The 57671-nt window shown below is 41.0% G+C and carries 60 protein-coding genes and 1 pseudogene (1 of these 61 running past the window's edge); 38 read left to right on the plus strand and 23 right to left on the minus strand.

The window, feature by feature from the left end; genetic code table 11:
• The first annotated feature begins 3 nt into the window (after positions 1-3).
• The 23 genes from rpmC (at position 4) to dnaK (ending at position 13593) form a co-directional block, all read left to right on the plus strand.
• Entirely contained in the window at positions 4-240 is a 237-nt protein-coding gene (gene rpmC / locus ACLL8Z_RS06365; protein WP_411273984.1) for a 50S ribosomal protein L29, read from the plus strand.
• A gap of 13 nt (positions 241-253) precedes the next feature.
• The gene (rpsQ, locus tag ACLL8Z_RS06370; RefSeq protein WP_079702232.1) at positions 254-508 is read left to right on the plus strand and encodes a 30S ribosomal protein S17; all 255 of its coding nucleotides are present in this window, start codon (positions 254-256) and stop codon (positions 506-508) included.
• 1 nt (position 509) lies between these two features.
• Positions 510-878: a 50S ribosomal protein L14 gene (gene rplN, locus ACLL8Z_RS06375; protein ID WP_411273931.1), complete on the plus strand. Its 369-nt coding sequence runs from the start codon at positions 510-512 to the stop codon at positions 876-878.
• Between the two features lie 2 nt (positions 879-880).
• Positions 881-1222, plus strand: coding sequence for a 50S ribosomal protein L24 (gene rplX / locus ACLL8Z_RS06380; protein ID WP_411273932.1), 342 nt, complete (start codon positions 881-883; stop codon positions 1220-1222).
• Positions 1222-1788: a 50S ribosomal protein L5 gene (gene rplE / locus ACLL8Z_RS06385; RefSeq protein WP_411273933.1), complete on the plus strand. Its 567-nt coding sequence runs from the start codon at positions 1222-1224 to the stop codon at positions 1786-1788. The genes rplX and rplE overlap by 1 nt, the downstream gene beginning before the upstream one ends.
• Positions 1788-2057: a 30S ribosomal protein S14 gene (rpsN, locus tag ACLL8Z_RS06390; RefSeq protein ID WP_411273934.1), complete on the plus strand. Its 270-nt coding sequence runs from the start codon at positions 1788-1790 to the stop codon at positions 2055-2057. Before rplE ends, rpsN begins: the two co-directional genes overlap by 1 nt.
• A 130-nt stretch (positions 2058-2187) precedes the next feature.
• Positions 2188-2589, plus strand: coding sequence for a 30S ribosomal protein S8 (gene rpsH / locus ACLL8Z_RS06395; RefSeq protein ID WP_411273985.1), 402 nt, complete (start codon positions 2188-2190; stop codon positions 2587-2589).
• Positions 2590-2604: 15 nt separating this feature from the next.
• Positions 2605-3162 (plus strand): 50S ribosomal protein L6, encoded by a 558-nt coding sequence (rplF, locus tag ACLL8Z_RS06400; protein ID WP_411273935.1) that lies wholly within the window; start codon positions 2605-2607, stop codon positions 3160-3162.
• Between the two features lie 5 nt (positions 3163-3167).
• Complete coding sequence (rplR, locus tag ACLL8Z_RS06405) at positions 3168-3521, plus strand: 50S ribosomal protein L18 (protein ID WP_411273936.1); 354 nt, start codon at positions 3168-3170, stop codon at positions 3519-3521.
• Positions 3522-3533: 12 nt separating this feature from the next.
• Positions 3534-4052 carry a 30S ribosomal protein S5 gene (gene rpsE / locus ACLL8Z_RS06410; RefSeq protein ID WP_411273937.1) on the plus strand — a complete coding sequence of 173 codons (519 nt, stop codon included), beginning with the start codon at positions 3534-3536 and terminating at the stop codon, positions 4050-4052.
• 5 nt (positions 4053-4057) lie between these two features.
• A complete protein-coding gene (rpmD, locus tag ACLL8Z_RS06415; RefSeq protein ID WP_411273938.1) occupies positions 4058-4237 on the plus strand; it encodes a 50S ribosomal protein L30 in 180 nt (59 codons plus the stop codon).
• A 4-nt stretch (positions 4238-4241) separates the two neighbouring features.
• Positions 4242-4688 (plus strand): 50S ribosomal protein L15, encoded by a 447-nt coding sequence (rplO, locus tag ACLL8Z_RS06420; protein WP_411273939.1) that lies wholly within the window; start codon positions 4242-4244, stop codon positions 4686-4688.
• A gap of 8 nt (positions 4689-4696) precedes the next feature.
• Positions 4697-6022, plus strand: coding sequence for a preprotein translocase subunit SecY (secY, locus tag ACLL8Z_RS06425; RefSeq protein WP_411273940.1), 1326 nt, complete (start codon positions 4697-4699; stop codon positions 6020-6022).
• An 8-nt stretch (positions 6023-6030) separates the two neighbouring features.
• Complete coding sequence (map, locus tag ACLL8Z_RS06430) at positions 6031-6816, plus strand: type I methionyl aminopeptidase (RefSeq protein WP_411273941.1); 786 nt, start codon at positions 6031-6033, stop codon at positions 6814-6816.
• 158 nt (positions 6817-6974) lie between these two features.
• Positions 6975-7193: a translation initiation factor IF-1 gene (infA, locus tag ACLL8Z_RS06435; RefSeq protein ID WP_026897900.1), complete on the plus strand. Its 219-nt coding sequence runs from the start codon at positions 6975-6977 to the stop codon at positions 7191-7193.
• A 7-nt stretch (positions 7194-7200) separates the two neighbouring features.
• Positions 7201-7317 carry a 50S ribosomal protein L36 gene (rpmJ, locus tag ACLL8Z_RS06440; RefSeq protein WP_411273942.1) on the plus strand — a complete coding sequence of 39 codons (117 nt, stop codon included), beginning with the start codon at positions 7201-7203 and terminating at the stop codon, positions 7315-7317.
• 103 nt (positions 7318-7420) lie between these two features.
• The gene (rpsM, locus tag ACLL8Z_RS06445; protein WP_411273943.1) at positions 7421-7798 is read left to right on the plus strand and encodes a 30S ribosomal protein S13; all 378 of its coding nucleotides are present in this window, start codon (positions 7421-7423) and stop codon (positions 7796-7798) included.
• Between the two features lie 154 nt (positions 7799-7952).
• Entirely contained in the window at positions 7953-8342 is a 390-nt protein-coding gene (rpsK, locus tag ACLL8Z_RS06450; protein ID WP_090706486.1) for a 30S ribosomal protein S11, read from the plus strand.
• Between the two features lie 71 nt (positions 8343-8413).
• Entirely contained in the window at positions 8414-9022 is a 609-nt protein-coding gene (gene rpsD / locus ACLL8Z_RS06455) for a 30S ribosomal protein S4 (RefSeq protein ID WP_411273944.1), read from the plus strand.
• 121 nt (positions 9023-9143) lie between these two features.
• The gene (locus ACLL8Z_RS06460; protein WP_411273945.1) at positions 9144-10136 is read left to right on the plus strand and encodes a DNA-directed RNA polymerase subunit alpha; all 993 of its coding nucleotides are present in this window, start codon (positions 9144-9146) and stop codon (positions 10134-10136) included.
• An 81-nt stretch (positions 10137-10217) separates the two neighbouring features.
• Positions 10218-10892 (plus strand): 50S ribosomal protein L17, encoded by a 675-nt coding sequence (rplQ, locus tag ACLL8Z_RS06465; RefSeq protein WP_411273946.1) that lies wholly within the window; start codon positions 10218-10220, stop codon positions 10890-10892.
• 142 nt (positions 10893-11034) lie between these two features.
• On the plus strand, positions 11035-11511 hold the full coding sequence (locus tag ACLL8Z_RS06470; protein ID WP_411273947.1) for a response regulator: 477 nt from the start codon (positions 11035-11037) through the stop codon (positions 11509-11511).
• 165 nt (positions 11512-11676) lie between these two features.
• Positions 11677-13593, plus strand: a complete 1917-nt coding sequence (dnaK, locus tag ACLL8Z_RS06475; RefSeq protein ID WP_411273948.1) for a molecular chaperone DnaK — start codon at positions 11677-11679, stop codon at positions 13591-13593.
• A gap of 244 nt (positions 13594-13837) precedes the next feature.
• On the opposite strand, the gene ACLL8Z_RS06480 is transcribed toward dnaK, so the two are convergent.
• The 7 genes from ACLL8Z_RS06480 to ACLL8Z_RS06510 form a co-directional block, all read right to left on the minus strand.
• Positions 13838-14704 carry an alpha/beta hydrolase gene (locus ACLL8Z_RS06480; RefSeq protein WP_411273949.1) on the minus strand — a complete coding sequence of 289 codons (867 nt, stop codon included), beginning with the start codon at positions 14702-14704 and terminating at the stop codon, positions 13838-13840.
• Positions 14705-14875: 171 nt separating this feature from the next.
• Complete coding sequence (locus tag ACLL8Z_RS06485) at positions 14876-15796, minus strand: NDP-sugar synthase (protein ID WP_411273950.1); 921 nt, start codon at positions 15794-15796, stop codon at positions 14876-14878.
• Positions 15797-15847: 51 nt separating this feature from the next.
• Positions 15848-17380: a helicase HerA-like domain-containing protein gene (locus tag ACLL8Z_RS06490; RefSeq protein WP_411273951.1), complete on the minus strand. Its 1533-nt coding sequence runs from the start codon at positions 17378-17380 to the stop codon at positions 15848-15850.
• Positions 17381-17471: 91 nt separating this feature from the next.
• Positions 17472-18578 carry a M42 family metallopeptidase gene (locus ACLL8Z_RS06495; RefSeq protein ID WP_411273952.1) on the minus strand — a complete coding sequence of 369 codons (1107 nt, stop codon included), beginning with the start codon at positions 18576-18578 and terminating at the stop codon, positions 17472-17474.
• A complete protein-coding gene (locus ACLL8Z_RS06500; RefSeq protein ID WP_411273953.1) occupies positions 18579-19088 on the minus strand; it encodes an ORF6N domain-containing protein in 510 nt (169 codons plus the stop codon).
• 9 nt (positions 19089-19097) lie between these two features.
• Positions 19098-19448: a GNAT family N-acetyltransferase gene (locus ACLL8Z_RS06505; RefSeq protein ID WP_411273954.1), complete on the minus strand. Its 351-nt coding sequence runs from the start codon at positions 19446-19448 to the stop codon at positions 19098-19100.
• Between the two features lie 165 nt (positions 19449-19613).
• Positions 19614-21137, minus strand: coding sequence for an acyl-CoA carboxylase subunit beta (locus ACLL8Z_RS06510; RefSeq protein WP_411273986.1), 1524 nt, complete (start codon positions 21135-21137; stop codon positions 19614-19616).
• Positions 21138-21420: 283 nt separating this feature from the next.
• On the opposite strand from ACLL8Z_RS06510, the gene ACLL8Z_RS06515 reads away from it, so the two are divergent.
• The 3 genes from ACLL8Z_RS06515 (at position 21421) to ACLL8Z_RS06525 (ending at position 24296) form a co-directional block, all read left to right on the plus strand.
• Positions 21421-21756 (plus strand): hypothetical protein, encoded by a 336-nt coding sequence (locus tag ACLL8Z_RS06515; protein WP_411273955.1) that lies wholly within the window; start codon positions 21421-21423, stop codon positions 21754-21756.
• 203 nt (positions 21757-21959) lie between these two features.
• Positions 21960-22637 carry a carbonic anhydrase gene (locus tag ACLL8Z_RS06520; protein WP_411273956.1) on the plus strand — a complete coding sequence of 226 codons (678 nt, stop codon included), beginning with the start codon at positions 21960-21962 and terminating at the stop codon, positions 22635-22637.
• 84 nt (positions 22638-22721) lie between these two features.
• Positions 22722-24296: a SulP family inorganic anion transporter gene (locus tag ACLL8Z_RS06525; protein ID WP_411273957.1), complete on the plus strand. Its 1575-nt coding sequence runs from the start codon at positions 22722-22724 to the stop codon at positions 24294-24296.
• 109 nt (positions 24297-24405) lie between these two features.
• Here ACLL8Z_RS06525 and pruA read toward each other — a convergent pair whose 3' ends face one another.
• Positions 24406-26043: an L-glutamate gamma-semialdehyde dehydrogenase gene (gene pruA, locus ACLL8Z_RS06530; protein ID WP_411273958.1), complete on the minus strand. Its 1638-nt coding sequence runs from the start codon at positions 26041-26043 to the stop codon at positions 24406-24408.
• A 214-nt stretch (positions 26044-26257) separates the two neighbouring features.
• On the opposite strand from pruA, the gene ACLL8Z_RS06535 reads away from it, so the two are divergent.
• Entirely contained in the window at positions 26258-26575 is a 318-nt protein-coding gene (locus ACLL8Z_RS06535) for a hypothetical protein (RefSeq protein ID WP_411273959.1), read from the plus strand.
• Positions 26576-26887: 312 nt separating this feature from the next.
• Here the strand turns inward: ACLL8Z_RS06535 and cas2 are convergent, their stop codons facing one another.
• The gene (cas2, locus tag ACLL8Z_RS06540) at positions 26888-27217 is read right to left on the minus strand and encodes a CRISPR-associated endonuclease Cas2 (protein WP_411273960.1); all 330 of its coding nucleotides are present in this window, start codon (positions 27215-27217) and stop codon (positions 26888-26890) included.
• Positions 27218-27220: 3 nt separating this feature from the next.
• Positions 27221-27889: a type II CRISPR-associated endonuclease Cas1 gene (cas1, locus tag ACLL8Z_RS06545; protein ID WP_411273961.1), complete on the minus strand. Its 669-nt coding sequence runs from the start codon at positions 27887-27889 to the stop codon at positions 27221-27223.
• Positions 27890-28083: 194 nt separating this feature from the next.
• Between cas1 and ACLL8Z_RS06550 the strand changes: the two are divergent.
• Positions 28084-28705 (plus strand): annotated as a pseudogene (locus ACLL8Z_RS06550) (ISAs1 family transposase); the annotation flags it as partial.
• Between the two features lie 276 nt (positions 28706-28981).
• Here ACLL8Z_RS06550 and ACLL8Z_RS06555 read toward each other — a convergent pair.
• The 10 genes from ACLL8Z_RS06555 to ACLL8Z_RS06600 all read right to left on the minus strand — a co-directional run bounded on the left by ACLL8Z_RS06555 (position 28982) and on the right by ACLL8Z_RS06600 (position 40624).
• Positions 28982-29995, minus strand: a complete 1014-nt coding sequence (locus ACLL8Z_RS06555) for a formylglycine-generating enzyme family protein (RefSeq protein WP_411273962.1) — start codon at positions 29993-29995, stop codon at positions 28982-28984.
• Positions 29996-30123: 128 nt separating this feature from the next.
• The gene (locus tag ACLL8Z_RS06560) at positions 30124-30645 is read right to left on the minus strand and encodes a hypothetical protein (protein WP_411273963.1); all 522 of its coding nucleotides are present in this window, start codon (positions 30643-30645) and stop codon (positions 30124-30126) included.
• A gap of 66 nt (positions 30646-30711) precedes the next feature.
• On the minus strand, positions 30712-31317 hold the full coding sequence (locus ACLL8Z_RS06565; RefSeq protein WP_411273964.1) for a DUF1080 domain-containing protein: 606 nt from the start codon (positions 31315-31317) through the stop codon (positions 30712-30714).
• Positions 31318-31422: 105 nt separating this feature from the next.
• A complete protein-coding gene (locus tag ACLL8Z_RS06570) occupies positions 31423-32184 on the minus strand; it encodes a DUF1080 domain-containing protein (protein WP_411273965.1) in 762 nt (253 codons plus the stop codon).
• A 48-nt stretch (positions 32185-32232) separates the two neighbouring features.
• Positions 32233-33528 carry a Gfo/Idh/MocA family protein gene (locus tag ACLL8Z_RS06575; RefSeq protein WP_411273966.1) on the minus strand — a complete coding sequence of 432 codons (1296 nt, stop codon included), beginning with the start codon at positions 33526-33528 and terminating at the stop codon, positions 32233-32235.
• A gap of 25 nt (positions 33529-33553) precedes the next feature.
• A complete protein-coding gene (locus ACLL8Z_RS06580) occupies positions 33554-35098 on the minus strand; it encodes a RagB/SusD family nutrient uptake outer membrane protein (protein ID WP_411273967.1) in 1545 nt (514 codons plus the stop codon).
• Positions 35099-35128: 30 nt separating this feature from the next.
• Positions 35129-38461 carry a SusC/RagA family TonB-linked outer membrane protein gene (locus ACLL8Z_RS06585; RefSeq protein ID WP_411273968.1) on the minus strand — a complete coding sequence of 1111 codons (3333 nt, stop codon included), beginning with the start codon at positions 38459-38461 and terminating at the stop codon, positions 35129-35131.
• Between the two features lie 98 nt (positions 38462-38559).
• Positions 38560-39627 carry a FecR family protein gene (locus tag ACLL8Z_RS06590; protein ID WP_411273969.1) on the minus strand — a complete coding sequence of 356 codons (1068 nt, stop codon included), beginning with the start codon at positions 39625-39627 and terminating at the stop codon, positions 38560-38562.
• An 89-nt stretch (positions 39628-39716) separates the two neighbouring features.
• Entirely contained in the window at positions 39717-40283 is a 567-nt protein-coding gene (locus ACLL8Z_RS06595; RefSeq protein WP_411273970.1) for an RNA polymerase sigma-70 factor, read from the minus strand.
• Positions 40284-40378: 95 nt separating this feature from the next.
• Complete coding sequence (locus tag ACLL8Z_RS06600) at positions 40379-40624, minus strand: hypothetical protein (protein ID WP_411273971.1); 246 nt, start codon at positions 40622-40624, stop codon at positions 40379-40381.
• 423 nt (positions 40625-41047) lie between these two features.
• Between ACLL8Z_RS06600 and ACLL8Z_RS06605 the strand changes: the two genes are divergently transcribed.
• Positions 41048-41530 (plus strand): transposase, encoded by a 483-nt coding sequence (locus tag ACLL8Z_RS06605; RefSeq protein ID WP_411273987.1) that lies wholly within the window; start codon positions 41048-41050, stop codon positions 41528-41530.
• Between the two features lie 42 nt (positions 41531-41572).
• On the opposite strand, the gene ACLL8Z_RS06610 is transcribed toward ACLL8Z_RS06605, so the two are convergent.
• Complete coding sequence (locus tag ACLL8Z_RS06610) at positions 41573-42229, minus strand: SCO family protein (protein WP_411273972.1); 657 nt, start codon at positions 42227-42229, stop codon at positions 41573-41575.
• A gap of 166 nt (positions 42230-42395) precedes the next feature.
• Here ACLL8Z_RS06610 and ACLL8Z_RS06615 point away from each other — a divergent pair, with 166 nt between their 5' ends.
• Positions 42396-43949, plus strand: coding sequence for a hypothetical protein (locus ACLL8Z_RS06615; RefSeq protein WP_411273973.1), 1554 nt, complete (start codon positions 42396-42398; stop codon positions 43947-43949).
• 25 nt (positions 43950-43974) lie between these two features.
• Here the strand turns inward: ACLL8Z_RS06615 and ACLL8Z_RS06620 are convergent, their stop codons facing one another.
• Entirely contained in the window at positions 43975-44889 is a 915-nt protein-coding gene (locus ACLL8Z_RS06620; RefSeq protein WP_411273974.1) for a serine hydrolase, read from the minus strand.
• A gap of 48 nt (positions 44890-44937) precedes the next feature.
• Positions 44938-45828 carry an AraC family transcriptional regulator gene (locus ACLL8Z_RS06625; protein ID WP_411273975.1) on the minus strand — a complete coding sequence of 297 codons (891 nt, stop codon included), beginning with the start codon at positions 45826-45828 and terminating at the stop codon, positions 44938-44940.
• A 487-nt stretch (positions 45829-46315) separates the two neighbouring features.
• On the opposite strand from ACLL8Z_RS06625, the gene ACLL8Z_RS06630 reads away from it, so the two are divergent.
• The 8 genes from ACLL8Z_RS06630 to ACLL8Z_RS06665 all read left to right on the plus strand — a co-directional run.
• On the plus strand, positions 46316-47353 hold the full coding sequence (locus tag ACLL8Z_RS06630) for a family 43 glycosylhydrolase (RefSeq protein ID WP_411273976.1): 1038 nt from the start codon (positions 46316-46318) through the stop codon (positions 47351-47353).
• Positions 47354-47405: 52 nt separating this feature from the next.
• Complete coding sequence (locus ACLL8Z_RS06635; RefSeq protein WP_411273977.1) at positions 47406-50936, plus strand: PVC-type heme-binding CxxCH protein; 3531 nt, start codon at positions 47406-47408, stop codon at positions 50934-50936.
• A 36-nt stretch (positions 50937-50972) separates the two neighbouring features.
• Positions 50973-51734 (plus strand): ThuA domain-containing protein, encoded by a 762-nt coding sequence (locus tag ACLL8Z_RS06640; protein ID WP_411273978.1) that lies wholly within the window; start codon positions 50973-50975, stop codon positions 51732-51734.
• A gap of 35 nt (positions 51735-51769) precedes the next feature.
• Positions 51770-52888: a Gfo/Idh/MocA family protein gene (locus ACLL8Z_RS06645; RefSeq protein ID WP_411273979.1), complete on the plus strand. Its 1119-nt coding sequence runs from the start codon at positions 51770-51772 to the stop codon at positions 52886-52888.
• A gap of 36 nt (positions 52889-52924) precedes the next feature.
• Positions 52925-53776 carry a sugar phosphate isomerase/epimerase family protein gene (locus tag ACLL8Z_RS06650; RefSeq protein ID WP_411273980.1) on the plus strand — a complete coding sequence of 284 codons (852 nt, stop codon included), beginning with the start codon at positions 52925-52927 and terminating at the stop codon, positions 53774-53776.
• A gap of 208 nt (positions 53777-53984) precedes the next feature.
• Positions 53985-55049, plus strand: coding sequence for a tetraacyldisaccharide 4'-kinase (gene lpxK / locus ACLL8Z_RS06655; protein ID WP_411273981.1), 1065 nt, complete (start codon positions 53985-53987; stop codon positions 55047-55049).
• Entirely contained in the window at positions 55021-55842 is an 822-nt protein-coding gene (locus ACLL8Z_RS06660) for a purine-nucleoside phosphorylase (protein ID WP_411273982.1), read from the plus strand. The genes lpxK and ACLL8Z_RS06660 overlap by 29 nt, the downstream gene beginning before the upstream one ends.
• Positions 55835-57671: the 5' portion of a putative porin gene (locus ACLL8Z_RS06665; RefSeq protein WP_411273983.1), read on the plus strand. The gene runs 137 nt beyond the window's last position; only the first 1837 of its 1974 coding nucleotides appear in the window; the start codon lies at positions 55835-55837; its stop codon lies off the right edge, out of view. The genes ACLL8Z_RS06660 and ACLL8Z_RS06665 overlap by 8 nt, the downstream gene beginning before the upstream one ends.

Below are 57671 nucleotides of genomic sequence, written 5' to 3' on the forward strand. Positions count from 1 at the left end.
AAAATGAAGAACTCAGAAATACACGAACTATCAACTGAAGAAGTTGTAGCCCGAATTAATGAAGAGAAAGCTAATCTCACTAAACTGAAATTTGCACATACTGTATCTGCAATTGAAAATCCGACAAGGATCACAAAGGTTAGAAAAGATGTAGCACGTTTAAACACAGAATTGACTAAGCGCAAAGCGGAGGCAGCACAAGTTGCAGCATCTGCAGAGCCAGAGTCCGCTTCTGAATAAATAAAAGTCCAAAATGGAAAGACAATTAAGAAAAACAAGAACCGGGCTGGTGGTAAGCAACAAGATGGAGAAATCTATTGTAGTTGCAGTTGAAAGGAAAGTGAAGCACCCGATCTATGGTAAGTTTGTTAAGAAAACTACCAAATTTATGGCTCATGACGAGACTAACACTTGCGGTATCGGTGATACAGTGTTAATTATGGAAACTCGTCCGCTGAGTAAGACCAAGAATTGGAGATTAGTGGAAATTTTAGAAAGAGCTAAGTAACATGGTACAACAGGAATCAAGACTGAATGTTGCTGACAACAGTGGAGCTAAAGAGGTTTTAGTAATCCGTGTTTTAGGTGGTACCGGCAAGCGTTACGCATCCATAGGTGACAAAGTAGTTGTCACAGTAAAAAGTGCGCTTCCATCAGGGAACATCAAAAAAGGAACTGTCTCTAAGGCGGTTATTGTTAGAACAAAGAAAGAAATCAGACGTAAAGACGGATCATATATCCGCTTTGACGATAATGCAGCTGTATTGCTGAATGCTCAGGACGAGCCGCGTGGAACACGTATTTTCGGCCCTGTTGCCAGAGAGCTACGTGAAAAACAATTCATGAAGATTGTATCATTAGCACCGGAGGTTTTGTAAAAATGGAGAAGAAAATAAAATCACAGCCTAAATTGAAGATCCGCAAGGGAGACCTGGTACAAGTTACCGCAGGTGATTCTAAAGGAAAACAAGGAAAGGTTTTAGAAGTAGTTTTAGCTACTAACAGAGTTATAGTTGAAGGCGCTAACATGGTGTCGAAACATACAAAACCAAATGCTGCCACTCCAAACGGTGGTATTGTAAAAATGGAAGCCAGTCTTCATGTTTCTAATGTAATGGTAGTTGACGCGAAAAGCGGAAAACCTTCACGCGTTGGAAAGCAGAAAAATGCAGATGGCAAATCAATTCGCGTCGCAAAAAAGTCTGGAGAGGAAATTAAGTAATGGCTTACATACCAAGATTAAAAACAAAATATAAAGAGGAAATGGTTACCGCTTTAAAGGATAAGTTCCAATATAAGAGCGTAATGCAGGTTCCCCGTTTGCTGAAGATTGCGATCAACCAGGGTGTTGGTGCAGCTGCAACTGATAAGAAGCTTATTGATAATGCAATCAATGAAATGACGACCATCACTGGTCAGAAAGCCATCTCTGCAAAATCGAAGAAAGATATATCTAACTTTAAGTTACGTAAAGGAATGCCGATTGGCGTTCGTGTTACATTACGTGATAACAATATGTATGAGTTCCTTGATCGTTTGATCGCGGTGGCTCTTCCACGTATCCGTGATTTCAAAGGTATCAATGATAAAGGATTTGACGGTCGTGGTAACTATACATTAGGTATCACTGAGCAGATCATTTTCCCTGAGATCAACATTGATCAGATCAATAAGATCCTGGGTATGGATATTACCTTTGTAACTACAGCTAAAACTGATGTTGAAGCATTAGAATTACTGAAACAATTTGGATTACCATTTAAGAATCAAACTCCAATACAACAATAATGGCTAAAGAAGGTGTAAAAGCGCGCGAAGTAAAACGTGCCAGATTAGTTGCCAAATACGCAGACAAAAGAGCAGCCCTTAAAGCTGCCGGAGATTTAGAAGGTCTTGATAAATTACCTAAAAACTCTTCACCGGTACGTTTACACAATCGATGTAAATTAACTGGCCGTCCGCGTGGTTATATGCGTCAATTCGGTATTTGCCGTGTTGTTTTCCGCGACATGGCTTTGGCAGGTAAGATTCCTGGGATCCGCAAGGCTTCCTGGTAGGACTGTTACCGGTTACGTGTTGTGAGTTATGAGGCTAAGCGCCCAGACCTCGTAACACATAACTCGTAACACATAACAATTCAATTAACCGACGGCAGGTCCGGAAGGAAACCACCATCACAACAAATAAATAATGAATACAGATCCAATAGCAGATTATCTTACACGAGTAAGGAATGCCATTAAGGCCAACCACCGTGTGGTAGAAATTCCTGCATCAAACCTGAAAAAAGAGATGACAAAAGTTCTTTTTGACAAAGGTTACATCACTAATTACAAGTTTGAAGACACTACCGCTCAGGGTACGATTAAGATCGCTTTGAAGTATAATCCGATAACTAAAATATCCGCGATCCGCAACATTTCACGTATCAGCAGACCTGGTCTGAGAAGATATGCCGGTGTTGAAAATATGCCGCGTGTATTAAACGGTTTGGGAATCGCTATCCTTTCCACTTCTAAAGGTGTAATGACTGATAAAGAGGCTAAAAACCTGAATATTGGCGGTGAAGTTTTATGTTACGTTTATTAATAGGAGGATAAGAAGATGTCAAGAATAGGAAAAGCCCCGATTAATATTCCAACTGATGTTACTATATCAGTTGATGATCAAAATATAGTTACTGTTAAGGGTCCTAAGGGTGAATTAACCCAGAATGTGGATACAGATATCAAACTTAGTCAGGAAGATGGAATACTTACAGTAGAACGCCCGTCTGAGCAAAAACGTCACAAAGCATTGCACGGTTTATACCGTTCATTGATCAATAACATGGTTATTGGAGTTACGGAAGGATATAAAACTTCCCAGGAGCTTGTAGGTGTTGGTTACCGTGCGACAAACGTAGGTAACACACTTGACCTTGTGTTAGGATTCTCTCACCATTTTGTGTTTGAATTACCTAAAGAGATCAAAGTTACTACGGCATCTGAAAAGGGTAAAAACCCGATCATTACTTTAGAGAGTATAGACAAACAATTACTTGGACAAGTGGCAGCGAAGATACGTTCGTTACGTACTCCTGAGCCATATAAAGGTAAAGGTATCAAGTTTGTTGGTGAAGTGTTAAGAAGAAAAGCTGGTAAATCAGCCGCTAAAAAATAATCATCATGGCAGGAATTAAATTATCTCGCAGAGAGCGAATTAAAAGAGGAATCAGAAAGAGATTAACAGGTTCTTCTGAGCGCCCACGTTTATCTGTATATAGAAGTAACAAAGGGATTTATGCTCAGATTATCGATGATAACAGCGGAAAAACAATCGTTTCAGCATCATCTTTGTCGAAAGATTTTACTGCAAGCGGTAATAAATCTGATCAGTCTAAAGCAGTTGGTAAATCAGTAGCAGAAAAAGCGATTGCAGCAGGTGTTAACACTGTAGTGTTCGACAGAAATGGTTATCTCTACCATGGCCGTGTTAAGTCATTGGCAGAAGGTGCACGTGAAGCTGGTTTAATATTTTAATCTGAAAGTAAAATGTCAACAATCAATATAAAAAGAGTAAAATCAAGCGAGATCGAATTAAAAGACCGCTTAGTGAGCATCCAGCGTGTTGCTAAAGTTACCAAAGGCGGACGTACCTTCAGCTTTTCTGCTATTGTTGTGGTAGGTGATGAGAATGGAATTGTAGGTTTCGGACTTGGTAAAGCAAAAGAGGTTACTGAAGCAATTGCTAAAGGTATCGACGATGCAAAGAAAAACCTGGTAAAGGTTCCCGTAATCAATGGAACTGTGCCTCACGAGCAGATCGGTAAATATTCAGGGGGTTTTGTATTCATTAAGCCAGCTGCGCCGGGTACCGGTGTAATTGCAGGTGGTGCAATGCGTGCTGTTCTTGAAAGTGCTGGTGTACATAACGTACTTGCAAAGTCAAAAGGTTCATCTAACCCGCATAACGTGGTTAAGGCAACAGTATTAGCATTATCACAATTACGTGATGCGTATACCGTAGCTCAGCACCGTGGTGTGGATCTTAAGAAAGTATTTAACGGATAATCATCATGGCTAAGATTAAAATAACCCAGATTAAAAGCGTTATCGATAGAAGCGAGCGTCAGAAAAGAACCATACAGGCATTGGGATTGAGAAAAATCAATCATTCTGTAGAGGTTGAAGCCAATCCTGCAATTATCGGGATGGTGAGAAAAGTTAATCATTTAGTAGCAGTAGAAAGTATCTGATATCATGAACTTAAGTAACTTACAACCTGCAGAAGGTTCAACAAAAAATAGGAAACGTATCGGTCGTGGTACCGGTTCGGGTCGCGGTGGGACCTCCACACGTGGTCACAAAGGTGCGGGATCGCGCTCTGGTTATAAGAGCAAGGTGGGTTTCGAAGGAGGGCAAATGCCTTTGCAACGTCGTTTACCTAAAGTAGGATTTAACCCTATAAACCGTACAGAGTATGTAGCAATCAATTTGGATGCGTTACAAACACTGGCGGAAACATATAATTTAACTGCAATTGATTTTGATACATTTAGAGAGCATGGTTTAGCTTCAAAGAATGACCTAATTAAGATTTTAGGCAGAGGAGAAGTTAAAGCTAAACTTGATGTTAAGGCTCATGCTTTCTCTGAGGCAGCTCAAAAAGCTATCGAAGCTGCTGGTGGTGCAATAGTTAAATTGTAATATTACACATGAAGAAGCTTTTTACAACGCTATCCAATATCTGGAAAATTGAAGACCTGAGGGCGCGGATACTTTTCACGCTCTTATGCCTTTTAGTTTATAGAATTGGATCTTTTATAATTATACCCGGTGTGGATCCTGCATCTATACAAGATGCAGAAGCTAAAGAAGGGCTTCTTGGATTACTGAATATGTTTGCGGGCGGATCATTCTCCCGTAACTCTATTTTCGCATTGGGTGTTATGCCGTACATTTCTGCATCTATTGTTGTACAGCTGTTAGGTATAGCTGTTCCTTATTTTCAGAAGCTTCAGAAAGAAGGTGAAAGCGGTCGTAAAAAGATCAATCAGGTAACCCGTTATTTGACTATAGTTATTACTGCCCTGCAAGCTATGGGATATGTGAAAACACAAATAGCTCCGGAAGCTCGTTTACTGGCCGATCCGATGTTTACTATTTCTTCTATGTTCATACTTACTGCTGCAACAATGTTTGTTGTATGGCTGGGTGAGAAGATAACCGATAAAGGTATTGGTAACGGTATCTCAATGATCATCATGGTGGGGATTATTGCCCAATTGCCCTTTGGTCTACTGGCAGAATTCGAATCTCGTATGGGAGCTCAGGGTGGATTAGTTACTTTATTCGTTGAACTTGCTGCATTATTCCTTGTAGTGATGTTTACAATACTTATTGTTCAGGGTGTTAGAAAAATTCCTGTACAATATGCAAAAAAGATTGTTGGTGCTAAGCAATATGGTGGTGTACGTCAGTATATTCCACTCAAGGTTAATTCTGCCGGTGTTATGCCAATCATTTTCGCGCAGGCGATTATGTTCATACCCACTACAATAAGTTCATTCTTCCCGTCGATGCAGTCTTCATTCCTGGCTTCATTCAGTGATTATACTTCTTTAACGTATAATCTGACCTTTGCCTTCATGATCATTGCTTTTACATTTTTCTACACTGCAATTACCGTGAATCCGGTTCAAATGTCAGACGATATGAAGAAGAATGGCGGTTTTGTTCCGGGTGTTAAGCCTGGTAAAACTACGGGCGATTATATCGATGCTGTTATTTCAAAGATCACGCTTCCGGGATCAATCTTCCTTGCCATAATTGCTATCATGCCAGCTATTGCTATTATTTTAGGTGTCAATAGTCAGTTTGCCAGTTTCTATGGAGGTACTTCTTTGTTGATTCTCGTAGGTGTAGTGCTGGATACCTTACAACAGGTTGAGAGTCATTTATTAATGCGTCATTATGATGGTTTGATGAAGACTGGAAGAATTAAAGGACGTACACCGGTTACCGGCGGTTCGGTAATTTAAGGTCGTAGATGTCGAAAATTCATTTCAAGTCGGCTGAGGATATCGAGAAAATACGAGAAAGTTCTCTTCTTGTATCTAAAACCCTGGCCGAAGTGGCTAAGGTTATCAGAGAGGGTCTGAAAACTATAGAACTTGATAAATTAGCAGAGACTTTCATCCGTGACCACGGGGGAGTCCCAGCTTTTTTAAACTACAACGGTTTCCCTTACTCGCTTTGTATTTCTTTAAACGATCAGGTGGTCCATGGTTTCCCCGGCGATCAGGAAATCAGAGACGGCGACATCGTATCTGTTGATTGTGGTGTGGTACTGAATAAATACTTTGGTGACTCTGCATATACTTTTCCGATTGGAAATGTAAAGGCGGAAACCATGAAGCTTTTGAAGATTACTAAAGAGTGCCTTAACCTTGGTATAGAGAAAGCAGTTATTGGTATGCGCGTTGGTGATGTTGGCTACGCAATCCAGGAACACGCTGAGAAAAATGGATTTGGTGTAGTTAAAGAACTGGTGGGCCATGGGGTGGGAATAATGCTTCATGAAAAGCCTGAAGTTCCTAATTATGGAAAACGTGGTTCCGGGATAAAGCTTGAGGAAGGAATGGTGATCGCAATCGAACCGATGATTAATGGCGGCAAAGCAGGAGTTAAGTTTTGGGATGACGGGTGGACGGTAAGTTCTGTTGACAAAAAGCCATCGGCCCATTACGAGCATACAGTAGCTGTTAAAAAGGGGAAGGCTGACGTTCTATCAACCTTTAGTTTTGTTGAAGAAGTTTTAGAACAAAAATATTAAAATATAAAAACTTTTATTTAATTTTGCATCCCTGTTCCGATAGGGCAAATGAAGTAAAAACCAGGACGTAAAGGTTTGTTTTTGAGATAGATTATAGAAAAACCGATTTCTCAACCCTTTATGAGTAGAAAAAGACATTAGGGAAATTAAAATACTATATGGCCAAACAGGCTTCAATTGAACAAGACGGAATAATTAGGGAAGCATTGTCTAATGCAATGTTTCGGGTTGAGCTTGAAAACGGACATGAGATCATAGCGCATATATCAGGTAAGATGAGAATGCACTATATTAAAATTTTGCCTGGCGATAAGGTAAAATTAGAGATGTCTCCATATGATTTGAGTAAGGGTAGAATAACGTACAGATATAAATAGAATAGAGATGAAGGTTAGAGCATCAATTAAAAAACGTAGCGTCGACTGTAAAGTGATCCGTCGTAAGGGTGTACTTTATGTGATCAACAAAAAGAATCCTAAGTACAAACAACGTCAGGGATAATTAATAGTTATACGTAATACGTTTTACGTTATACGTCTGGGCGGTTAGCGCAGCGTTTAGAAACGTAAAACGTACAACGTAAAACGTACAACTTCAATAATATATGGCAAGGATAGCAGGTATTGATTTACCAAGAAACAAAAGAGGAGAGATTGGACTTACTTACATTTACGGAATAGGCAAGTCTACCGCCCAACGGATACTGAATGACGCTGGTATTGATGTAAATATCAAGGTACAGGAGTGGACTGATGATCAATTGGCAGCAATTCGTGGTTTCATCAATGATGAAATTAAGGTTGAAGGTGCACTTCGCTCTGAAGTACAGTTGAACATCAAGCGTTTGATGGACATTGGTTGTTACCGTGGATTACGTCACCGTAAAGGATTACCTGTTCGCGGACAACGTACTAAGAACAACTCACGTACCCGTAAAGGAAAACGTAAGACTGTAGCAAACAAGAAAAAAGCAACTAAATAGTATTAAACCTGCCTACCAGCAGGTAGATATGAGTTGTGAGAATTTAGATATGCAAATATCGAAAGTTCTCAGCTCATGATTATCAAAAAAGAAATAGATATGAGTGCCGTCCCGATCAGGATCGGAACAAGTCTCACTTCTCAAATCTCTAAAAATGGCAAAAACTAAAAAAGTAACCAAAAAGCGCGTTGTTATTGTTGAACCAATAGGCGAAGCACATGTTAACGCAACCTTTAACAATATCATTATCACTCTGACTAACCTTCAGGGTCAAACAATAAGCTGGTCATCTGCCGGTAAAATGGGTTTTAAAGGTTCCAAGAAAAACACTCCATATGCAGCAGGGCAGGCTGCAGGCGACTGTGCTAAAGTAGCACATGATCTTGGTCTTCGTAAAGTGCAGGTATATGTTAAAGGTCCTGGTTCAGGCCGTGAGTCAGCTATCCGTACTCTGCAGACTTCCGGAATTGAGGTTACCACTATTCAGGATATCACTCCGCTACCACACAATGGTTGCCGTCCTCCAAAAAGAAGAAGAGTTTAATTAATAATAATCAGTTTTAAAGCTAAGATTCTCCCGGATTAGCCGGGAAGATACTTTAAAAATACACAACCATGGCTAGATATACCGGACCCAAGTCCAAAATCGCCCGTAGATTCAGAGAACCAATTTTCGGTCCTGATAAGGCATTAGAAAGAAAAAATTATCCTCCGGGAATGCACGGTACCTCCAGAAAAAGAGGTAAGCAATCTGAGTTTGCAGTGCAGTTGATGGAGAAGCAAAAGGTTAAATATACTTATGGTGTATTAGAGCGCTACTTCGAAAATCTTTTCCACAAGGCTTCTGCTAAAGAAGGAATCACGGGTGAAAACCTTTTGAAATTCCTCGAAGCACGTTTAGACAATACAGTTTACCGTTTGGGAATCGCTCCAACCCGCTCTGCTGCACGCCAGCTGGTAGGCCACAAGCACATCACAGTTAACGGTGAAATAGTAAATATTGCTTCTTATGCTTTACGTGCAGGTGACGTTGTCGCTGTTCGTGAGCGTTCAAAGTCTCTTGAAGCTGTTTCACATTCTGTTGCAGCGAGAACAATAAATAAATTCAGCTGGTTAGAATGGGATGCTAATACTTTAACAGGTAAGTTTCTTAACTACCCAAGCCGCGATGAGATCCCTGAAAATATCAAGGAAAACCTTATCGTCGAGTTATACTCTAAGTAAGGTATAAGATATGAGATATGAGTAGTGAGACATAGTTTAGTCTCATATCTCACATCTCACATCTCACACCTGCCTGCGGTAGGCAGGTCTCATATCCATTAACAATAAACAAAATACATAAATGGCAATCTTAGCATTTCAGAAACCTGATAAAGTTATCATGCAGAAATCTACGGATTTCGACGGAACATTCGAATTCAGACCCCTAGAGCCTGGTTTTGGTGTCACCATTGGTAATGCTTTACGGAGAATACTTCTATCTTCCCTGGAAGGTTTTGCAATAACTTCAGTACGCCTGTCAGGTGTTTCTCATGAGTTCTCTACCATCAAAGGTGTTGTAGAGGACGTCACTGAGATTATACTTAACTTAAAGCAAGTACGTTTCAAAAAAACTGGTGAGTCTGGCGACAACGAAAAGATTTTTGTGATCATCAACGGACAGGATCAGTTTAAAGCTGGCGACATTACCAAGTTCTCCAACAACTTCACTGTTCTGAATTCAGATATGGTTATCTGTAATATGGAAACTTCAGTAACTATGGAGATCGAATTAACAGTTAGCAAAGGTAGAGGTTACATCGCCGCAGAAGAAAACAAAAATGCGGATGCAGTTCTTGGCGTTATTGCAATTGATTCGATCTATACACCGATCAAGAACGTTAAATACACAATAGAGAACTTTCGTGTAGAACAAAAAACGGATTACGAGAAATTAGTTCTGGATATTACCACTGATGGTTCAATCCACCCGGAAGAGGCTTTGAAAGAAGCTGCCAAGATTTTGATCCACCACTTTATGTTATTCTCTGATGAGAACATCATGCTTGAATCTCAAGCTAAAGAAGAAACTAAGGAAGTTGACGAGGAAATTCTGCACATGCGGAAGATACTAAAAATGGAACTGGTCGATCTTGATCTTTCTGTTCGTGCATTAAATTGCCTTAAAGCCGCGGATATCCGTTCATTAGCTGACCTTGTTTCTTACGATGTTGCTGATATGCTTAAATTTAGAAACTTCGGTAAAAAATCTCTTACTGAAATTCAGGATTTAGTAAAATCTAAAGGCTTGTCTTTTGGCATGAACCTTTCGAAATTTAAATTAGACGAAGAATAATAATATAATAATAAGCGAAATGCATAATTCCCGATCCCGAAAGGTTGATTGACGGTATGCACGTGCACAATTTAACAAAACATGAGACACGGTAAAAAAGTAAACCATTTAAGTCGTACAGACAGTCACCGCAGAGCGATGCTGGCTAATATGGCTTCTTCGCTTATCTTACACAAGCGCATTACAACAACACTTGCCAAAGCCAAAGCTTTACGGGTGTATGTTGAACCTATCATCACGAAATCAAAAGATGATACTACTCACTCACGTCGTACAGTATTTAGTTATTTACAGAATAAAGAAGTAGTTTCTATCCTTTTCCGCGATATCGCTGCTAAAGTAGCAAACCGTCCAGGTGGCTATACCCGTATCTTGAAGATGGGAAACCGCCTTGGTGATAATGCATCGATGGCCCTTATTGAATTAGTAGATTACAACGAAATCTATACTAGTGGCGATGCAGCAGCTTCTGAGAAGAAAACGACACGTCGTCGTGGTTCGAAAGCGAAGAAAGCTGATGGACCTGCTTCTGCAGGGATAACTCCAAAAGCCGAAGCTGCTCCGGTTGAAGAAGCTGTTATTGTTGAAGAAGCACCCGTTTCTGATGCTGTTGATGCTCCAGTCGCTGAAGCTGCACCAGTAGTTGACGAAGTTGCAACTGAAGAGGTTGCAATTGCTGAAGATGCTCCGGTTGCTGAGGAAGCTGCTCCACAGGCTCCGGCTGAAGGTGATGATACTGAAGATAAAAAAGCATAATTCAGCTTTTTATTTGGATAATAAAGACCCGATCTGAAAAGAGCGGGTTTTTTGTTTTGCTTCGACTGCGGAAAGGTTTGGAAATATTGAAGTGAAAAGCGAGTTGGGGCAAGGGTCAGTATTTACATTTTAAATCCCTTATTTGCCTTTTCAACTCTCACTTGAACCAGATATTAAGAAAAGTGTTAAACCGGCTCTCGACGTTGCGTCTTTAGCCTCCCTAAAAGTGCTCGTAGCAGAAGATGACAAGATGAACATAAAGCTCATCAGCACCATTTTTAATAAATGGGGATTAGCATTCGATGTTGTTGAAAGTGGGCGGGAAGCTCTCGACTTTTTTGAGAGGGAAACTTACGACATGGTACTTTCTGACATCCATATGCCCGACGGTGATGGAATTTCCCTTACAAAATTGATCAGGGCTTTCACCGACACTGCAAAATCCCGGGTGCCAATCTTGGCAATCACGGCAAATGCCATGGAAAAGGACCTTTTAGAATACATGGCAATCGGTATGAACGATCATATTTTAAAGCCCTTTTCAGAGGAGAAGCTTTTTGAAACTATCATCAGTAATATGAAAACCAGAGAAACAGCTTCACTGCCAGAGATAGCTTAGTCCGAATCCCCTCTGCCATCCTGTCATTTTCAAACGCTACAGTTTGTGCTGTATTTAAGGCTCCTGCTGGCAAAATACTGTCAATATAAGGCGCTATTTGATTTGGCACAACGCTTGTTATTGCACTGTAGAAACTAAATAAAATTAAAGAAGGGTAATTATAATATGGCAAAGATAATTGGTATTGACTTAGGAACAACAAATTCATGCGTTGCAGTGATGGAAGGTAATGAACCTGTAGTTATTCCAAACAGCGAAGGAAAGCGTACGACGCCTTCGATTGTTGCATTTGTTGATAATGGAGAACGTAAGGTGGGGGATCCGGCAAAACGCCAGGCAATTACCAATCCTACGAAAACTATTTCTTCGATAAAGAGATTTATGGGTAACAGCTTCGGCGAAGTTACTAATGAGATATCTCGTGTTCCATATACAGTTGAAAAAGGGGACAACAATACTCCGCGCGTTAAGATTGACGATCGTTTGTATACTCCGCAGGAAATTTCAGCAATGATCTTGCAGAAAATGAAAAAGACGGCTGAAGATTTTCTTGGACACGAAGTGACAGAAGCGGTTATTACCGTTCCGGCGTACTTTAATGATGCTCAGCGTCAGGCGACCAAGGAAGCTGGAGAGATTGCCGGTTTAAAAGTATCACGTATCATTAATGAGCCTACTGCCGCAGCACTTGCTTATGGTTTGGATAAAGCTCACAAGGATATGAAAATCGTGGTATTCGACTGCGGTGGTGGAACACATGATGTTTCTGTACTTGAACTTGGAGATGGTGTATTTGAGGTAAAGTCAACTGACGGTGATACACACCTGGGTGGTGATGACTTCGATGCAACGATTATCGACTGGATGGCTGACGAATTTAAAAGTGATGAAGGTATTGATCTCCGCAAAGATCCAATGGCTCTGCAGCGGTTAAAAGAAGCTGCTGAAAAAGCTAAGATCGAGTTGTCGAGCTCTACTCAGACAGAGATAAACCTTCCATACATATCTGCAGGTGATGGCATGCCCAAACACCTTGTAAAGACATTAACCCGCGCAAAATTTGAGCAATTGGCAGATAGCCTGATCAAACGTACAATTGAGCCTTGCAAAAAAGCGCTAAAGAATGCCGGCTTAAGTACATCAGATATCGATGAAATTATTCTCGTTGGTGGTTCTACTCGTATTCCTGCAATTCAGGATGCTGTAAAAGCGTTCTTCGGTAAAGAGCCTTCAAAGGGTGTTAACCCAGATGAGGTTGTTGCTATCGGTGCCGCAATTCAGGGAGGTGTATTAACCGGTGAGGTTAAAGATGTACTTCTATTAGATGTTACTCCTCTTTCATTAGGTATTGAAACTATGGGTGGCGTAATGACTAAACTGATAGAAGCTAATACTACAATACCGTCAAAAAAATCTGAAGTATTCTCAACAGCTTCTGACAACCAGCCGTCAGTGGAGATTCATATCCTTCAAGGTGAACGCCCGATGGCTAATCAAAACAGAACGATTGGAAGGTTCCACCTTGACGGTATCCCACCGTCACCACGCGGCATCCCTCAAATTGAAGTTACTTTTGATATTGACGCCAATGGTATCCTACATGTAGGTGCAAAAGATAAAGCTACTGGGAAAGAACAAAAGATTCGTATTGAAGCTTCTTCAGGGTTAACTGACGAAGAAATTAAAAAGATGAAGGATGAAGCAGAAGCAAATGCTGAATCTGATAAACAAGCACGCGAGGAGGTTGAAAAACTGAATGCTGCTGATGCCCTGATCTTTTCTACTGAAAAGCAATTGAAAGAATACGGTGATAAATTATCTGAGGATAAGAAGACGCCAATCGAGGAAGGCTTGAAGAAATTAAAAGATGCTCATGCATCTAAAGATTTCGCAACTATTGATATTGCACAAACAGAGCTGCAGGCGGCTTGGAATGTTGCATCGGAAGATATGTACAAAGCTTCTCAGGAAGCCGGAGCAAGTCAGGAAGGGCAGCCGCAAGGGGAGGCTTCCGCACAAGATAACGGAGATCATGTAACTGACGTTGATTTTGAGGAAGTGAAAGAGGACGAAAAGAAATAGAATTACCGTCTTATAAAGAAAGAGGCTGTCCCAAAATGGCAGCCTCTTTTGTTTAATTAGAATTTAGGGAGGGAGAATGGTGTAATAGGATTCATAAGATGATAGGATTGATAGGATGTTGGGCGCCTAGTGTCTTCCGCTTGGCGTAGGGGTGGATCATTTGCGAATTCTACATCTAGATTTTACGAATCCTATAATCCTGTGAATCTTAATATTTATTACGCTCAGTTAACGCGTATAAATTTTAATACTGGTGAAACGATTCCGATACAAATTCTAACACCTTAGGTAAGGAGGCCCTCCAATAGGTCCAGGTATGTCCACCGTCCCTGATCCGGAATTCATGAGGAACCTGTTTTTCCTTCATCGCCATGTGTACAAAGGTATTTCCGGGCGAAAGTCTGTCGTCATCTCCACAATCGATAAACCATCGTACGCTTGTTTTAATTGCATCGGGCATGGCTTTAACTAATGCAACTGCGCTATGACGATTATAATAAGTTTCTATTTGCTCATCGGTGGCATCAGGGGTATTTCTTCTATACGTGGTTTTTGCTTCCTCCAGGGTAACAGGTCCTACAGAGGCACTCAGAGGGGCAGCTGCAGAAAATAATTCCGGATGATGAAGGGCATACATGAATGTTCCTCCGCCACCCATTGAAAGTCCGGAGATGGCTCGGAAACGCTTGTCTTTCTTAATACGGTATTTTTTTTCTATAAATGGCATAAATTCATTGAAGAAGAAATCTTCATACAGCCAATCCCCTTTCATACTATTGAAATAACCACGTGTGCCGGTATTGGCATCGGGCATTACAATGATCATTGGCGTAGCTGTGCCTTCATTGATGGCTTTATCAGTGATATTTAAAACTTCGCCAAACTGAATCCATCCGGTTTGATCATCACCCGATCCATGTAAAAGGTACAGCACAGGGTAATTACGTTCTGAAGTGGCGTAATCCGGCGGGAGATAAATCCCGTATTTTCGATCTCCATTCAGAATCTTGCTGGGCAGAGATAGGTTATCTGACACTTTTCCGCTTTGTGCGAATAGTAAAGCCGGAAACATTGCAATGGTCAGAACGGAAATAATTTTCTTTATCAACATAGTAATTGCTTTTGTCACTAAATATATGAAAAATGTAAGGCCTGCGATATGAGTTGAATGTAACTTTAAGCATTAATATCTGAGGCATAAAAAAACACATCATTATGATGTGCCTTGATAATTTGCCCATTTGCTGACTAATTTCAGAATAATAAGGATTCAGATAATCATTTATGTCCACAAATCCGTTGGGTACTCACCGCTTTCCACCAGTTTGTCAATATTCTCTTGTACGATAGGTTTATCTTCAATATAAGTTACTCCAAACCACTTATTCTGCGTAGGAATAACTTTAAATGCTGCCTTACCGGTTTTAATTAGTTCATCTGCTACAAGAGGGATGAAAAATTCGGCTTTGGGATTGTCTTTGTTTTTAAGAGCAAAATTTTTGAACATCTCAGCAGAAAGTTCAAATACTTTCGGGGTGAAGCCCCAAAAATTCATAGAAACCCGCGAGTCTGCTTTTAAAGGGAATTCCTCTCCATTTTCTTCGTAGGCAACTTCGGAAGTATTGTTACCGTCAGCATCCTTCTTAAAATAAACCTTAATACGCTCATTAACTTCTGTCATGTTTCCTGAATCGTCAACCTCACATACACCCCGCGAGACTGATCCGTAATCTGATAAGGTTTTATCGGTCTGAAAACCGATCAATGAAAACTGATTATCACTAACTTCTGAAGTCAGGAAGTCGTGCATTTTCTGGTAGGCTTCACGCCCATAAAAATCGTCCGCATTGATGACACAAAAAGGCTCCTTAACAGCATTTTTTGCCGCCAAAGTGGCGTGTGCTGTTCCCCAGGGTTTTGCCCGTTCGATTTCGAAGTCTATACCGTATGTTTGAAGATCGAAGTTCTGGAATACGTAATCTGTTTCGATCTTGCCTTTTAATTTCAGCTCAAAGATTGATTTAAAATTTTCTGCAAATTCTTGCTTGATAACAAATATTACTTTGCCGAAACCAGCTTGAATAGCGTCGTAAATAGAATAATCAATTATCGTCTCACCATTCGGACCAAATCCATCAGTTTGTTTCATGCTGCCGTAGCGGCTCGCCATTCCTGCCGCCAGAATTACTAAAGTAGGTTTCATTGAAATTTATTTATAAAATTTAATTCATATTATATATAACACAACAATAAATCAGTATCGTGGTTTTCTTCCGGTTAGCATTCCGAACAAACCTCGGACGATTGCCGTACCGATTTGGCGTGTTATAGGTGCGCTGATGACTTTTTCGAGGGTGCTTTTTTCGTTCCTTCTTGGAGCACTTTCTTTCTCTTCGATCTTTTGTTGTTTGGCTGTTTCATCTTCGACGAGTTTTTGTTCTACACGTTTTGTTAAAATATCGTAAGCGCTTTCCGGGTCAATTACTTCCTGATATTTGCTATAATTGTCACTTGCATTCATTAATTCTTCTGCATCCGTCACCAATAGCGGCGACATAGAAGCCCTGGGCGGGATGAGATGAGTAGCGACTACCTCCGTTGGGATGCCTTTTTCGTTCAATACAGTGATAAGGGCCTGGCCCGTTCCCAGAGCTGTGATCGTACGGTCTATCGTGTAAAAATCGGATCTTGGGTATGTATTTACTGTCTTCTTTAAAGCTTCGGCGTCGTTAGGTGTAAACGCCCGAAGAGCATGCTGGACTCTGTTCCCGAGCTGCCCTAATACGCTCTCCGGAACGTCCATAGGAGATTGTGTGCAGAAGAAGACACCTATACCTTTTGACCGGATAAGCCGAATAATTGTTTCAATCTGTTCAAGAAATGCATCAGATGAATTTTTGAAAAGCAGGTGGGCTTCATCAAAAAAGAATACTAGTTTTGGCTTTTCAGGATCTCCCACTTCAGGCATACTATAAAAAATTTCTGCCAACAGGCTTAAAAGGAATGTAGAATACAAAACTGGCTGTGCCTGGACATCAGAAATATTTAATAAACTGATTATGCCTTTTCCGTCGACGCGATTGAACAGATCTTGAATATCAAAAGATCGCTCTCCAAATATGCGGGATAAGCCTTGCTGTTCAATTGCCACGATCTTACGAAGCATTGTTCCTGAAGTGGCGCTTGAAATGCTGCCGTAACTTTCCTTGATCTCGGCTGCCCCCGGGCCGCTCGAAAGAAAGGAAACCAGTTTTTTAAGGTCGTTCAAATCGAGCAATGGAAGTTTATGGTCATCGGCATACTTGAAAATAACTGCCATGACACCCGCCTGGGTTTCATTGAGATCAAGAATTTTTGAAAGCAAAACAGGCCCAAATTCCAACACCGTCGCACGCATTTGTGCCCCTAATTTCCCGGACAACGAATACAACTCCACCGGAAAACCGGTGGGCTCGTAGGTTCTGCCCAAAGCTGCAGCGCGCTCTTCAAGCTTGGAATTTGTTTGTCCCGCCTGGTTCAGACCCGAAAGATCTCCCTTTACATCCAGCATAAATACCGGAACACCGGCGTCGGAAAGCTGTTCAGCAATAAGCTGTAACGTTCTGGTTTTTCCAGTTCCTGTAGCACCTGCAATTAGGCCGTGCCGGTTCATCATCTTCAACGCTAAATTAACTTCTGCTTCAGCGATGATCTCACCGTCTAATATTCCAGCTCCAAGGTATATAAAGGCCTTTTCAGTGGTATAGGATAATTTTACGGTTTCGGTAAATTTGGATTTTCTATCCACTTGAACGGAATTTAAGATTTATAAATTAAGAATTACGAAAAACGAAATCCTAACAACTAACCTGCCCACCGGCATGCACGCAAGCAAAAAGCTATTTTATCGACCTGAAATCATGATCTACTTTAATGTTTAGTAAGGACTCGTAAATTAAGCGAATCACATTATCCACATCTTTTTTATGGATCATTTCCACGGTTGTATGCATGTACCTCAAAGGAAGTGAGATCAAAGCCGATACTACACCTTCATTTGAATAGGCAAATGCGTCGGTGTCGGTGCCTGTAGAACGAGAAGAAGCCTGACGTTGAAAAGGGATTTTATTTTTTTCAGCTGTTTCTATGAGGAGTTTGTTCAAATTTGTTTGAACTGCGGGGGCATAAGACACCACGGGTCCCTTCCCGCAAGCTAAATCGCCTTGAGTGATCTTATTGATCATTGGGGTCTGAGTATCATGGGTTACATCGGTAATGATAGCGATATTAGGTTTTATACGGTGGGCGATCATCTCGGCACCACGTAAACCAATTTCTTCTTGCACCGAATTAACGATATACAATCCAAATGGAAGTTTTTTATTGTTCTCTTTTAAAAGGCGCGCCACCTCAGCGATCATAAAGCCCCCGGCGCGATTGTCTAGTGCACGACCTACATAATAACGATCGTTGAGTACCATAAATTCATCCTCATAAGTTATCACACATCCAACATGGATACCCAAGGCCTCGATTTCTTCCTGAGTGGTGCAACCGCAATCAAGAAAGATATTTTTTAGGGTTGGAGCTTCTTCTTTCTCGCCATTACGCGTATGTATAGCTGGCCAACCAAAAACAGCTTTTATTATTCCTTTTTCGGTATGAATATTTACTCTTTTTGACGGAGCGATCTGATGATCCGATCCGCCATTCCTGATGACGTAAATTAACCCGTCTTTAGTTATATAGTTAACAAACCATGAGATTTCATCGGCGTGGGCTTCAATAACGACTTTGTAAGTTGCTTTAGGGTTTATCACAGCGACGGCAGTGCCGTAATTATCTACAAAATACTCGTCAGTATATGGCTTAATATAGTCCAGCCACAAGCGCTGACCTTCCCACTCAAAACCAGTAGGCGAGGGGTTATTTATGTAGTTTTCAAAAAACAATAATGATTTCTGATTAACTACCGGGATATGCTTTTCTTCTTTTTTCTTTGCCATCTAATGTTTTTTCTTTGTCTTAATTTTATAGCCAATCGGCTCTTTTTCTATTTTTCTTTGTTCGGGCTTATTCAGAAGATGCTGAAACACGTTATTTATCTTTTCATCGAGCTTGCTTATCCTTTTGTAAAGGTCTTGATTTTGCAGCAATATTTGGCGGTAATATACAAAAGCCCGCATAATTTCGATATTTATCTTTACGGCTTTTGGCGATCTTAACACTGAAGAAAGCATTGCAACGCCTTGTTCCGTAAATGCTAGCGGGTTAACACTCGAATGTTTCAGCTTAATCAACCGGTCACAATTTGTGACCAGTTGATCTTTTTCTTCAGCACTTAGTTCAAATGCAAAGTCACCAGGGAATCGATCGGCATTTCGTTTTACTTGTTGTTTGAGCTTTTTCGTTTCAGTTTCATACAATGCCGCAAGATCAGCATCAATCATAACTTTATATCCTCTCAATTCAAAAATCAAACTTTCAAACTGCCGGGTTTTGAGTATATCTTCCATTTTGCCATCTTATAAATTCCTTTCCATGACCACATAATCATGTCCGTTTGCACTGGAGGTTTTACCAGTTTCTAGAAAGCCAAATTTTCTATAGAAATCCGACGCGCTTTTACGGGAATTACACCAAATATGATCACAGCCCTCGTTTTTAGAATAATCTAAAATATAGTGAAGAATTTCCGATCCATACCCTTTGTGCTGATATTCTGAGCGAGTGGCAAATTTTCGAAACTGCATTGAAGTTCTGGATCTGAACAACGAAACCACACAGATTAAGGTGTTTTCATGAAATAAGCCTAAATGTACTCCGTCATCATCATTCGGAAGGATTACCTTATCGAAATCCAGTTCCGGGTACATCACCTTATGACGGATTTTCCAGGTGAGATAAGCAGGGATTTGTTCGATGTGCGACAGGAGTTGTAAGTTTTAGGTTATAAGTTCAATACTGCTAAAATAATATAATTAGTCGCATGAAATATTATGGCAACTGCAACTTATAACTTACGACTTAAAACTTACAACTTAGAGGGGGATATTCCCGTGCTTCTTTCTCGGATTATTAACCACCTTATTTTCCAGCATTTTAAATGCTTTTATCAGCTTCTTCCTGGTATCGGCTGGTTCAATAATCTCGTCAATGAATCCGCGTTCCGCAGCACGATATGGATTTGCAAAAATATCTGAGTATTCCTTTTCTTTTTCAAGCCAGCGTGAGTTAGGGTCATCCGCAGCAGTAATTTCTTTTTTGAAAATAATTTCTGCTGCGCCTTTAGCACCCATAACCGCAATTTCGGCGCTTGGCCAGGCGTAATTCATGTCGGCACCAATATGTTTGGAATTCATCACATCGTAAGCACCACCGTAAGCTTTCCTTGTTATTACTGTAATCCTTGGAACTGTAGCTTCGCAAAATGCATAAAGTAATTTTGCACCATTAGTTATAATGGCATTCCACTCCTGATCGGTGCCAGGGAGAAACCCGGGTACATCTTCAAGTACAAGCAGGGGAATATTGAAACTATCACAGAAACGTACGAATCGCGCCCCCTTAACGGAGGAGTCAATATCAAGTACACCAGCCAGAAAAGCTGGTTGATTTGCTACTACACCAATACTGCGCCCTGCAAGCCTTGCGAATCCGACCACAATGTTTTCGGCAAAATCTTTGTGGACCTCAAGAAATGATCCTTCATCTGTAACTTCTGTGATTACTTCACGGATGTCATAGGGTTGCGAATTATTCTCCGGAATTACATCATTTAACCGGGATCTAAATTCATCAGCTGGTTCATAGAGAATTGCGGGGGTGTGCTCCTCACAATTTTGGGGCATATAGCTCAATAATTTTTTCACGTGATTGATCGCCTCAATTTCATTTCTGCACGCAAAATGAGTAACACCAGATTTAGTAGAATGCGCGCTAGCTCCCCCTAATTCCTCCGAGCTAACTTCTTCATGAGTAACTGTTTTTACTACATTTGGTCCGGTAACAAACATGTATGATGTATTTTCTACCATCAAAACAAAATCTGTAATTGCTGGGGAGTATACTGCACCGCCGGCGCAAGGACCCATTATTGCTGATATTTGAGGCACTACACCGGAAGCCATCGTATTGCGGTAAAATATATCAGCATAGCCTCCTAAAGACACTACTCCCTCCTGTATGCGTGCACCGCCCGAATCATTTAAGCCTATTACAGGGGCGCCGTTTTTCATAGCAAGGTCCATAATTTTACAAATTTTTTCCGCATGAGTTTCTGACAGAGAACCTCCAAAAACAGTGAAGTCCTGTGAAAAAACATAAACTAGTCTACCGTTTATGGTACCGTAGCCAGTTACTACACCGTCGCCGGGATAGATTTCTCTATCCATACCAAAATCGGTTGAGCGGTGTGTAACTAACATCCCTATCTCCTCAAACGAGCTTTCATCCAGAAGGAAATGAAGCCTCTCCCGTGCAGTCAACTTTCCTTTTTTATGCTGGCTTTCAATCCTGGCTTTCCCACCGCCGAGCAGGGCTTCATCCTGCTTATTTCTCAGCATTTCTATTTTCTTATTCAAAATTCAGCTTTTTTGTGAAATTAGTAAATAAGTATCAGGTATCAAGAGCGAAATCAAGTACAATAATTCTACCTAGCCCACCGTAATTCTAATATTCATTATATTCTTGAAGACACCAAGTCCTAATACTTAATACTTGCTACTTGATTCTCCCAATGTAATTCTTTTGTTAATTTTTCCGTTTCTGAGGTTTTCTGACAGTTTTTTGGCTCCCTAATTGCTAGATTAGCATCTTACTTATTGATAGTGTATTTAATACACAAATATGGAAAAGAAATTCGCGAAAAAGTTATTCAGTTATGTGTTTTTATTTATCTTCTTCGCGAAGATGGTTATTTCTGTTGCACCAATGGTTGCAAGTCATATGGATAGCGAGGTGATTAATGCGGTGATTATGCAGCTTGAGATAGAAAATCACTCTACTAAAGGAGTTGATCAGGCTAAAGATTCCCTAAATAAGGGAGAATGGCTTAGTGGCTCAAGTAAATTTAAATTTTGCAATCCCCAAGTTGACATTTGTTCCAACAAATATATCCTGTTAAGGGACTATCCCTTTCAGGCATTTTATCCATCTGTGCCGACTCCCCCTCCTAACTGTTAGTTCATTTTCTTAAAAATTAACCTGATTAATCGGGGCTGTGTTTTTAATTCCTTTATGATTTAATGTGTATTAATGTCTCATGCCGAAAGCAAGGGGCGCTATTAACCATTACAAGTTATCGGGGTTCTAAACATGATAAAGAACGCTGTACTTCTTTTTCAGCATCAAAACGAATCAATCAAAAAAAATTAATGAAAATTATTATGAAACATCATTTAGGTCAAACTCGCGAATCATTAACACCTCAAATAGCTTTAGAATTTCTTAAAGAAGGAAACGCTCGTTTTTGCAATAATCTAAGCAAGAACAGAGATTTTATGCAAACTATTACAGAAACGGCTGACGGTCAATGGCCTTTTGCAGCGATTCTGAGTTGTAGCGACTCCAGAGTCGCATCAGAACTTATTTTTGACCAGGGATTAGGCGATATATTCAGTGTCAGGTTGGCAGGGAATATTGCAAGCCAGCAAGCCATTGCAAGTATGGAATATACATTGAAGGTCTTAGGGAGTAAACTCGTGGTTGTGCTCGGCCATACGGCATGTGGAGCAGTAAAGGCTGCCTGCGATGGCGTTGAGATGGGTCACCTGGGCTCTTTAACTAAAATGATTGACCCTGCAATAGAGGCCGAGGTTGAAACCTTAGAAAACAGAACGTCTGGAAATATGGACTTCATGAATAATGTTCTTCACAATAACGTGCATCATCAAATTGAGACTATCGTTGGGGAAAGCAGATTAATCCGGGAAATGCTACAGAATCATGAGATAGGTATCATTGGTGGTATTTACGACATAAGTAACGGTTGCGTAGAGTTTTTCGATGAAATGTTTGATTTGGAGAACTATTTTGAAGCCAATACAAGCGTGAGAACCGCCTGAAGAATCCCGAAATACGGACTATTTTAATGAAAAATAATAAGATGAGTATTTATATAAAACTGATCAGAGGAAATCCATTATAATATGAATAAATACTTTTCAAGTAATAATTTAAAAAAGGATATACCGGCAGGAATAGTTGTTTTCCTTGTAGCATTACCTCTCTGCCTTGGTATTGCAATGGCATCGGGTGCACCGCTATTCGCTGGTATCCTTACCGGGATTATCGGTGGAATTGTGGTATCGTCGATAAGCGGTTCACAGCTTAGCGTGAGTGGTCCAGCCGCCGGCTTAACGGTAATTGTGTTTAGCGCGATAGCATCTTTGGGATCCTATCAAACATTTTTGCTTGCAGTGGTGATAGCCGGATTCTTACAAATCCTCCTGGGATTCTTAAAAGCCGGTATCATTGCGAATTATTTTCCTTCAGCAGTAATTGAAGGCATGCTCGCGGCTATCGGTATCATCCTGATTTTGAAACAGCTCCCTCATGCGGTTGGTTATGATTCGGATTTTGAAGGTGATGAAAGGTTTTTACAAACTGACCAGAGTAATACTTTTTCTGCGATCAATGAAGCGCTTACTAAGGTAAATTTTGGAGCCGTCGTAATCAGTGTGCTTTCGCTTTTGATCCTGATTTATTGGCCGAGGATAAAAAAGCTGAATATGATCCCTGCTCCAGTATTAGTTGTGGCATTAGGTATTTTACTTTCATTGCTTTTCCGAAGTACATCGATTGCTTTAACAGCTGATCACCTCGTTACCATACCCGTTGTCAATTCCTTAAATGAATTAGTGGGTCTATTTTCAATGCCTGACTTTTCTCAAATATATAACAGGAATGTATGGACAGTTGCCTTTACAATAGCCATTGTTGCCAGTATCGAGACTCTTCTGTGTATCGAAGCCGTTGATAAAATTGATCCTATCAAACGCGTTTCACCAACAAACCGTGAATTGGTAGCCCAGGGAGTCGGAAATATTGCAAGTGGTATGCTTGGAGGTTTGCCAATGACTTCTGTTATTGTAAGGTCTTCTGTAAATGTAAATTCAGGTGCACGGACAAAGATGAGTGCTATAACTCATGGAACATGGTTGTTGCTTTCTATACTATTCATACCACTTCTGCTAAATCAAATTCCACTGGCATGTTTGGCAGCTATTCTGTTAGTTACCGGATATAAACTCGCGCGTCTGGAGTTGTTTAAAAAAATGTGGCATCATGGAAAGGACCAGTTTATTCCTTTTGTAGTTACAATCCTGGCAGTTGTATTAACGGATTTGCTCAAAGGAGTTGCAGTTGGAATGATGGTGGGAATATTCTATATTTTAAGGAATAATCTCCGTAATCCTTATTTCTATAAAATAGAAAGGAACGGAGATAAAAAGCTAATAACCATTAAGCTTGCTCAGGAAGTATCGTTCCTGAATAAAGCGGCCATTCAGTACACTTTAATTAATTTACCTCCAGAATCGGATGTGGTTATTGATGGTACCGATGCCAGGTATATTGATAAAGATGTGCTGGAAATAATCGACAATTTTAAGCATAATGCTTACACGAAGGCAACTATTGTTCAGCTTATAAATATTCATGATCATTATGAAATTCCTCCGTTAAAGGAGATGAAATTATCCGGCTCGGTAAAAGCGGTTTAGCAATTTGAAGCACTCCGGCTTGCCGGATTTTATTCTAATTGGAATGGGCACCTGCAGGGGTGCCCATTTTTTGTGAATCAATCTGCCAATATAGATTGCAGGATTTAAATTATTTGTCTTCTTCTAAAAAAGGGTACTGGTACTCAGTTGGCGGATCAAAAGTTTCTTTGATTGTCCTTGGAGAAACCCAGCGAAGAAGGTTGATCATAGAGCCTGCTTTGTCATTTGTTCCTGAACTTCTTGCACCTCCAAATGGCTGCTGACCCACAACAGCTCCTGTACATTTATCATTTATATAAAAATTGCCAGCAGCGTTTCTTAGAGCGTGCGTCGCTTTCCCAATAGCATATCGGTCTTGTGCAATCACTGCTCCGGTAAGTGCATATATTGATGTTGTATCTACGATCTCTAGCGTTTTTTCAAAATCTTTGTCCTGGTAAACGAATACAGTTAGCACCGGCCCGAAAAGTTCTTCACACATGGTAACGTAACGTGGATCTTTGGTTACAATGATTGTCGGTTCAATAAAATACCCTTTTGATTTGTCATGGTTACCACCTGAGATTATCTCTATACTTTTATCCTTCCTGGCTGCTTCAATGTATTTCACAAGTTTGTCAAATGACTTTTCATCGATAACAGCATTTATGAAATTGCTAAAATCTTCAACAGGGCCCGTTTTTACTTTTGCAAGATCCCCCATAATGCGTTTTTTTATGGCTGGCCATACGGATGCTGCAACATAAACTCTGGATGCAGCGGAACACTTCTGCCCCTGGTATTCAAATGCCCCTCTGACAATTGCTGTACTTGCAGCTTTAAGGTCTGCAGAGGCATGAACGACAATAAAGTCTTTACCGCCCGTTTCTCCCACAATACGGGGATAGGTTTTATATTTGTGGATGTTATTGCCGATAGTTTTCCAGATATCCTGAAATACCCCTGTTGATCCCGTAAAGTGAATACCTGAAAAATCAGGATGATTAAATATCACTTCGCCGGCATCAGGTCCGGAAACGAATACGAGGTTAATTACTCCGTCAGGCAATCCAGCTTGGCGGAAGATTTCCATCAATATATTTGCAGAATAGATCTGCGTATTGGCAGGCTTCCAAACGACCACATTTCCCATCATTGCGGCAGAAGTGGGTAAATTGCCGGCAATTGCTGTAAAGTTAAACGGGGTAAGCGCAAAAACAAATCCTTCAAGCGGTCTTTGTTCAAGCCTGTTCCAAACCCCTCTTGGCGATACAGGAGGCTGCTGTTCATAAATTTCCGTCATGTATTTAACATTGAATCGGAGGAAATCTATTAGCTCGCATGCCGCATCTATTTCTGCCTGATAAGCGTTTTTAGACTGCCCCAGCATCGTTGCTGCGTTAAGTTTATATCGGTAGGGTCCAGCGATCAGGTCTGCTGCCTTTAAAAATATGGCTGCACGATGCTCCCACGCCAGGTTCTCCCAGGCAGATTTAGCTTTTAATGCGGCATTTATCGCTTCGGTCACATGTTTCTTGTCCCCCTGCGAGTATGTTGCAAGGAGATGTTTATGATCATGCGGCGGACGTATTTCAATTTTTTTTGCTGAAATAACCTCTTTGCCATTGATTATCATTGGAATATCGATAACCTTGGAACGGGCCTCAGAAATAGCTTCTTTTAATAGTTTACGCTCTTTACTGCCCAGAGAATAATTTAATACTGTTTCATTTACCGGTTCCGGTACATTGAAAAATCCTTTTAACATAATTGGTTGTTTGGTTCCTGCAAAGGTAGGAGTTATACGTAAATGCTCGCATCTTATTAAATGGATGTTGGAACAAGGTGAGGCTTTTTTCCATTTGTGTGAGCATAAACTTAGATAACGCAAGTAGCTCATTGCAAATCCCTTGCAGCTAAATAAAGTTAAAAAATTATTTCAGTGAGGATTTTATTTTCGTAACTTAATGAAAATGAACTTTATGGCAATTTCGAAGAATCCAAACTTAGACGGTTTCAGTGGACATATAGACAGGACCGTAGTTATCCGCCAGGATCAGTGGGGGAGAACTATTTTGAGTGCTTTCCCCGACATGTCTAATATCAAACCCTCCGAAGGACAGAAGGCACAACGATTAAGCTTCAAAGAAGCTCAGACGGTGGCTCTAAAAATGTTGAAAGATCCTTCTGTGAAGGCGTTTTATAAATCGTTATGCCAGAATCGGCAACGGCCGCATAATATTCTGATATCCGAACTGCTCAAAAAGCAAAAATCTGACAATCCTGTGAACGAGAGATAAGGTGATAGTTCTTCCGATCAGTATTTGGGACGTACCTGAGTCGTACCATCGAGTTACCATCTAGTGTGATCCTTCGATCAAATCATACTTTGATCGAAGGATCACACTAGCTGACCCCTTCCAGACCCTTAGCTTTCTCCTCATCAAACTAGCTATTATATCTTCCGCTGTGGCAGTTTGTGATTTGCTTTCATTCTTTGATTTACTGATATTTACCACAACATACCAGCATTCAAAGTATTTACTATCAGTAAGTTGAATTAAAAATTAGAATTAAAAAAATCTGGTTGCTTAGCTTCCGGATTTTACATTCTAAAACAATTCTAATTGCTGTGGGGTATCTGGAAGTGCTTTCTCTTCCTTCCCGTAGAATAATTCCATCATTCCGAACTGCTTATCGGTAATGGTCATTATGCCAACATGGCCTTTGGGCGGTAAAAGTCTTTGAACCCGTTTAATATGGACATCCGCATTTTCGCGGCTGCTGCAATGGCGCAGATAAATGGAAAACTGAAACATACCAAACCCGTCTTTCATAATATCGTTACGAAACCTGCTGTAAATCTGCCGGTCTTTTTTGGTTTCTGTCGGCAGGTCGAAAAATACTAAAACCCACAAGATCCTGTATTCATTTAAACGCATTTATCAAAATGGTAAATCTTCTTCATCGCCGGCCGTCCTGTACTCTTCTTCACATGTTTGAATAAACTCATTTTCGTTTCTGTGATTACGTTTTGAGCCGAAATTCATTATTGTCGGGTAAGTAATTTTTCTTGATGATTCTTCATAACATTTCGCCAGGGAGAAGGTGGTACTCTGCAAGCCCACCATTAAGGGACTTTTACCCCTTTCGAATTGTACGTCAACGGTTGCAATGCCCAGCAATTGGGTTTTTATCGAATTCCCCAGTTCCAAAAAATTTTCTCCCTTATCAATTATCCTTAATACAATCTGATCCACATAGGGCCTGTAAGGCTCCATAATGTCGTCAGCCAGGCAGTAGGCATTATATTTATTCCGGTGATGGATACCAAGAGTAGGAAGCAGTCCGGAGCACACCAGCCCCCGCGCAACAATTGCTCTCAGAATAGCATAACCATAATTCAGCAGGTTATTAGGTGGGTTGCCATCGCGACCCCTGAAGAATTCAATTTTCTTTGGGAATACATTTTTCCAGTAGTATGCGGCTGCACGGCCCTCGTAATTGTCGGGATCCCCGGAACGCACGGACCTCGCCCAGTATAGCATATTTTCGTATTCGATATTGCCTTTTGCAGCATATTCTCCGGAGTAAAAAGGTACTGGCTTTTTCATTGTTTTCCAGCCACTTCGACCCATTCTTAGGTGTTTTCAGCCGGACGATCTCATCGCCCTGAGCCAGTATTTAGACCTGTTGATAATCCCGTTCTCTTTTGGCAGGTATCACCAATTCAATCCCTTTACGTTTACTTTTGGCAATGATCTCGAAACAATTATACAGGTCGTCGAGCAACAATAAAGACCCGGCAGTGAGCCTGAAAAACAGCATTGTCACTATCGATGCCATGGGCTGTCAGACAGCTATTGCTGAAAAGATTATTGAAAAAGAGGCAGATTATGTTCTGGGGTAAAAAACAATCAGGAGCTGTTATTTGAACACATAGGTGATGAATTCAGGTTTTCAAATGAAATCGAAATAGATGAAGATATTGACACGGGACACGGACGAATAGAATCCCGGAAATGTAGCGTGATTAAAAATTTACAGCATGTTGAAAACTGCGATAAATGGCTGGGCTTAAATAGGATAATAAAAATAGAAAGCACAAGAGAATTTAAGAACAGTGATAAGCCTTAATAGCAGGCTGTCGGGTAATATATTTCAAGCTTAATGGTATCTGCCAAGGAATTCCAGCACATTATCCGCTCGCATTGGAGTATAGAAAACCAATTGCACTGGACACTGGATGTGGCATTCTCGGAAGACCAAAGCAGGAAAAGAGATGAAAATGCAGCGCAAAACTTCTCTGTACTGCTTAAAATTGCTTTAAACCTATTAAAAAATGAAAAATCGCAAAGGTTGGAGTAAAGGGAAAGAGGCTTAAAGCGGGGTGGGATAATCAGTACTGGGAAAAATTGGTCAATTTATGATGCGTTTGTCCTGGAGGCAGCTAAATTCGATCGTGATTTCCATTTATGGATTAGGCTAGCACTAATCCATAAGGATTCCGAAATATCCAGTACCGATCGCCCATTTCGCAACATCGATAATACTTCCTGTTTAAAATCAGCATCGTACTTGCAACGCTTTTTATGTGTTTTTCTTTCCACTGATTTGCTAATTTAATGACAAATCTTCTGTCCGGATTAATTAATACATCTCACATAACCTAGATTATTAAATAGTATTAGGTAATCTAGTCATGGTCAGAAATCAGCAATTGGTTTTTGGTTATAGTAATTTTCTATTTCCTCCTTTGAGGGTGTTTCTTTAGGTCTAATGAGTCTAAAGCCTACGAAAGGTGCATCCGTCAGCCACCAGATACTTTTGGGAAGCTGGGGGTCTCGCTTTTTCCATTCTTTAGAAGAGCCCTTCCGTTTTGCAGAGCGAAGATCATCCCGAACATCCATCCATGAACCGCCTCGGACTGAACCGGGATAAAGCTTAGTGGGTTTAAACCAGGGATTATCGGCAATTTTTCCTTCCAGCTGCTCATGATATTTCTCTATATATTGATCCATTGTCCACTCAGCAACATTTCCATTCATATCATACAGCCCCAATGCATTGGGTGTTTTTGTCCCAATTTTATGATAGCCTTCTTTACTGTTATCCCGAAACCAGGCGTATTCATTCAGCTCATTAGGATTATTTCCAAAATAATAGGCGGTATTAGTTCCGGCACGGCATGCATATTCCCATTCTGCTTCTGTAGGCAGTCTGTAAAAATGACCTGTTTTTGCAGAAAGCCATTTTGCAAACATCAGGGCAGCGTAATTCGTCATGTTAATGGCAGGGTATCCATCTCTTCCCATTCCAAAACTCATGTCTATATACGGGGGTGAGGGTGAAGTAATGGCATCTACTTCAATCCTTACTTCAGCGTTTAGGGGTGATTTAATGTTCTTTAAATTGGAAATCTCCTCATCAACAAACAGATCGTATTGCTCCCAGGTTATTTCATATTTACCCATCCAAAATGAGTCAACCTTTACTTCACGTTGTGGGCCTTCGTCCCCACCTCTGCCGGCTTCCCCTTCGGGGCTTCCCATCATAAATGTTCCACCGGGTACAGGAATTAATTCAACACTTACATCAGATCCGGGAATCTTTTGTGAATAAGGTGAAAATTCCGGTGAATCTGTTTTTTTATCCTTTTCATAGCCGAAATTAAAACCATTGAAAAGAAGCAGGAATATGATAAATGGAATACCTTTCATAAATTTTTTATTAACATGACCCTTAATCCATTACTGTATTTTATCCGTAATTTAATTTATCCGTAATTAATTTATCCCATTCCTTCTGCTATATCTATTCCCTTACTTAATGGTAGGAAAAAGCTTTTTTAACTCATCCACAGAGACTTGGGAGCCATATTCGAAAAGTTCGAATGCTTCCGCATATTTAAATTTGCTGCCTCTGTCCTGACCATACAGCTGCACCAGTCGATCCCGGTATCAATTAGCCACTTCAGCAGTTGCTTTTTGGTGAATTCCCAGAATATACTCCTGTCGCTGTTGTGTATTCTGTGGGACATTGGGTAAAGTCCTACCTGCCCAGGAATCTGCATCCGCAAATTGTGAGGGCATAGACCTGATGCAGTTCCATTTTTTTCAGCAACTTCATCAATACCTATAACAATGGTAGGCTCAAAAGGATATGGTCTCTGAAAACCATCAGAATAATACATAAAAACGGGGTTCTTTTTGGTGGGAGGGGTATCAGTATGTCCTTGTGCAGCCCGTAAGGCAGCCACACCACCTGCTTTTAATTCACTGTCATCCGGATGGGCTCCAAATGCAATAATTCTCAGGGGCTCAGTATTGGATTGCTGAGCAAATAAAGAAGATAATATGATGGTTATCATCTGACAACAATTTATTCATTATTAATCCAAATCTTTTAAGCTTCCGAAAGTTCTGAATGGAAGAAGCTATTTTAGTTCTTTAATGCGTATATCTTTCCATCTGACTTTAATACCACCCCCACTGTGGATCTGAAGGGCAATAACTCCTTCTCCTGCTCCTATTTTTTCATCTTTGAGATGAATCATTTGCTTTCCGTTTAACCAGGTTGTTATTTCATCGCCCACCGCTTGAATACGCAAGTGATTCCAGCCATCCGGGTTCAGGTTTTTTTCATCTTCGGGATTGGGCTTTATCACCCAGCCACGCCCCCCGCTAGTTGATTCATAAATTCCTCCTGTATGGAGATCCTGGGGCGCCACCTCTACCTGCCAACCGCTAATACTTGTTCCTTTAATACCTGAGCGAATGAATACACCACTGTTTCCATTAGCCTCCAGCTTAAAATTAAGGTTTAGGATAAAATTTTTATAGGGATTATTGGTAGAGAGATACCCGTATTTCTTATCAGGGCCGCTTTCACATATAATTTCCCCGTTTTCTACATACCATTGTTCTGTACCGTGTTTTGTCCAGCCAGACAAGTCTTTTCCATTAAAAATACGCTTATTCCCCTGAGAATAAGCAGCCTCTGAAAGGAGAAAAATAGAAAATATGAAAAATAGGTGTTTCATGGATTTATTATTTAATTGTTATTTAATTTGAATAAGGTGGCATATAATCCTATTAAAACAACAGGGCTTTTTCTAAAGAGTCGCAGCACTCCTGCCAAGAAGTTACTAGTGAAGTTCTGGAGCCACCTGATCAGCCGAAGTCACCCCAGGCGCAAGCTCAATGATCTTAAAATTACGGAAGTGAATCTGTGCACCCTCGGCTTCCAGACAGAGATATCCCTTCTTTTGAGTTGATTTGCTTATTCCATTCACAAATTTGCCGTTGACAGCAAGTTTGATCACACCATCAACACAGACAACATCATAGGTATTCCACTCCCCTTTCCCCTTAACCCGGTTTTCAATCGACTTGCTTCTGGTACCTCGGGGGTTATCCGGGACAGTTACTACCCCACCAACACCAAAGAGTTCGCCGTGAACATAGGCGACCGGCGGCGTAACTCCATTCCGTATATTAAGATTGACCCAATCCAGATCGAGCATTTGAACTTCCACACCATCGGGCAAACGATTCTTCTCATCGGCATTGGCTTTGCTCCATACGAAAACTCCCGAATTTCCTCCTGGTTCGATATGTTTCCATTCAATATGTAACATAAAATTTTCATATTGTTTTTCAGACCGTACCACCCCGATAGGCAGACCTGTAGAAAGCAAGCTGCCATCTTTCTGTACCAACCAGGTTTCCTTAGTTGTATTGACATTAACCCATTTTAAGGGCTTATCTTTCTCCTTAGATTTTGAGACAATCGATTCCAGACTTTTAGCGGAACCGAACTCAAACATGATATCCTGTGCATAAGACATTCCGCTACTGATCAGCATAATACAGAGGAACATCAGCATCCTTTTCAATGAATTGTTCATCGACTTTTTTAAGTTAAATTGCATATTATATATGAGCATCCTGATTCCTTATAAAACCTTAGTAATTCCGGGTATCGCAACCCCAGGGCCAGGCCAATTCAAATCCCATCTATACTGATTAAATTCAGGACCTAAAACCTGGTTGGAATTGATTGCCTGCTCCCAGGTGATGGTCTGCCCGCTATAGCCTACCATTCTACTTAAAATTGCCAGCATAGTACTATTGGTCATAATTTCGCCGTCATTCATTGGTTTACCTTCACGAATCGAGGCGAAAAGTTCATTATGTTGAGTCTGGTACGGGTCTTTTTTTTCGCCCTGGTACTGCCAGTTGTTTTTACCGGTAATTTTATGTACGTCGCCACCAATGAAAGCATTGCCCTGAGTACCGGCTATCTCCACTGTATTTCTAGTTGAACACCCTAATTGCTGACGACAGAAATTAAATCCTTTGGCGCCGTTCTCATAGTCATATTCTATAGCAAAATGATCATATATATTCCCAAATTTCTCAGCAACTCTGGCCTGCCTTCCTCCGCTTCCGGTAGCTTTTACAGGCATTTTATCACCCATAGCCCATGACATCATATCCAAACTATGTACAATCATTTCTACGATAAAGTCTCCCGACAACCAGTTGTAATAATACCAGTTACGCATCTGGTATTCCATTTCAGTCCATTCCGGTTGCCTGGGCTTATACCAAACTCCATGACCATTACGGGTAGAGGAAATAGTTTTTATCTCACCAATTTCCCCATCTAACACCTTTCCAAAAAGAGCTCTTTTGGGATCATCGTATCGAAAGGTGAAACCCGATACCAACGAGAGTCTTTTTTCCCTGGCTATTTTTGCTGCTGCCAATACTTTACGTACACCAGGGGCATCCACTGCAACAGGCTTTTCGCAGAAAACATGTTTACCCGCATTTATGGCAGTGGTAAGGTGATCAGGACGGAATCCCGGAGGAGTGGTCAATAAAATTACATCCACATCAGATTCTATTACTTTCCTATAAGCGTCGAAACCCACAAATTTATTTTCATTGGTAACCTTTACCTTGTCCGGATGTGCCTTAAGAAGGATATCATAAGACTCATCCAGCCGATCCTGGAAAACATCTGCCATGGCAGTAATAACCACATCAGGATCAGCACTTAATGCCTGGCTGGCAGCTCCGGTACCTCTTCCACCACATCCTATCAACCCGACTTTTAATGTGTTTTTACTTTGGGAAAATGTGGAATTTGGAAATCCCAAATTTAACCCAATTGTACTCCCAAGTACTACAGCCCCAGTTGATCTTAAAAATGATCTACGGTTTGTTGCCCAAGATTTAGACATATTTTCTATCATGATTATTGATAATTTAATAATTTGGATTTTGAGTTATTTTGTCATTAATTTCCATTTCCACTTGAGGAATAGGCCATAGATAATCCCTATCAGCTCTAAATTTTCTTACAAAGCCATTATTCCAAATTATCCAATTCGAGCTGCCTTGAGCCTGGTAATACATTCCTTGTACCAGTCCAGCTTTTTCCTCACCAATTTTCCACCGGTTCATATCGAATAGGCGCAACCCTTCGAACGCCAATTCCACGGCACGTTCATTCCTAACTATTTTCCTTAATTCAGATTGAGTCTTACCTGTAGTAATGGGCGGCATTTCAACACTAGGGCGTCCACGAACATTATTTATTGCATTGTATACTGATTGGTCAAGCTCATTCAATTCAATTTTTGCTTCAGCGTACATTAAAAGTACGTCAGCATATCGTATAAGAATCATATTAATAGCTCCAATTCCCGGATTACCCTTATCCAAGTCATAGTCAATCCATTTTTTAAGATTATAGCCATGATCAGTAGCCCATTCATTGGCACTTACCCTATCAGTCGTTTTACTATCTGGCCAGGAGTTATATACACTGTTGCCGATGGGTTGTCCAGTGTAATAAGCGGTAAAATTCCACCGAGGATCAATGTTCTCATAAGGATTATTGGGATTTACCGACCCTTTGTATTCATATTTTTTAAATAAATTATGAATTGGTTCTACAACAGAACTTCCACCTATGGTAGCTGCAGAGTAAGCAAAAGCATTATATGTGTTACCACCTACCGTGTATTGCCTGTCAAAAATCACTTCTTTGGAATTTTTACCGGCATACTGAAACAGCTTACCATAATTCGGATATAACTCATATACGCCTAAATTCATCACCGCTTGTGCAGCATCACGCGCTATCCCCAACCGACCGTTACGGAGAGCTACCCTTGTTTTTAATGCTAATGCTGCTCCATGGGTTACCCTGCCCACATCAGTGCTGCCATAACTTTTGGGAAGAGCATTGGAACTAATAATAAGGTCTAATTCGCTAATTACAAAATCAACCACTTTGACTTTAGTATCACGACCTCTATGGTCATTGATTTCTAATGGTTCCAATAATAATGGGACATCGCCCCACAAGCTGGATAGTTGTGTGTAATAAAAAGCGCGCAGAAATCTGGCCTCGGCTTTCAGTCTTGCCAGCACTTTAGGATCACCAAGTTTAATGCGATCAATATTGGTAATCACATCATTTGCTTTTCGGACACCTCTATAGTATCGACTCCACTGAGCTGTTATCGCATCATTTACCGGGTCTATTGTACCCGCACCTACATCATGGAATGTTCCAGGACCTGATGAAGCACGATATCCTATATCAGTAACGGCGTCTAACTCTTGAACCATCTGTGGACCATCTAATTCACTATAAGCAGCATTCACCGCCAATAGTGCATCTCTTTCCTGTTGCCAATAAATCGTTTGAGAAGCTTCGCCAGGAGAGATCAAATTCAAATCATCCTCACACCCCAAAAAAACGAAAATACATAGCAATATACTTATACTAGCTTTTTTCATGATAACTTTCTTGTTTATATATTTTAAATATTAAAACCTAACATTCACACCTGCACTAACTATTTTAGTGTGCGGAGAGAACTGACTCCTCCCTCTGGGAGTTTCAGGGTCAAAAAACTTTGTGGGGGTAAAGGTTAACATATTTTCACCCGATACATGGACACGCAAACTTGCCAGCATCTTCTGAGGGATTGTATATCCAATTTGTAAATTTTTCAACCTGATATATCTTGTATCCTGAAGCCAGAAATCAGACAAATTAAGATTCCATGTGTTACCAGCTGTTACCAGTGGCCAGGATCCAACAGGATTTCTTATTGGATGATACGTTTCTCTAGCCATCTCTGCAGAAATAAAATTTTGCCAGTTAGGACCTTCTATCAGCGCTCCATCCATAGTATGCTCCTGTCGTAAAACACCTTGCCAGAACATTGCAATGTCAAAACCACGATAAGAAGCATTGGATCTGACACCAAATTCATATTTGGGATCTTCATTTGCCATAATATATTGGTCACCTCTTGGAAACATAGACTGAGAGATTACACCATCTCCATTTAAATCTTCATAAATAATATCTCCAATTTTCACCTTAGGATTGAGAGTTGCAGGATATTTTTTCAGATCAGCAGCGGTTCGGTACAAACCAGGCGATTTTAAACCCCGTAATGAATTAATTGATTGACCTTCTTGCCATACAGTGAATTTATCAGGAAAAAATGGGCCAGCTCCTTTCAAATCTTCTATTTTGTTAACCACATTCGAAAAGTTGACCCCTAATGAATATTGAAACCCCTTGTCTGGTCTGGGAGCACCGCTGTAATTTAAGGCCACTTCCCAACCGTTATTAGATACTGCTGCTGCATTTTGTAAAGGAGCAGCCACACCAATGGTGCTAGGAATCGGTAAATTAAGTAAAATATCGTCTGTGTATTTCCAAAAATATTCGGCAACCACCTCAAGTCTATCATTCAGAAACCCCATATCCAGGCCTATATTTGTCATAGTTGACGTTTCCCAGGTAATGTCCGGGTTTCCGGCGTTTGTAACAGCAGCAGCAGGAACCACAACACCGCCAAATTGATAACTCTGACTAAGATTGTAATTATTTTGAAACCTATAAAGGCCGATGTTTTGATTCCCTAATTGACCCCAGGATCCTCTGAGTTTCAGAGTATTAATTATTTTGCTGTCTTTTAAGAATTTTTCTTCGGAGATGCGCCATCCTGCAGAAAATGAAGGGAATAGCCCCCATCTATTACCCTCTCTAAATCTGGAAGATCCATCATATCTTATGTTAGCCTGGAATAAATATTTATCGTCAAACGAATAATTTATCCTGCTAAAAAAAGAACGAAGTCGCCATTCCTCTATAGAGCCACCAGTAGTCTGATTTTTTACGGCTCCAGCACTTAAATTCCGGAGATCATTGCTAAAAAAGTTATCCCTGGATGCAGCTGTCTGTTTAAGAAAGTTGCCTATTTCTTCATATCCAGCCATTGCCTGAACTTTATGTTTGACAAAAGTTTTATTATAATTTAGGTATGCCCTTTGGCTCAGCTCCTTTTGATTAAGTTGCGTTTCACGTAATACGCTCGTGGCAAACCATCCGCCTACTGGAACTAGTTTACCGGTCAAATAATTCCTCATACCAGCAAGTCCGTCGTTGAATACAGATCCACTAACCCCTGTTGAATTCATGGAAACATTTCCCTCAAGTGAAAGTGCCTTGTTAATGGCGTAAGTAAAGCCCACTTGACCAACAATGTCGTCACCAATACTACTAGTTTCACCCAGACTTACCATTGCACGTGGATTCCATTGACCACTTATCAAGTCATACGTTCCATCAGGATATTCACTTACAATATTCCTATTTGTGTGCAGAAGACCCTGGACTATTTGTTGACCTGTAAGTCCAGGTCCACTGAAGTCTCTATTTCTGTACATAAGGTTCGTATTGAGAGTTAGTTTTTTAGATACGTACAGGTCAGAATTAAGACGTAAACTTATCTGTTTGTTATTAAAATTTTGGAGAATACCATCCGAATCAAAATAGTCTGCTGAAGCAAATATTTTCCCATTCGTTCCACCACTTGATATGGTGACTGAATGACGCTGATCGGGAGCATTGTAATTAAATATTCCATCTTCCCAATTGGCGAAAGGAAATTCTAAAGGATTGGTGCCAGCCGCAACATTTTCAATATACTTCTCGCTAAATGCAGGAGCACCACCAGCATTTACCTGTGCTTCATTTTCCAGTCTCAACCAGCTGACAGGATCTGCTTTTTCAGGAAAAATAGTTTGATTCTTCCATCCTATATTATTGTTATAAGATACAAAAATGCCGCTTTCGGCACCCCGCTTGGTTGTAATTAGAATAACACCGTTTGCTGCCCGCGAACCGTAAATTGCAGCGGACGCAGCATCCTTTAAAACGGTAAGTGATTCTATGTTGCTGGGTTCAACAGTTGAAAGTGACTGCTCAATGCCATCCACTAATACTAATGGGTTGGAATTGCCCAAGGTACCAACTCCCCGAATTCGTACCCCAACGTTTTCTCGTCCGGGTTCTCCTCCTCTATTTAGAATAGTTAATCCCGGACTCATCCCTTGCAATGCCAATGCAGTATTCGTAACAGGACGTTTTGCGAGAACCGCACCTGATACCGTACTAATAGCACCTGTGAGATCGGCTTTCTTCTGCGTACCAAACCCTACCACCACCACTTCATTTAATGCTGTATTCGCAGCTTCAAGTTTCACATTAACAGTATTACGTCCATTAATGGAAACTTCCTGTGTGATAAATCCGATATAAGTAAAGACAAGAACGCTGTTGTTATCAGCAGCATTGATGGTGTACCTTCCGTCCATATCAGTGGTAGCCCCAATTGTGGTTCCTTTAAGTTTTATGCTTACCCCCGGAAGAGTTTCACCTTTCGAATCTGTAACAAGGCCCCGCACTACAATGTCCTTTATCTCTTTGTTTTGAGGTGATATAACAATCAATCCGTTTTCAAGTACACGAAATTTCAGGCCTGTATCTTTCAATATCATTTCCAGAACATCCATAACCGGTGTGTTTTTAACAGAAAGGGTAATCAATTTATCTGCAGGTAGGTTCTCTTCGCTATATAATAGCCTGATATTACCCTTTTGCTCAAGAATGGAAAAGGCCCGCTTAAATTTCAAGTTCTGGAAATCAAGGTCAACTTTCACATTTTGAGAATAACCGTTCGCTGATACTTTCAGGACAAGCAGAAACGTTAATATGATTGTCCAGTTGAGCATTAATAAGAGTTTTTTGTTTGAGAATTCAGGAAACAGAACTTTATTGCATAGTTCTTTTTTTTTCATAATTTTGTGGATTACAAGGTTAATAATCTGATTATTAGTTCGCACGACGGTTGGATGATTAAAGGCAGGGAATGTTGGCGCATTTCCTGCTTTTTTGTTCAGTAAATTCTTACTTCATTTTCGTTGAGTTTATAGTGAAAGGATTTTATTAATTGCATGGCTTCTAAGGCCTGTATAATATTCTCTTTTATAAAAATTCCTGTAAAGCGGTATGACTTAATAGTCGGGTCATTAAGAATGATCTTCACATTATACCAGCGCTCCAGCTTTGGTAACAGATCTTCAAAGGATTCATTCTGAAACACCAGCTTATTTTCAATCCAGGAAGTTTCCTGTATATATTCCTGATCTCCAAGCTTCACCGGAGATATGTTTTCAATCATCAAAACAGAGCTGCTATTCTTGTCTGCCAAATTTCTGTTTCTGTCTGCTAAATTTCTGTTTTTTTCTACTAATGCGAATTTTTCGGATGGCTTAAGTACAAATTTCTGATCTGAGCGGCCGTTAACAGTTAGTTCAATAGATCCTTTCAGCAAAGTAGTTTCTGATTCCCGGTCGCCGGGATACTCTTTAACATTAAACTCCGTCCCCAGAACTTTAATTGCGATTTTACTGGTCTTAACCACAAAGGGGCGTTCTTTGTCATGAGCCACTTTGAAAAATGCTTCCCCTGTAAGTGATACATCGCGCTGATCATGACTTTGCATATCCAGATCATAAGACAACCTGCTATCGCTGTTAAGCCTTACCAGGGTACCGTCAGGAAGTTTAATTTCCTTTCTAATGCCTTTGCCAGCAAAGATTTTCACCCGTACTTCCTTGCGTGATGACGTGTAGAACTTTGAAAAATAAAGACTGGTGGATAAAATAATCAATGCAAGTGTTGCATAAACAAGAACATATTTCTTGAAATAGCCTCCCACTGTTTTCGATGGAGCTTCAAAATCCAGATCATCAGGAAATTTTAACTTATGCTTGTCAAAGGCCTCAGTCACATCTGCCTGATCTCCTTCGTGTCCGAAATCCCAAACCTGCTCAAGTAAAGCCTCATAGTAAACAGCATCAGGATACTGCGATAACAAATAGGATAATTCACCCAACTCAAGATGCGTAGCCTCCCCAGCAATCTTCCGGGTTAATAATTCAACTATGCGATTTTCATGCATGAGTAGTTAGGGTACTTTTTGGTTTGTTTACTTTAAGGACAATGATAAAAGAGGAATTCCCTAGTCTGAATGTATTTTTATTTTCCGCCCTATTTTATCAGAAACTCGGCCTTAAATATTTTGGCGAGTTTTTGAGTGGCAGCGACCAGATGAGCATCTACTGTTTTTACAGATATAGATAGAATTTCGGAAATTTCCTTATAGCTCAGATTATTCTCTTTAGACAGTTTAAATACAAGCTGACATTTAGGTGGCAATGATTGAATAGCATTTTCAAGCCTGAATTTCAATTCATTATCAATTATTATTTGTTCAGGGCTGGAACTGTCAAAGAAGAAATTTATATTTACGCTATCCAATGAAGTTGTTTTATTCTTTGATTTTTTCTTGAGAATATTTAAGGAGAGATTTTTTGCTATGACCAGCGCATACACATGAACATTATTGATCGATGAAAGTGTCTTTCTGTTCTTCCAGAGAGCGATCATCACATCCCCTGCTACCTCTTCTGCTTCTTCATTGGAATGGAGTATACAAAATGCAAATTTCTTTGAAGGCATGTATAAAAGATCAAAAAGCTCTCTGTAGGCAAGTTCTGTACCTAATTGGGCAAGGCGCCTAACTATATCAGGAAGCTCATTAAATTGTTGTTTCAAGAAAACGGATTTTGATATATCCTAAGGTAACAGAAATTTTATAAATGCAAAAAATAATTATTGAGGTAATGCCGAGCTTATTTTTTCAAGGCCGATCAGATTATATCAAACACTTCTGGTGCAGAGATCGCACCTGCATCCTGCTTAAAACCTGAAATTATAACAAGCTGATATTCAGGGCTGTTATCAATCATTTCATGTGAACCCCTGATCAGATCCGCATCCAGCGGGATCACGTCCATCACATATCTGAAACCCGCTTTCTTTTTCAATAACTTATATCCTTCACCGTTCTTACTATGACAAGAAATACACTTTGCTTCATAAATCGCAGATCCCATTTTAGGATCCGCGGCACGGTCAAGAAAATCGTTTTAGAGCACCTAAATTAAAAACAAAAATTAGGTACTCTAATTGGTACCAGAAACCTTGCGAAACTAGGGTAAAGATTGGGATAGTTAAAAACATAAACACCTGTAAATCAGATAATCTACAGGTATTCGGTCTTTGACCCCAACGGTGTAGGCTTCATTGAGCTTAATAATTTCTTGATCTCCTGGGGTTCCGCCCGGTGGATTTTCAACACAGATTTTCCCACTATCAAGTGCCCGCGAAAGGTCTTTACCGAACGTTTCGATTGTGAAATTAAGCCCTATTACAGAAGGATGCTTCGGTCAAATGATCTTCTTGCAAGAATGGCATTTAAAAAGGGAAGAACTTATGGAACTGTTATCTTTGATTTAGTACAGTAGGAAGTCATCGATCTGCTACCAGACCGGGAGGCGGATAAGTTAGCTGAATGGCTTAAAAACCACCCGGAAGTGACGACAGTTTCCAGAGACAGATATGCCCCCTATGCATTAGGTGTAAAAACGGGTGCTCCTCAAGACAGACAGGTTGCGGACTGTTTTCATTTGCTGATGAATCTTGGTGAAGCGACTAAACGGGTTTTTCAATCCAAAGGAAAAGAGCTTAGAGAAGCATTTAATCTTTATATTAATCCTCGATATGAGAATCCACAAGCAGATTTTATTCAACAGCTAAACCGAAATAAAATAGAGACTAGCGAAACGATACTTTCCTCCGCTGATATTAGTGTTGACAAGCAGCATAAATTTGGTAAGGTCAAAGAGCTTCATGCCAAAGGCTTTTCAATCCGGCAAATAGCCAGAGCAGTCAACGGTAGCCGGGTGACTATCAGGAAATACCTGAATATTGGCAAATTCCGCATAATTCACCAAAAATGACGAAGAACCAGTTTCACCGGAATATACATGCAGAAAGCAGATTTACAAATCTTTAAGTAATCCTAGTATATCTTCACTAATCCGTGGCTCTTCAGCTTCAAGCGTACCATTATATAAGCCCCGTATATGTCCTTCTCCATCAATAAGAACCAGGTTTTCAGTGTGTAGGAATTGCCTTACGGATTTTGACAGTCCGGGCTCTTCTTCAATAAAATAGCTTTTCCTTGCCAGTTTATATATTTCCGTTTTATCTCCAGTAAGGAGATTCCATTGCTTTCCTGGAATGCCATTTGATCTGGCATATTCGGCAAGCTTTTCGACTGTGTCATTTTCAGGTGTGACACTGTAGGAGAGAAAGAGTACTCTGGAATTATCTTCAAAATTGGAATGCACCTTTTTCATGGTGTTCTTCATTTTTGGGCAAACTGACTGGCAGGCTGTAAAGAAAAAGTTTACAAGTGTTATCTTCCCTTTTAGGTTCTTCTCAGTAATAGCATCGTTAGATTGATTAATCATCCTAAACGGAGCAATCGTATGCAGTTTGCCTGGCCCGATCTTATCCAGGCTCCACAATGGAGTAAATGAGGCTTCATTGTAATTAAGGTACCCTAAGCTCATCGGTTTGATGGAAAGAGTTTGCCGCCAGTAAGGTAACCGCTGCTGCGAGTAAACAATTCCTGTTAGGAATTCATTTTGCATTATTTATTGGAATTAATTATTTAAATATTCACATTGCTCATTAATAACCTTGCTTTTCTTTGAGTCCGTTTATTTCTAATTTTTATTAGCTTCGAATAATATTTGAGATAATGCTATAAATTTCTAAACGCTTCGCTGAGCTACATTGTTTAAATGGCCAACATCTATGAAAAAACTATCGATTTCAATTCTCTTTTGCTTAATTACCTTATTAACCTTCGCTCAATCAGCGCCGGTAGGGATATTTCAAAATCATGCGGATATCGGAAAGCCAAAGCTCGCTGGTTCTTCCGGGTATGACGCGGAGACCCAAACATATTCCATTAAAGGCGCGGGTTATAATGTATGGTTCAATAGGGATGAGTTCCAGTACCTATATAACAAGATCAAGGGTGATTTCATACTTACGGCAAATTTTCAGTTTGTAGGTGACAAAGGAAATTTGCACCGTAAAATTGGCTGGATGATTCGCGAAAGTAATGATGAAGCTTCCGCCAGCATTAGCGCTGTGGTCCATGGCGACGGGCTTACGGTGATGCATTGGAGGTCAATAAGGGGTGCTTTTATGCGAGACCCGCAGGACGAAATATTCTACGCGAAGAAGAAACTTCAGGTTATTCAGTTAGAAAGGCAGGGAAAGAAAGTAACGATGCGGGTAGCTAACTGGGGCGAGCCGCTTCATGAAGTGGGGACTCGTGAGATGCCCGAAATGTCTGATGAGGTATTGGCTGGCCTATTTATTTCATCGCATGATCCTGATGTGGTAGAGGAAGCCAAAGTTTGGAATGTGAGGATTGACAAGCCTGTTCCTACTAATTACCATCCTAACCCTGCAGTACGGAAAACCCTTAGCTCCAACCAGGGAATTTTGGGCTGTCGGTTGGAAACCATGAGTATCGCAGATGGAAAGAGAAGAGTGATCATGGAAAGCTCCGGGCGTTTTGAAGCCCCCAACTGGATGCCTGATGGAAGGAGATTACTGTTTAATGAGCGAGGAGCCCTTTACACCATAGCGGCGGGAGGCGGAGTTGCAGAAAAATTAAATACAGGGGAAGTGAAAAGTATTAATAATGACCATGGTATATCCTTTGACAATAAAATGCTTGCTATCAGCGCCGCAGGTGCAAATGGCGGATCTGTGATATATGTATTGCCTTTATCAGGCGGAATTCCCAGACAAATCACTGCAGAAACGCCTTCTTACTGGCATGGCTGGGCACCAAATAATAAGGATCTCCTTTTCGTAGGGCAGCGTAATGGGAGCAAAGTTTATAATTTATATGCTGCAGATATTAATACGAAGGTTGAAAAGGCTCTTACTACCAATACTTCAGGACATGTTGATGGACCGGAGTACTCTCCCGACGGGAAATATATTTATTACAATGCCAACCCTACCGGTACCATGCAGTTATGGCGGATGAAGCCCGATGGAACCGGAAAGGAACAGTTGACTTTTGATGAGAACAACAATTGGTTTCCTCACATTTCACCGGATGGTAAATGGATAGCCTATATTTCTTTTCTTCCGGATATCGATCCGGATTCCCACCCCTCTTACCAAAGGGTAACCTTAAGGCTGATGCCGGTAAACGGGGGGGCTCCAAAAGTAATTGCTTATCTATATGGCGGACAGGGGACCATCAATGTAAACTCATGGTCGCCGGATAGTAAATCTATTGCCTTTGTAAGTAACTCTGAAAAAACTGAAGTTAAGTAGCGCAGAAGAGTTTTGGGAAAAACTTTTAATCCGCATATTTTTCTAACCCTGCGGAAGGTTTCCATTGCGATTTAGGCTCGAAATAATTCCAGAGTAATTTTGAAAGATTCCGGATCATTTGGTATCCGTCGTTATCCGAAGTCCAGCTGATGTCTTTTTGATTATTGGTAGCTATGCAGAATACATAATCGCCATGGGGAGCATTTACTAAAACTACTTCTGAACGTGAGCGGTCTACGGCACCTTGCTTAGAAGCGGCCTGAACGTAAGGCGGGATCTGCGATAAGGCCTCCGCATCCCAATAAATTCGTACCATATTACGATACATCCTCTCACTGGCGGCAGCACTTACTGCAGTACCGTGATGGATCATTTTTACCAAATTTGCCATTTCCCGGGGTGTGGTTTGTCCCCAGCCATATTTACGCCATTCTCCTTGCCTGCCCGCTGTACGGGAGTTCATCCGGGTATAGATAAAGCCATTTGCTTCCAGCCACTTGTTTATATTTTCCCCTCCCACGAGTTTTTGCAGCCATAAGCTTGCAGTATTATCGCTTGTTGTGATACTTAACATTTGAATCTTGCCAAGTTTGATTTTCTCACCATCTTTAAATGATCCTAGAATATCCTCTCCTGCATAAAGCAAACTATCTTTATAAATCAGGCTTTCATCATACTTCAGCTCGCCTTTCTCAATTTTATCGAATACGCCTATCATGATCGGCACTTTGATCATACTTGCAGTAGGAAAAATTGTGTCAGCATTTACTTGAGCAATCTTGCCTGTCTTTAAGTTTTGAACGTAGATTCCGACATTTCCCTGAAATCCTGTTACCAGTTCCTGAAGCTTCAAATTTAGTTTTCGGTCAATTTTTTCTTGTGCGCGTACACTCATGGTACAGGCTAAAAGACAAGCTATCACTATTGAAGTTTTACTCATTGTTTTTTTCTCCAAAGTAGTAAAATATGATAAATATCCAGCCTCCGATTAATTGCGATATGAATCCGAGGAAACCTGTAAATACTCATTTCTGTAAGAATGCGGCTGCTTCTTCATTACGTTCTTAAATTGCTTGTTGAAGTTAGAAAGAGTTTGGAACCCGCACTCATAGCCAATGGAATCTATATTCATTTTTTCTTCCTGAAGTAATTTGCAGGCATATTCTATCCGGATTTCCTTTAGGAAATCGGAAAATGACTTATTGACACGCGATTTAAAATATCTGCTGAATGAAGTACGGGTCATATTTACTAAAGCTGCAACTTCTTCTAGTTTTATCTTTTGCCTGAAATTTTTCATCACGTACCCGTAAACTTTGTCCATTCGGTTAGTTTCAGCTTCAGTGTTTGATGATGCCAGATGATTGTGAGTAATGACATTGCACTCATTGGATTTTGCCAGGACGTCTAATATTTTAAGCAGGTGAATAATGCTGTCCATTCCTCGCAGGCCCAACAGTGCCCTCATCATTTGACATACCTTGGTTTTCGTGGTTCCGGTAATCTCAAGGCCGCGCTCAGATTTTTGGAAGAGCCTTTTAATACTATCCATTTCTTCCTTCTGATGCAGAGTTTCGCCAAGGAAATGATCATGGAAATAAATTACAATTACGGTAGTGCTTAGCTGGCTGTTCTTTTCAAAATACTTGTTGTCATTCCGCCATACATGCGGCAGGTTTGGGCCTGTTAACACCAGGTCGCCCGCCTTAAAGGACTTAATATTGTCGCCCACAAAACGCGTTCCTTCTCCTTTTGTCACAAACGAGAGCTGAAACTCGGGATGTATGTGAAACGTGGGATCGAAATAAGAAGCATCTATTTTTTTGATGATAAAGGCTTTATTTTCCGGAATAGCCGACTTTGATATTACATGTTTCATGAAGTAATAATATATCTTGATGTCTGGTTTTCGAAAGATATTTATGACACAATTTAGGGATTATCGGAATGCTTTCCAAGTGGCATCCTTCACACCCGCCGACGCAACCGCTGCGTTCAATTCATTTAATACCTCGTTCTACAGCGGACGCGATAAATCATACATAGCATAAATCCTATTATAGACGGTTGTATTTTTTAGATCACAAAATAGCTCAGATTCGAAAATTTTCTATCGATCAACCATGCGCCTTCATAATATTATCCTATAATTGATATTTTGTACTTAAATATTGATATAATAAAGTCATAATTGGATAACATGTAGTAAGTTTTGCCTCACAATAAAACTTACAATTGTATTGTAAGCCAAAAGAAATAAAAAGAATATTGCAGCTAACGATGCGTCTACACAGCAGGTATGGCTGAAGTAATAAACAGCATATTTGCTATAACAAGAATGAAATGATAACCAAGAGCCGTGGCTTATGAAGAAGATACTATTTCTGTTGAGTTCGCTGCTGATAACTGCTATTGCTGCGTTTGCGCAGGAAAATACATTTACAAATCCTCTGTTACCCTCCGGAGCTGATCCGTTTAGCTTTTACAGGAAGGGAAATTATTATTATACACATACCCTCGGAGATAAAATTGGATTGTGGAAGACCAAAAACCTGGCCGACCTGGTTTCTGCAAAACAAACCATAATCTGGACCCCGCCTCCGGGGCAGTTATATTCTAAAAGCTTATGGGCGCCCGAGTTTCACTTTATTAAGGGTAAATGGTACGCCTACTTTGCAGCTGACAACGGTAAAAATGAAAATCACCGGATGTATGTGCTCGAAAACTCCTCTAATGATCCGTTTAAAGGAGAGTGGACATTTAAAGGAAAGGTTGCAGCCCCGACCGATAAATGGGCCATTGATGCCAATATTTTTAGGCATAAAGGACAGTTATACATGATATGGTCGGGATGGGAAGGCGATGTTAATGTGCGCCAAAATATTTATATCGCGAAAATGAAGAACCCATGGACAATCGGATCGGAACGGGTGATGATTGCTACGCCCCAATACGAGTGGGAAAAGAACGGCGATCTAAACGATCCGAACAATCCTCCGCATGTGGACGTAAACGAAGGCCCCCAGTTTTTAAAGAACAAAGACAAGCTGTTCATCGTGTTTTCGGCAAGCGGATGCTGGACGGATTTCTATGCATTAGGCCTGCTCACATTCACCGGTAAAGACGATCTTCTGGACGCTGCGTCATGGCGGAAAAAAAGCATGCCTGTATTTGAGAAGTCGCCCGAAAATAAGGTGTATGCACCGGGGCATAACTCCTTTTTCAAATCGCCCGACGGTAAGGAAGACTGGATACTTTATCACGCCAATTCAGAACCCGGGCAAGGCTGCGGAAAGAAACGCGCCCCGCGGGCTCAGCGCTTTAGCTGGAAAGCAGATGGAAGCCCTAATTTTGGTGTGCCTATGAAGCCGGGTATCCCAGTAAATAACCCAGGAGAAAAGTAAATTTTTAAAAAATTAATATTGTTACCTGATGAAATATTTAAAACACCTACCCATGGGAAGAATCTTTTGTTTGTTTCTCTTGATGAGCCTGCTTGTAAACGGCTGTTCCAATAAATCCTTAACAGGTGGAAGAAATGCAGTACGTAATGATATCAGTCCCCGGCGGGCCGAAATTTTATTCTTAGGAAATGTAAGTAAACATCATGATTCGGGGAAATACGCGCCCTGGCTTGCTATAGCTACATTTAAAAGCGGAATAAATATTAGTTATACAACGGAGCTTAGCGATTTAAATTCCGATAACCTGTCTAAATATGATGGCCTGGTCATTTATGCCAATCACGATACTATCTCGGCGTCGCAGGAAACGGCATTGAAGAATTTCGTCGAAGGCGGAAAGGGCTTAATTCCTCTGCATTCGGCTTCGGGATGTTTTAAAAATTCAGAATGGTATATTAAAGCAATTGGCGGTCAATTTGCATCGCATGGAAAAGGCTCTTTTACGGCCCGGATGACGAATAAATCTCATCCTGTCACCACAGGGCTTTCAGAATTCGAAACGACTGATGAAACCTATGTTCATCAAAAGTTAAATCCGGATATGACGATCCTGATGGAACGCGTGGAGGGAAACAAAACGGAACCATATACCTGGATTAGGAAGCAGGGACAAGGCAGGGTCTTCTATACGGCTTATGGGCATGATGACAATACCTGGAAAAAGTCCGGATTTTTGAAATTACTTACTAATGGAATTCTCTGGGCTGTTGGCGATCGGGTTAAGAACCAGATAGCAGCGCTGAAAATTCCGGATGTGGATATATATGCGGATACCCTTTCGAATTTTATGGCGCGCCACCTTGTTCCAAAAGTACAGGAAGGATTAAGCCCTGAAGAATCTATGAAGCTTATGCAGGTGCCGGTCGGTTTTGAAATCAAGCTTTTCGCTGCTGAACCTGACATCACCAACCCCATTGCTATGTCGTGGGATGAAAAAGGCCGGCTATGGATTGTAGAATCTGTGGATTATCCTAACACTTTTATTGAAACTGATGGTGCTGCCAACGATCGGATCAAGATTTGTGAAGATACAAACGGTGATGGAAAAGCAGATAAGTTTACCGTATTTGCAGATAAGCTCAATATTCCAACAAGCATGGTTTTTGCCAACGGAGGTGTAATCGTATCAATGGCCCCGAACTTTGTGTTTTTGAAGGATACCAATGGCGATGACAAGGCAGATATTCGCGAGAATATTATAACAGGTTTTGGCAAGAACGATACACACGCCGGACCATCTAATCTGCAATATGGGTTCGACAATAAAATTTGGGGCGTGCTGGGCTATTCCGGCTTTAACGGTACTATTAACGGAAATAGTGTAAGATTTGGTCAGGGTGTTTATCGCCTTGACGTAGATGGGAAAAACCTTGAGTACCTGGCCTCAACCAGTAATAATACCTGGGGTCTCGGGTTCTCGGAAGACAATAACGTATTTATATCGACAGCTAATAACACCCATAGTGCATATTATTCAATGCCTGCAAAATACATGCAAAGGGGCCTGTCGGGAAATAATATTCAGGCGGTTCAAAAGCTGGACGGACATTATGATGTTCATGCGATGACCCCCAACCTGCGCCAGGTGGATGTGGTCGGCGGATTTACATCTGCCGCTGGGCATCATCTGTATACCGCCAGGAATTTTCCAAAGGAATACTGGAACAGAATTGCTCTCATCTGCGAACCTACTGTACGACTTATTCATAATGCGGTTATGGAGCCGAAAGGAGCGGGGTTCACGGAAAAGGATGGATGGAACCTATTAGCAAGTTCGGACGAATGGGTTGGCCCTGTTCAGGCAGAAGTGGGGCCGGATGGTGCAGTGTGGGTTGCTGACTGGTACAATTTCATTATACAGCACAATACATTTGTTCCGCGTCAGGCTCCTACTGAAGTAATCCTGCCGCTTACACAGGCAGATCAGAAAGGCGGCCAGGGCAATGCCCTCGCCACTAATTTAAGGGATCTTGACCGTGGCCGGGTTTACCGGATCGTATATAAACAAGGAAAATCATATACTCCAGTTAAATTAACCGCTGGTGACGTTCCCGGCTTATTAGCAGGTATGGAAAGCGATAATATGTTCTGGCGCATCACTGCACAGCGTTTGCTCGTGGAGTCAAAAAATCTGGCTGCGCTTCCCGGACTTTACAAGCTGATAAATGACCAAAAAGTTGATGAAATCGGGCTGAACGGGCCGGCAGTGAATGCACTCTGGACTTTACAAGGCTTGGGTGTGTTGAATCCATCAAATCCGGAGGCATTACAAGTTGTAACCAAGGCTTTTTCGCATCCTGCAGCAGGAGTCAGAAAGGCGGCAGTTGAAGTATTGCCCAACAACCAGCAAAGCTCTGGAATTATCCAGCAAAGCGGTTTGATCAGGGACCGGAACTTAAATGTCCGCAAGAGCGTACTCCTTGCTTTTACAGCCCTGCCGCCGTCCAGGGAATTGGGAGCCTTGCTTTATGAAGCCAGCAAAGATCCGGAAAATGAAAAAGACGAATGGATTGTGAAAGCAATATCTGCCGCGGTAATAGCTCAACGCGAAGGCTTCCTCGCTGCTGCTGCTACTGTTCAGTCATCGGCTGATCCTGCTAAATTGAATTTCAGTGATCGTTTGACTACCCTGGTGAATCAGGAAATTTATGTACTGGACAGAAGGGCTCCATTTATTGTTTCTCCGAATGTCACGGGAAAAGAATTGATTATCAAAACCACCTTGATACGAAGAGGAGGAGGCTTACAGGGAGTGATCGCGGCCCAGGGGAATAAAACGGATGGGTATGCATTATTTCTACAGGATGGAAGGCTGAATTTCCAGGTGAATCAGGAAGGCAAAAACTATATCATACAAAGCGTCGATACGCTGAAGGAACGTTCCGATGTATTGGCAAGTCTAAGCCATACCGGAATGATGGACCTCCGGGTAGATGGAAGAAGCGTAGGCCATGCTATGGCGCCTTCTCTATTTAGCAAGCCTTTAGTTCAGGAATTCCGCATCGGAAGGGACATAGATGGGAACGAACGGGTAGGCAATTACCAGGGACAGTTTCAATTGAGAGGGGAAATGCAAAATGCAACAATCGAACTGAAGGATCCAGTTATCACAACTTCTGCCACCTCAGGCCCGACTACAGTAGCATCGGTGGTAATTAGTATCAAAGTAGTACCTGATATGATGCAGTATGATAAAAAATTATTTAATGTTAAAGCGGGCCAAAAGATTACCATTGATTTTCAAAACCCTGACGGTATGCAGCATAATTTGCTGATCATAAAACCGGGTTCCCTGCCGAAGGTGGGTGCAGCGGCTGATGCCATGCTAAGAGATCCGAAAGCCGCGGATAAAAATTATGTACCAGACATGCCGGAGGTATTGCAGTCAATTAAGCTGCTAAACCCGGAAGAAAGCTTCCAGTTAACCTTTACCGTACCCAGCCAACCGGGCGATTACCCATTCGTTTGTACCTTCCCGGGACACTGGAGGGGCATGAATGGGATAATGAGAGTAACTAAATAAAATTAACCACAGATTTAAACACTAATACACACTAACATGATAGTCGATCGACTTTTCCAATCTTCCCGCAGGGTGTTTTCAATACTTGTTTGCGGACTTATTTGCGTTTTATTGGGTTCATGTGCTGTCAAGTCGGCCGGAACCAATGCTTCATCCAAAAGTATCCGGGTTTTAATGGTCGGTGGGGGATCCTCGCATAATTTCGATACCTGGTATAAAGATGCGGATGCGAAAACCTTAAGCACTGACGGTCTGGCTACGGTTACCTACACGAGTAATACAGACTCTATTGGGGAATACCTTAAACAGTCTGACGTACTTTTTCTAAGCAACAACCAGCCCATCAAAGATCCGAACGTTCGTAAAGCCATATTCGATTTTGCGGCTCAGGGGAAGGGTATCGTATTATCTCACGCTGCATTATGGTATAACTGGAAGGATTGGCCGGAGTATAACCTCCAATTAGCAGGCGGTGGCTCAAGGGGCCACGACCGTTACGGCAGTTTTCAGTTTAATGTGGTGAATACGAATCACCCGATCACAAAGGGAGTAGAATCAGGGTTTACGTTGAAAGATGAACGATATTATTATATACCCGATCCAGCAGGGCCAGGCATTGAAGTGCTGGCCACCAATACCGTTGCTGGTTCCGATAAGATTTACCCCACAGTTTTTGTGGTGAAAAATCCCAATGCCAGGATTGCTGCAATCTCCCTCGGACATGATGCGGAATCGCATAATATTGCTAACTATCAAACGCTTTTACGCAACACAGTTAAATGGGTAGCCCGGAAATAAGACACTAATTTATGTATATTCAAACAAGCTAAAAAATGGACGACAGAAAAATTACCGTAGTTATTGTAGGGATGGGTTTTGGGAAAGAATTCATTCCAATTTATCAGAGCCATCCTAATATTAAAGCTGTAGGCATTTGTACCCGCAACAAAAACACCCTTGCAGAGCTTGCGGCCAAATTCAATCTTGATAAAGATCTCTGTTTCGAGAATTTCGAAGATATTCCCAAGCGCAGTGATGTAGATGCCATTCACATCGTTACGCCAGTTCCGGAGCATGCAAAAATGACCCTGGCCTCTTTAAATGCCAATAAGCATACCGCATGTACTATACCTATGGCCATGACCGTGGAAGATTGTAAAGCCATTGTAGAGGCAAAACGTAAAGCCAATAAAGTGTATATGATGATGGAAACAGCCTTGTATACCCGAGAGTTTCTTTACGGCCTGAAGCTTGCGGAAACCGGCGCTCTTGGAAAGATCCAATTTGTCAGAGGATCGCATATCCAGGATATGAGCATGGAAGGATGGGCTGAATACTGGAAGGGCTTTCCCCCTATGCTTAACGGTACGCACGCCATATCGCCGCTTCTACGAATTAATAACACAAAAGCAGAAACCGTTGTTTGCCATGGCTCAGGAAGGCTAAGTGACGACCTTGCCAAACAATATGGCTCGCCTTTCGCGGTGGAAACAGCAACTTTCACCTTGAAAAATTCGGATGTAATTGCGGAGGCTACGCGGTCTTTATTTGATGTCGTCAGGCAATACCGGGAAAGCTATGATGTATACGGCACGAAGATGTCGTTTGAATGGGAACAATTGCAGGATGAAACACATATCATTTTCGACGGTGGTGAGAGTGCCCGGAGAATAGATGTTCCTGACACTGATCAAATGCTTATTGAAGAAATTGCTCACTTTACGCGGCGGGAAAAAATAGATGATCCTAACCATGTTTCTTTTCTTCAGGGTGCCGGGCATGGAGGTTCACACCCTCACCTGGTGCAGGAATTTGTAGCCGCTATTATTGAAGGCCGAAACTCAGCTGTGGATGCGGATGTAGCTGCCAATTATACCTGTGCTGGTATTTGCGCACATGAGTCGGCAATGAACCATGGGAAGCGGGTGAGTATTCCTGATTTTGAATTGTAATTGTGAAATAATATTCGGATTTCTTATTTAATTTTTATGCAGTTTGGAGTAAGTACGTTTCTATGGGCTTCGCCTTTTAGTACAAAATCTTTTGACCTTGTTTATAAGATCAAGGACATGGGTTTTGACATTATCGAAGTAGCGGTTGAGAACAGAGATCTGATCGATTGGGTGAAGCTTAAAGAGATTGTAAAAGACACTGGCTTACAGGTCACAATTAGCGGGGCCTTTGGGCCGGAGAGAGATATTTCCAGCAATGACCCCGCTATCCGGGCAAAGGGCCTGAGTTATATTACCGACTGTATAAGTATTGCCAGGGATATGGGAAGCCCGATATTCGGCGGGCCGGTATATTCGGCAGTTGGCAAAACCAGGTTTATTTCCGACGATCAGAAAAAGAGAGAGAGGGGCTGGTGCATAGAGAACCTTATTAAGGTAGGGAAGTTCGCCGAAGACAACGGAATTATTGTGGGCCTGGAGCCATTGAACAGGTTTGAAACGGATATGATCAACACCGCAGACCAGGCTATTTCATTAGTTAAGGAAACAGGTCATCCTAATATTAAAATTCAGTTAGACACCTTTCACTGTAATATCGAAGAGAAGAGCATTCCGGAAACCATACGTAAGATTGGCAAAGATCTCCTATGTCACATCCAGGGAAACGAGAGTGACAGAGGTACTCCCGGAACAGGAAATGTAGACTGGGTAGGCATTAGGGATGCGCTCATTGATATAGAATATGACCGGGCTATCGTCATAGAAACCTTTGGGGAAGTATCAGAAGAGATTGCCCGGGCTGCCAGTATATGGCGGCCATTAGCGAACAGCTCTGATGAACTTGCAATAGAAGGACTTCAATTCTATAAAAAGCTTTTTAGTAACTAACATCTAAAATCCGGGTTTCTTATCATCAGAGCCGCTACTGTGTATCCATTAGGCAAAACCTACTTCTGGCCTATGATGGGAGTTTTGCATCAATAGATCAACCGGGGATAACCTCACCGACATACGCCAAACTATCTTTGTAAACCAGGGTTTCGTCTTACCTCAGAAGGATGAAATCAAAAGTGTATTTTTGCTTAAGTCTATTTTTATGAAATCACTGAGGTCACTATTATTTCCCTTGTCTTTAATTTATGGTTTGGGAGTGATTATGCGTAATCTGGCATTTGACCTGGGTATCCTGAGCTCAAAGGAATTTGATTTACCCATTATTTCTGTTGGTAACCTTTCTGTTGGAGGTTCCGGGAAGAGTCCAATGACTGAATATTTAGTTCGCCTGTTGAAGGATAAATATAAATTGGCTACCCTTAGCAGAGGATATGGAAGACGATCAAAAGGCTTCCGTTTGGTGCAAGAAAATTCCTTGAGTACTGAGGTAGGAGATGAGCCCTTACAGTTCAAAAAAAAATTTACTGACATAACCGTTGCTGTGTGCGAAAATAGGGTAGAAGCGGTAATAAGGCTGGAGAAATCCCATGGACTTATTATCCTTGATGACGCATACCAGCATAGGGCATTAAGGCCAGGATTTAGCATTTTACTTTTTGATTATAATGATATTTCCAATTTTAAGATGTTACTACCTGCGGGAGATTTGCGGGAACCGGTTTGGGAAAAGGACAGGGCAGACATTCTTGTGATAACGAAAACGCCACCAGGGCTGAATCAGCCCGACCGGCAAGAAATCTTAGGCTTGGTCAAACCAATAAATCAACAGGAGGTATTTTATTCATATCTGGAATATGGTGATCTGAAGCCTATTAATCAAGAAATGGAAGATCGGGCATTACTTTCTATCAAAGTATCGGCAAAGATCATTTTACTTACCGGTATTGCTAATCCTGCACCTTTATTGTCAGGAATAGGGGGTTATACGCAGTTCATAACTCACCATAGCTACCCGGATCATCACAACTTCAGCAAACGAAATATAATTAGACTTGTACAAGCATTTAACGCAGTAGTAGCGGATGATAAACTAATAATAACCACTGAAAAAGATGCTCAAAGGCTGGGATCTGTTGAGGTAAAAGAACTTTTAAACGATTTACCGGTTTATTATCTGCCTGTCCGGGCAGAGATTCATGAGCCTGAACGAGCTCGTTTTAATGAATTAATAGAAAATTATGCAGCAGAATCTACCATTGACCACTGAATATATTAAAAAGAAAATAGGTGATTTTGAACCGGAGATAGGGATCGTATTGGGGACTGGACTAGGCGGACTTGTGGACGATATAGAAATTAGCCATAAATTAATGTATTCCAATATTCCTAACTTTCCAATCTCTACACTTGAATTTCATTCTGGCCGTTTGATATTTGGGATGCTTGGTGGAAAGCGAGTTGTTGCCATGCAGGGACGACTGCACTATTATGAGGGCTATGATATGAAACAGATCACATTCCCGGTAAGGGTGATGAAGATGCTCGGAATCTCAAAACTAATAATCTCAAATGCCAGTGGTGCGCTTAACCCTGATTTCAGAAAAGGCGATCTGATGATTATAGATGATCACATTAACTTACAGACAGATAACCCGTTACGGGGTAGAAATTCAGAAAATCTAGGACCCCGTTTTCCGGATATGAGCGAACCATACAATAAAGAGATGATTTCTGCAGGCATGGCAATTGCCAAAAAGAACAATATTGATTGTCATAAGGGAGTTTATGTTGCAGTTGATGGCCCCAATCTCGAAACGCGGGCCGAGTACCGGTACTTACGTATCATAGGCGGAGATGCGGTGGGAATGAGCACCGTCCCGGAAGTCATTGTAGCAAATCATATGGCATTGCCCGTTTTCGCAATCTCTGTGGTTACTGATGAGGGTTTTCCCGATTCACTACAAGCAGTTTCACTTGAAGAAATCATTAAAACTGCCACTGATGCTGAGCCGAAAATGACAAAGGTATTAAAGGAGCTACTTCTACAATTAAATGATTAAGCATTTAGTTTTATTTATTGTTTTGCTGTGGACTGCGAACGCTTTTGGACAAGTTCCACCATCTTCTGCGGGTGGAACGATGAGCCTGGACTCATTGAGACTGAAGGAGGAGTTTTCTCAGGATTCCGTTATATATACATCAAAATTCGTCCGTTATACTAATTTAAAATTATTCAGAGAGGGTACACAAACTATTGGAATCGACACAACTCTGATAAACTTCCAGAATTACAGCGCACTATACCAACCGGAGAATCCTACTATTGGATTGGGAGTTAACGGAATCGCTTACCGGGAAATGCTTTTCCGGCCTTCTAAAACTATCGGGTTCGACGCGGGATTTCATTCTCTGGACCTATATCGTCTGACGCAGGATTCTTTGCGATTTTACCGTACCAGAACACCTTATACAGAACTTTATTATGTTAACGGCAAAACCGTTGAACAGACCTTTAAAGTTACCCATTCGCAAAATGTCAAACCCAATCTAAATATAGGTGCGAATTTTAACAGACTTGGTGGAGACGGACTTTATAAAAATCAGAAATCTGATCATCTAAATGCCGCTTTATTTGCCTGGTATGAATCGCCGAACAAAAGGTATAATATAGTGGGTGATATACTTTTTAATAAAATTAAAGCCGGTGAAAACGGTTCGACAATTAATGACACCATATTTAAAGGCGAATCACTTGCAAAAAATGCTGAGGCAGTTCGTTTGGCAGCTACCGGTGCAGACCGCCCCATGCAGATTTGGCGTCGCACCCAGTATTTCCTTAGGCAATACTATTATATTGGAAGAAAGGACAGCCTGCCCGGTACGAATGGATCCGAAAGAATACTTCCAACGCAAAGGGTGTCTCACTCAATCTCATATACCCGCGACCGCTATCGTTTTTTCAGAAATGAAGAGGATCTATTTGGAGCCTTTCCAGTGTTGCCCTCTAGAGATTATACCGAAACAAATGACTCCACAAGAGTAACAGACCTTCGTAACGAGTTTAACTATAGCTTCTACCTGAGAAGTAAGGCAGTGAGTTTTTTAAAGAATGAAGCGAAATTAGATTTGGGTATTCAGAATAACCTCTATCATTATGAACAATTGGAATATCAAAAGAACTTTTCCAACACAACATTAAAAGCCGGATTCTCATATCGTTTTAGTGATAAAGCTGGAATTGAAGCCGATCTGCAACAGATTATGCAAGGTGCTAATTTCGGGGATTTTTTGCACGAGGCAAAGGTGAATTTCCTTTTAAGTAAATCTCTTGGCCGGATTGTATTGGGAGCTTATACTCAAAATAAGTCACCTGAACAGATGTATGAACGGGTTAATTATCAGTATCATAGTTGGGAGAAAAGTTTCGACAAGACAAAAGTCAATAGTTTATCCTTCCTATATGAAAATCCAAAATACAGATTATCCGGAAAGGCAGAGTACTTCCTCGTGAGCAACTATCTGTATTTCAAGGAGACTACTAGCTCCCAGCAAATTGAACCCACACAATTTGGTTCAAATATCAACTTGCTCAAGCTGACTATAATGAAGGATTTCAAGTTCAGGAGGTTTAGCCTTGATAATTATATTGTCTACCAGAAAACAGATTTCCAGGATATTCTACGCACCCCTGAAATTTATACTTACAACAGTTTTTATTATGCTTCCAGGTTATTCAAAGTATTATACACTAATATTGGATTTGATCTCAGGTTTAACACTCCATTTAAGGCTCCTGCATATGCTATTAATGTGAGTCAGTTTTATAATGACAACCAGGGCCTGGAATATTCCACCTATCCGGTCGTGGATGTTTGGGTCAAGGCTACAC

It is taken from the genome of Daejeonella sp. (genome assembly GCF_046590655.1).
Lineage (GTDB): Bacteria > Bacteroidota > Bacteroidia > Sphingobacteriales > Sphingobacteriaceae > Daejeonella.

Coding starts and splice junctions, on each gene's coding strand:
- ACLL8Z_RS06610 (WP_411273972.1), bottom strand. CDS start 42,229: ATGCAAAATGAATTCCTAACAGGAATTGTTTACTCGCAGCAGCGGTTA.
- ACLL8Z_RS06615 (WP_411273973.1), top strand. CDS start 42,396: ATGAAAAAACTATCGATTTCAATTCTCTTTTGCTTAATTACCTTATTA.
- rpsE (WP_411273937.1), top strand. CDS start 3,534: ATGTCAACAATCAATATAAAAAGAGTAAAATCAAGCGAGATCGAATTA.
- rpsK (WP_090706486.1), top strand. CDS start 7,953: ATGGCAAAAACTAAAAAAGTAACCAAAAAGCGCGTTGTTATTGTTGAA.
- ACLL8Z_RS06645 (WP_411273979.1), top strand. CDS start 51,770: ATGGACGACAGAAAAATTACCGTAGTTATTGTAGGGATGGGTTTTGGG.
- ACLL8Z_RS06460 (WP_411273945.1), top strand. CDS start 9,144: ATGGCAATCTTAGCATTTCAGAAACCTGATAAAGTTATCATGCAGAAA.
- cas1 (WP_411273961.1), bottom strand. CDS start 27,889: ATGAAAAAGCCAGTACCTTTTTACTCCGGAGAATATGCTGCAAAAGGC.
- ACLL8Z_RS06620 (WP_411273974.1), bottom strand. CDS start 44,889: ATGAGTAAAACTTCAATAGTGATAGCTTGTCTTTTAGCCTGTACCATG.
- rplR (WP_411273936.1), top strand. CDS start 3,168: ATGGCAGGAATTAAATTATCTCGCAGAGAGCGAATTAAAAGAGGAATC.
- ACLL8Z_RS06625 (WP_411273975.1), bottom strand. CDS start 45,828: ATGAAACATGTAATATCAAAGTCGGCTATTCCGGAAAATAAAGCCTTT.
- ACLL8Z_RS06585 (WP_411273968.1), bottom strand. CDS start 38,461: ATGAAAAAAAAAGAACTATGCAATAAAGTTCTGTTTCCTGAATTCTCA.
- ACLL8Z_RS06500 (WP_411273953.1), bottom strand. CDS start 19,088: ATGGAAGATATACTCAAAACCCGGCAGTTTGAAAGTTTGATTTTTGAA.
- rplN (WP_411273931.1), top strand. CDS start 510: ATGGTACAACAGGAATCAAGACTGAATGTTGCTGACAACAGTGGAGCT.
- ACLL8Z_RS06505 (WP_411273954.1), bottom strand. CDS start 19,448: ATGTACCCGGAACTGGATTTCGATAAGGTAATCCTTCCGAATGATGAT.
- ACLL8Z_RS06480 (WP_411273949.1), bottom strand. CDS start 14,704: ATGTTGATAAAGAAAATTATTTCCGTTCTGACCATTGCAATGTTTCCG.
- ACLL8Z_RS06660 (WP_411273982.1), top strand. CDS start 55,021: ATGCAGCAGAATCTACCATTGACCACTGAATATATTAAAAAGAAAATA.
- map (WP_411273941.1), top strand. CDS start 6,031: ATGTCGAAAATTCATTTCAAGTCGGCTGAGGATATCGAGAAAATACGA.
- ACLL8Z_RS06590 (WP_411273969.1), bottom strand. CDS start 39,627: ATGCATGAAAATCGCATAGTTGAATTATTAACCCGGAAGATTGCTGGG.
- pruA (WP_411273958.1), bottom strand. CDS start 26,043: ATGTTAAAAGGATTTTTCAATGTACCGGAACCGGTAAATGAAACAGTA.
- ACLL8Z_RS06570 (WP_411273965.1), bottom strand. CDS start 32,184: ATGAACAATTCATTGAAAAGGATGCTGATGTTCCTCTGTATTATGCTG.
- rplX (WP_411273932.1), top strand. CDS start 881: ATGGAGAAGAAAATAAAATCACAGCCTAAATTGAAGATCCGCAAGGGA.
- infA (WP_026897900.1), top strand. CDS start 6,975: ATGGCCAAACAGGCTTCAATTGAACAAGACGGAATAATTAGGGAAGCA.
- ACLL8Z_RS06485 (WP_411273950.1), bottom strand. CDS start 15,796: ATGAAACCTACTTTAGTAATTCTGGCGGCAGGAATGGCGAGCCGCTAC.
- lpxK (WP_411273981.1), top strand. CDS start 53,985: ATGAAATCACTGAGGTCACTATTATTTCCCTTGTCTTTAATTTATGGT.
- dnaK (WP_411273948.1), top strand. CDS start 11,677: ATGGCAAAGATAATTGGTATTGACTTAGGAACAACAAATTCATGCGTT.
- ACLL8Z_RS06635 (WP_411273977.1), top strand. CDS start 47,406: ATGGGAAGAATCTTTTGTTTGTTTCTCTTGATGAGCCTGCTTGTAAAC.
- rpmD (WP_411273938.1), top strand. CDS start 4,058: ATGGCTAAGATTAAAATAACCCAGATTAAAAGCGTTATCGATAGAAGC.
- ACLL8Z_RS06525 (WP_411273957.1), top strand. CDS start 22,722: ATGAATAAATACTTTTCAAGTAATAATTTAAAAAAGGATATACCGGCA.
- rpmC (WP_411273984.1), top strand. CDS start 4: ATGAAGAACTCAGAAATACACGAACTATCAACTGAAGAAGTTGTAGCC.
- rpsN (WP_411273934.1), top strand. CDS start 1,788: ATGGCTAAAGAAGGTGTAAAAGCGCGCGAAGTAAAACGTGCCAGATTA.
- ACLL8Z_RS06520 (WP_411273956.1), top strand. CDS start 21,960: ATGAAACATCATTTAGGTCAAACTCGCGAATCATTAACACCTCAAATA.
- ACLL8Z_RS06640 (WP_411273978.1), top strand. CDS start 50,973: ATGATAGTCGATCGACTTTTCCAATCTTCCCGCAGGGTGTTTTCAATA.
- rplQ (WP_411273946.1), top strand. CDS start 10,218: ATGAGACACGGTAAAAAAGTAAACCATTTAAGTCGTACAGACAGTCAC.
- ACLL8Z_RS06535 (WP_411273959.1), top strand. CDS start 26,258: ATGGCAATTTCGAAGAATCCAAACTTAGACGGTTTCAGTGGACATATA.
- ACLL8Z_RS06560 (WP_411273963.1), bottom strand. CDS start 30,645: ATGATAACCATCATATTATCTTCTTTATTTGCTCAGCAATCCAATACT.
- rpsD (WP_411273944.1), top strand. CDS start 8,414: ATGGCTAGATATACCGGACCCAAGTCCAAAATCGCCCGTAGATTCAGA.
- ACLL8Z_RS06495 (WP_411273952.1), bottom strand. CDS start 18,578: ATGGCAAAGAAAAAAGAAGAAAAGCATATCCCGGTAGTTAATCAGAAA.
- rpsM (WP_411273943.1), top strand. CDS start 7,421: ATGGCAAGGATAGCAGGTATTGATTTACCAAGAAACAAAAGAGGAGAG.
- ACLL8Z_RS06510 (WP_411273986.1), bottom strand. CDS start 21,137: ATGCTGAGAAATAAGCAGGATGAAGCCCTGCTCGGCGGTGGGAAAGCC.
- ACLL8Z_RS06575 (WP_411273966.1), bottom strand. CDS start 33,528: ATGTCTAAATCTTGGGCAACAAACCGTAGATCATTTTTAAGATCAACT.
- rpsQ (WP_079702232.1), top strand. CDS start 254: ATGGAAAGACAATTAAGAAAAACAAGAACCGGGCTGGTGGTAAGCAAC.
- ACLL8Z_RS06580 (WP_411273967.1), bottom strand. CDS start 35,098: ATGAAAAAAGCTAGTATAAGTATATTGCTATGTATTTTCGTTTTTTTG.
- ACLL8Z_RS06555 (WP_411273962.1), bottom strand. CDS start 29,995: ATGAAAGGTATTCCATTTATCATATTCCTGCTTCTTTTCAATGGTTTT.
- rplF (WP_411273935.1), top strand. CDS start 2,605: ATGTCAAGAATAGGAAAAGCCCCGATTAATATTCCAACTGATGTTACT.
- cas2 (WP_411273960.1), bottom strand. CDS start 27,217: ATGCGTTTAAATGAATACAGGATCTTGTGGGTTTTAGTATTTTTCGAC.
- rplO (WP_411273939.1), top strand. CDS start 4,242: ATGAACTTAAGTAACTTACAACCTGCAGAAGGTTCAACAAAAAATAGG.
- ACLL8Z_RS06650 (WP_411273980.1), top strand. CDS start 52,925: ATGCAGTTTGGAGTAAGTACGTTTCTATGGGCTTCGCCTTTTAGTACA.
- ACLL8Z_RS06515 (WP_411273955.1), top strand. CDS start 21,421: ATGGAAAAGAAATTCGCGAAAAAGTTATTCAGTTATGTGTTTTTATTT.
- rpmJ (WP_411273942.1), top strand. CDS start 7,201: ATGAAGGTTAGAGCATCAATTAAAAAACGTAGCGTCGACTGTAAAGTG.
- ACLL8Z_RS06565 (WP_411273964.1), bottom strand. CDS start 31,317: ATGAAACACCTATTTTTCATATTTTCTATTTTTCTCCTTTCAGAGGCT.
- ACLL8Z_RS06630 (WP_411273976.1), top strand. CDS start 46,316: ATGAAGAAGATACTATTTCTGTTGAGTTCGCTGCTGATAACTGCTATT.
- secY (WP_411273940.1), top strand. CDS start 4,697: ATGAAGAAGCTTTTTACAACGCTATCCAATATCTGGAAAATTGAAGAC.
- rplE (WP_411273933.1), top strand. CDS start 1,222: ATGGCTTACATACCAAGATTAAAAACAAAATATAAAGAGGAAATGGTT.
- ACLL8Z_RS06600 (WP_411273971.1), bottom strand. CDS start 40,624: ATGGGATCTGCGATTTATGAAGCAAAGTGTATTTCTTGTCATAGTAAG.